The sequence below is a fragment of the Mycolicibacterium wolinskyi str. Jessa 2025 genome (genome assembly GCF_049241375.1).
Taxonomy (GTDB): domain Bacteria; phylum Actinomycetota; class Actinomycetes; order Mycobacteriales; family Mycobacteriaceae; genus Mycobacterium; species Mycobacterium wolinskyi.
In genome coordinates this window covers 1,686,801-1,743,341 of record NZ_CP185960.1, presented here as the reverse complement: position 1 = coordinate 1,743,341, position 56,541 = coordinate 1,686,801, and the positions used below count along the sequence as shown (strand labels likewise).

The following is a 56,541-nucleotide window of genomic DNA, read 5'->3' as shown; positions in this document are numbered from 1 at the left end:
TTCGTGTTCTATGCGACGGCGATGGCGACCAAATTCCTCGAGACGTTCAAGGAGTTCCCGCCCCGGCACCCACCGGCGAGCTTCAGCGTCGACCAGGCAGTGGAGAAGCTCAAGGAATTCCTGGCCAAAGATTGAGTCGGTGTTTGGCCATCCCATGAATATTCGCTGAGAGACCTCGATAACTCGGCAATGGTCCATTACGAGCGCATAGCGTTCGTAGTGGACCTGATTCTCAACTGAAAGCGAGGCAGCGAGCACATGCCGAACGGAAAGCCCAACATCCTGGTCATCTGGGGCGACGACATCGGGATCAGCAATCTCAGCTGTTACAGCATGGGACTGATGGGCTACCAGACCCCCAACATCGACAGGCTCGCCCGCGAGGGCATGATCTTCACCGACTCCTACGGCGAGCAGAGTTGCACTGCGGGCCGCTCGTCGTTCATCACCGGCCAAAGTGTCTATCGCACCGGGCTTTCGAAGGTCGGCATGCCGGGTGTCGACGTCGGCATGTCACCCGACGACCCGACGATCGCCACGCTCCTCAAGCCGCTCGGTTACGCCACCGGCCAGTTCGGTAAGAACCACTTGGGCGACCTCAACAAGTACCTGCCGACGGCCCACGGTTTCGACGAGTTCTTCGGCAATCTCTACCATCTCAATGCCGAAGAGGAGCCCGAGCATCCCGACTACCCCACCGAGGAAGAGGCACCTCGACTGCGCAAGAGGCTGCTCCCCCGCGGTGTCATCCGTTCGTGGGCCACCGAGGACGCCTCGGACGAGGTCGACGAACGGTTCGGCCCACTGGGCAAGCAACGTGTCGAGGACACCGGGCCGCTGACCAAGAAGCGCATGGAGACCGTCGACGACGAGACCACCGAGGCGGCGATCGACTTCATCAAACGTCAGAACGAAGCGGGCACACCGTTCTTCGTGTGGATGAACACGACGCACATGCACTTCCGCACGCACACCAAACCGGAAAGCGTCGGGCAGGCCGGCCGCTGGCAGTCGCCCTACCACGACACGATGATCGATCACGACGGCCATGTAGGTCTGTTGCTCGATGCGCTCGACGAACTCGGCATCGCCGACGACACGATCGTCATCTACTCCACCGACAACGGCCCACACGCCAACACGTGGCCCGACGGTGCGACCACGCCGTTCCGCAGCGAGAAGAACACCAACTGGGAGGGCGCTTTCCGGGTACCCGAGATCATCCGCTGGCCCGGCAAGATTCCCGCCGGCGTGATCTCCAACGAGATTGTCCAGCACCACGACTGGCTTCCGACGTTCCTCGCGGCCGCGGGTGAGCCGAACATCGTCGAGAAACTCAAGCAGGGTCACACGATCGACGACAAGACCTATCATGTCCACATCGACGGCTATAACCTGTTGCCCTACCTGACCGGTGAGGTCGACAAAAGCCCCCGCCGCGGCCTGATCTACTTTTCCGATGACTGCGATGTGCTCGGAATCCGCATCGACAACTGGAAAGTCGTGTTCATGGAGCAGCGTTGCGAGGGCACCCTGAAGGTCTGGTTCGAGCCGTTCACGCCGTTGCGCGCGCCGAAGATCTTCAACCTGCGCACCGATCCGTATGAGCGGGCCGACATCACGTCCAACACCTACTGGGACTGGTTCTTCGACCACGACTACATCGCGTTCATGGCCAACGCTGTCGTCCTCGAATTCCTGGAGACCTTCAAGGAATTCCCGCCGCGGCGTGAGCCGGCATCCTTCACGGTCACCAACGCGGTGGAGAAGCTCAACGACTTCCTGCAATCGGTGGGCGGCTGATTCCCCGATGCTGCAGTCATGGAATGACGGCCCCACGAAGTCGGCAATCGTCGACTTCGTGGGGCGCGTCACCACCGACGGTCCGGATTTCGTTGCGCCCGAAGCGCGGGTCGCAGTGTTCGACAACGACGGCACGCTGTGGGTCGAGAAACCGGCCTACATTCAGCTCGATTTCCTGGTCCGCCGGCTGGCCGAGCAGGCGGCGGCCGACGCCGAGCTCGCCGCCCGGCAGCCGTATCAGGCCGCTGCCGCCGGCGATCTCGCCTGGTTCGGCGACGCCGTCACCAAGCACTACAACGGCGATGATTCCGCGCTGAAAGTCCTTGCCGGCGGCATTCTTTCGGCATACGCCGGCCTGCCCGTCGAAGACCACGCCGAACGGGTCAAGGCGTTCTTCGCCGAAGCGCAGCATCCGACCCTGGGGCGCCCGTACACGCACTGCGGTTATCAGCCCATGATCGAACTGCTGCGCTATCTGGAGGACAACGGCTTCACGAACTACATCGCCTCGGGCGGCGGCCGTGACTTCATGCGCCCGGTCACGCCCCAGATGTACGGCATACCACCGGAGCGGGTCGTCGGCAGTTCGGTGGGTTTGGACTTCGTCGACGGGCACCTCAAGACGACTGCCACACCGGAGTTCATGGACGACGGCCCGGTCAAGCCCGTGCGGATCTGGGGCCGGGTCGGGCGCAGACCGATCTTCGTGGCGGGCAACTCGAACGGGGACATCGAGATGCTGCAGTACGCCGCGGCGGGCCCGGGTCCCTCCCTGTCCATGCTGGTGCTCCACGACGACGCCGACCGCGAATTCGATTACACCGCAGGCGCGGAGAAGGCGTTGGCACTGGCGAAGTCCGAGAGCTGGCCGGTGGTCAGCATCCGCAACGATTGGACGACGGTCTTTGCCTGAGCTTTTCGCATCGACTCTGCGCTCAGGGCGTAAAAGTGCGAGTACTCCTCGCCCTCACCGCAGACTCAACGCATGACGGCTGACGACCTGGTCTGGATCCCGGCACAAACCTCGGTGCTGGGGTCCGACGCGCACTACCCCGAAGAGGCGCCGGCCCGCGAGGTCGCGGTCGACGGGTTCTGGATCCAGCGCCATCAGGTCACCAACGCTGATTACGCCGAGTTCGTCGCGGCGACAGGCTATGTCACGGTCGCCGAACGCCCGGTCGATCCCGCTGAATTTCCCGGTGCCCCACCGGAAAATCTCGTGCCGGGCTCCATGGTGTTCCGGCGCACTGCGGGCCCGGTGGACCTGCGCCACATCAACCTGTGGTGGGCTTGGACACCGGGGGCGTGCTGGAATCACCCGCGTGGGCCGCGGTCCTCGCTGACGGACCGCGACCACCACCCGGTGGTGCACATCGCCTACGAGGACGCCGAGGCCTACGCACACTGGGCGGGCTTGGAGCTTCCGACGGAAGCGGAGTGGGAAACCGCCGCGCGGGGCGGGCTGCCTGCCGCGGCATACACCTGGGGCGATGAACCCGAGCAGCCCGGGCAGCGGTTGGCCAACTACTGGCACGGCGAATTCCCGTACCTGCCCGAGACCGGCTACGGCACCACGAAGCCCGTTGGGAGTTTCGAGGCCAACGGCTATGGCCTGTTCGACATGGCGGGCAACGTATGGGAGTGGACCACCGATTTCTACACCGGGGACCATTCCGTCGAATCCTGCTGTGCGACAGATAGTTACGATCCCAATCAGCCGCAGTTCAAGATTGCCCGCCGAGTGATCAAAGGTGGATCGTTCCTGTGCGCCGACAGCTATTGCATGCGCTACCGGCCAGCTGCCCGGCGACCGCAGATGGTCGATACCGGCATGAGCCACATCGGTTTTCGCTGCGTCAAACGGCCTAGCTGAACGCCGGGGCCACGAACCGGCGCAGCATCTCCTGCTCGGCCGCTTCGTCGGCGCCGGGCCAGACGAGCAGCGACAGCACAAGCCGCACGATCCACGCGGCGGCCACCGGATCGTCCTCGGCCAGCCCGGTCAGCTCCGTCGCGAACCCCGCAGGCACTCGCGACTGACCGAGGCCGGCGATCCCACCTCCACTGCGCAGTGAGCCGAGCAGCAGATCGAACATCGGATCGCTGCGAATGCGGCGCAGCGCGACGGTGACCGCTGTGACGACGCGTTGCGATCCGGTCAGGCCGTCGACCTGACGCCGGACCTCGTCGACGATCTGCATGGCGAGCCGGGAAAGTACGGCATCGCGGATCTGCGTCTTGCCGCCCGCGTGGCGGTACACCGTCGCCCGAGAGCAGTGCACCCGCGCCGCGATAGCGTCGATGTCAAGCGCATCCAGGCCCTCACGGGCAGCCAGATCGGCCGCCGCCGAGTAGATGCGTTCGGCTGCCTCCGCCCGCCGATCGCCGATCAGCCAGTCCTCGCGGTGTGGAGACATGGAGTTAACGGTATCTCACGCTGAGACAAAATCCGTACAGGTTCTCACGTACGACGCTGGTCAGAACCATCGGCTGAGACGAGCCCGCGAAGCGGCGCCCACCGGGCCGTATCGACTTCGCCTGGCGGCATTGACCTGCCCCGAACAGGCCGTCAACCTGGGCTTATGCTCCGCGCACACGACCTGTTCGCCCCGGCCCACCTCCAAGACCCATACCCCCTCTACGACCGGCTACGGGAAGACGCGCCAGTGCATCAAGTGGACGATTCGCCGTTCTTCGTCGTGACGTCGTTCGACGCGGTGACCGAGGCGACCGCACGGATGCAGCACTTCTCGTCGAATCTCACCGCGACCATGTGGCATCAACCCGACACCTCCGACGGCTCGGTGACCACGTTCGCCATGGACGGCCCGGGCGGTCCCACACACGTGCTCGCCACCGCCGACGATCCGGCGCACGCCGCGCACCGCAAACTCGTGTTGCCCCGCCTGGCGGCCAAGCGCATACGCGATCTGGAGCCGTTCATCACCTCGACCACCGACAACCTGCTGACCGCCGCCACCGATGAACTCGACTGGATGACGACCATGGCCGATCGGCTGCCGATGCTCGTGGTCGCGCGGTTGCTGGGGTTGCCGGCAGCCGACGTCGACCGTTTAGTGGGTTGGGCGTACGGCGCCACGCAGCTTCTCGACGGTCTCGTCGACGCCGACCAACTCACCGCGGCGGGCATTGCCGCCACCGAACTCGGCGGGTACCTCGTCGAGCAGTTCGACCGCGCTCAGGCAGACCCGGGCGACAACCTGCTCGGGGACTTCGCCTCGTACTGCGCGTCGGAGAAGGTCGCGGCCGACAAGGCGGTGTTCATGCTGATCCAGCTGGTGAGTGCGGGCGCGGAGTCGACCGCGTCGTTGATCGGTAGTGCGGCACGGGAACTCGCGTCGCGGCCCGCTCTCGCGCAACAGCTGCGCGACGCGCCCGGCCTGATACCCGCGTTTCTGGAGGAGGTGCTGCGGCTCGAGTCGCCGTTCCGCGGGCACTACCGGCACGTCTCGGTCGATGCCGAGCTGGGAGGCGTTGCACTGCAGGCAGATTCACATCTACTACTGCTGTGGGGCGCGGCCAATCGCGACCCCGCCGCCTTCGACAATCCGCACGAGTTCCGGCTGGACCGCGTGAATGCCAAGAGTCACTTGGCGTTTGGAAAAGGCGCGCACTTCTGCGTCGGTGCCGCACTGGCCCGACTCGAAGCCCGCATCGTCATATCCCGGCTGCTGGCGCTCCGCACCGACATTCAACCGGCCGGGCCTGCCGAGTGGCTGCCCAGCCTGCTGGTGCGGCGATTGCGTCGGCTACCGCTGACCGTGCGCTGAACTCAGGCCGGCTGCGCCTCGAGGACGAGGCTGTCGTCGTCGACGAACACCAGGCCACCGTCGTCGAGGTTGACGGCCCACCGCCGCGCCGGTCCGACGATACGCTCGCCGGCGATCTCGACCGCGGTCCCCGCGAGGTCGGCAAAATCCTCGACCACCGTGCCGTGCAATTCCTCATCGCTGCCCGGGTAGACGACCACCCGAGTATCCACAGCTATGTCACCGGCAACTTCACCGGACTCGTCACCGTTAACCCCCACGGTTACGTCTTCTGACATTTCGCACCTCCCCAATTGCTGACGCGTGCAACCGAGTACACCACATGCGCCTGCAATCGGCTCGTTTTCGTTGATTCCAACAGCCACACAATGCATAAGCCTCAGGCAAATTTCCAAATCGGAATATGAATGTGCGTCAGGCAAACTCGTCACAGCGGCGGGTGCCATGAGATTCGAGTCACACTCACCGCGTCGACGCCGCCATCGGCGAGTGCTTTTGAGGCAACACCAACACGATTCGCCCACTCCGCGCTGTAGCAGTACAAGCGAGCTATACCGATTGCTGAGAACCTCTGAGGCGAACCGATGGCCGATTCGGCACAGAATTCGACCGGCCGGACGGTGACACACACCACAGTGTCGTTGGCTAGTGTTGCAACACGTTCTAAACGAGGAGGGCAGTGAGTACGCCGAAGCCGGACGCCGTACTGGTCACCGGAGCTTTCGGGCTCGTCGGGTCGATGGTCGTCAAGACGCTCGCCGATGCCGGCCGACGCGTCGTCGCTACCGACCTCGATGTGCCCGCCAACCGCAAGGCCGCCGCCAAGCTACCGGCCGGCGTCGAAGTGCGGTGGGCCGATCTGACCGACGCGGCCGCGGTCGACGCTTTGGTCGCCGCGGTCTCCCCCGCCGCGATCATCCACCTGGCGGCGATCATCCCGCCGTTCTGTTACATGCGCCGCGGGCTGGCCCGCAAGGTCAACGTCGACGCCACCGCCTCGCTGCTGCGCGCCGCGGCGGCCCAGCCCGAACCGCCCCGCTTCGTCCAGGCGTCCAGCGTGGCGGTCTACGGCGCCCGCAACCCGCATCGCATCAGCGACGTGCTGAGGCCCGACACCCCGGTCAACCCGTCGGACATCTACGGCGCACACAAGGTCGAGGCCGAGGGGCTGGTCCGGGCATCCGAGCTGGATTGGCTGATCCTGCGGCTCGGCGGGGTGATGAGTTCGCAGTTCAGCGTCGACATGGACGTCGACCTCATCTCGTTCGAGAGCGTGCTGCCCGCCGACGGGCGGCTGCAGACGGTCGACGTGCGCGACGTCGCGGCCGCATTCATGGCCGCGACCACCGTCGAGACGACCCGCGAGGTGCTGCTGATCGGCGGCGACTCCGCCACGCACCGACACACGCAGTCCGTGGTGGGGTCGCAGGCGGCCGCCGCGATGGGAATCAGCGGCGGGCTTCCGATCGGCAGGCCCGGAAACCCGGACGACGACGCCGCGTGGTTCGCCACGGATTGGATGGACACGAGCCGCTCGCAGGAAGTGCTCAGATTCCAGCGCCACACCTGGCCGCAACTGCTGGCCGACACCAGGGCCAACGCGGGATGGAAGCGCTACCCGATCGGCCTGGCCGCACCGCTGATCCGCGCGTTCCTGCGGTCGAAGTCGGCCTACAAGGACTACCCCGGCGAGTACGCCGACGTGTGGAACGCCATCGACAAGAAGTGGGGCGACCACCGCCCGGACGGGGGCCCGGCATGAGCACACAGCGCGTCGCGGTGGTCATCGGCGCGGCGTCCGGAATCGGCTGGGCCAGCGCGCAGGCACTCGCAGCCGACGGCTGCCGCGTCGTCGTGGCCGACCGCAACACCGAGGGCGCGGCCGAACGGGCTGTCGAACTCGGCACACCCCACTCGAGCAACTACGTCGACGTCACCGACGAGAACTCGGTGCAGCGGCTGTTCACCGAGGTAGGCGCCGTCGATGTCGTGGTGAACTGCGCGGGGTTCAGCAATGTCGGGCTCATCACCGACATGCCGGCCGACCAGTTCCGCGCGGTCATCGACGTATGCCTCACCGGTGGTTTCATCGTGGCCAAGCACGCCGGTGCCCATCTGTCCGAAGGCGGTGTGCTGGTATCGATTTCGTCCCTCAACGGGCGCCAGCCCGCGGCCGGCATGAGCGCCTACTGCGCCGCGAAGGCCGGGCTGTCGATGCTGACACAGGTGGCTGCCCTGGAGATGGGGCCGCGGGGCATCCGCGTCAACGCGATCGCGCCGGGTTTCGTGCACACGCCGCTGACCGAGCCTGCCGCGATGGTGCCCGGTGTCGTCGAGGAGTACGTCGAGAACACCGCGCTGGGCCGCGCCGGCACCCCCGAGGACATCGCCGCCGCGGTGGTGTTCGTCTGCTCACCGCAGGCGTCGTGGATGACCGGCGAGGTGCTCGACCTCAATGGCGGCGCCCACCTCAAGCGCTACCCAGACGTGCTCGGACACGTCATGAAGCTGGCCCAGTGAACCCCTTCGCCGGCAAGCAGGCGATCGTCACCGGCGCCGGGTCCGGTATCGGCGCGGCGCTGTGCCGCGCACTCTCCGGCGCGGGCGCACAGGTGCTGTGCACCGATATCGACGGGGAGGCCGCCGCCCGGACCGGCGACGCCCTCGGCGCGCGATCCGCTCGCCTCGATGTCACCGACGCGGCAGCCGTGCAGGCCGCCGTCGACGATGTGGTCGAGCGCGCCGGCCGGCTCGACCTGATGTTCAACAACGCGGGCATCGTGTGGGGCGGCGACACCGAGTTGCTGACGCTCGAGCAGTGGAACGCGATCATCGACGTCAACGTGCGCGGCGTCGTACACGGTGTCGCGGCGGCCTATCCCGTCATGATCCGCCAGGGCCACGGCCACATCGTCAACACCGCATCGATGGCAGGCCTGGCGGCGGCGGGCCAGCTGACGAGCTATGTGATGACCAAACACGCCGTCGTCGGGCTGTCGTTGGCGTTGCGCTCGGAAGCCGCCGCCCACGGCGTCGGCGTGTTGGCGGTGTGCCCGGCCGCGGTCGAGACACCGATCCTCGACAAGGGCGCGATCGGCGGCTTCGTGGGCCGTGACTACTTCCTGCAGGGCCAGGGCGTCAAGACGGCCTACGACGCCGACCGGCTGGCCGCGGACACGCTCCGCGCGATCGAACGCAACAAGGCGATCCTCGTCAAACCCCGTCGCGCACACGCGTCATGGGTGTTCGCGCGGCTGGCCCCCGGCCTCATGCAGCGGCTGTCGATGCGGTTCGTCGCGTCACAGCGTGCCGCGCAGGCCCGCGTCTAACTCTGCCGCATTCCCCTCTCGTCCCCACTGTCACGCCAGAGTGACGCTGAATGCCGAGTGTCACGCCAGAGTGACGCTAAGGTCAGCGCAGCAAGGGAAGGGGCCTATGGACAGCCAGTTCACCGTCAGCCAGAAGCGCGCGCTGGCGGTCGTCACCGTGCTCGCGCTGTTGCTCGGCGCGTACTTCCTGCGCACCTTCTTCATCCTGATCGTGATGGCCGCGGTGGGCGCATACCTGTTTTCGCCGCTGTACCAACGGTTTCGGCGCCGATTCGGCACCGGTATCTCGGCCACGCTGACCGTGTTCGCGGCCTTGCTCATGGTCATCATCCCGGTGTCGCTGATCGTCTTCCTCGCGATCGTGCAGATCTCGCAGATGGTCAACGCGGTGAGTGCGTGGGTCGCCGAAACCGACCTCAGCACGCTCGGGGACCGCACCCTGCAACTCATCAACTCGCTGGCCGCACGCGTGCCGTTCCTCGACATCCACGTCACGCCGGAATCGTTGCGCGGCACCATCGTCACGGTGTCGCAGCGCGTCGGCGAATGGCTGCTCGGTGTCCTGCAAGGTGCGGTCGGCGGCATCGTCGGCGCGCTGACCGCCTCGGTCATCTTCCTGTACGTGTTCATCTCGCTGCTGGTCAACAAGGACGAGGTGGCGACCCTCATCCGCCGGCTCAATCCGCTCGGTGAGGAGATCACCGACCTGTACCTCGCCAAGGTCGGCGCCATGGTCAAGGGCACGGTCAAGGGCCAGTTCGTGATCGCGTTGTGTCAGGGCGTCGCGGGCGCGGTCTCGATCTACATCGGCGGCTTCCACGACGGGTTCTTCATCTTCGCGATCCTGCTGACCGCGCTGTCGGTCATCCCGCTCGGCGGCGGGATCCTGTCGATCCCGTTCGGCATCGGAATGATGTTCTTCGGCAACGTCATCGGCGGCATCTTCGTGGTGGTCTGGCACCTGCTGGTGGTGACCAACATCGACAATGTGCTGCGGCCGATCCTCGTGCCGAAGGCCGCGCGGCTGGACTCCGCGCTCATGTTGCTCTCGGTGTTCGCCGGTATCGCGATGTTCGGGTTCTTCGGCCTGGTGATCGGGCCGGTGCTGATGATCATCATCGTGACCACCGTCAGCGTTTACCTGGCGGTGTTCAAGGGTGTCGAGCTCGAGGCACCCGAGCCCGACAAGCCCCACAGAAAGTTCTGGTGGCCCTTCAGACGCAAATCCGAGCCGGCCGCCGAGAGCGAGCCGGAATCAGCTGACGAGGACAAGCCCGAACCGACTACCCCGCCAGTCGTTCCGTGAGGAACTCCACGACGCGTTTGCGCGCCTCGTAGGCGGGGTGGCCGTCGACCTCGCGTACCTGATCGGTCAGCACCGAGTGCGCCGACGGCAGGATGCCGTGCTCGTTGCCCTTCATCGAGTTGATCTCGATGACCTCGAACGCGTCGCCGAGCCTGGCCTTGAGCGTCGTGAACCGCTCACCGGGCGCCATCCAGTCCTGACTGAACCGCAGGCCAAGCGCGCACAGGCCGTCGTTGGCGGCGCGCTGCTCGACGATCTTGAGCTCGGCTTCCGACAGTCCCGGGTCGCGTTTGTGCTTGGGCGTCAACGGAAGCGGAAGTGACGGCTGGCTGAGCACCGGGGCCAGCACGCTGTCGTCGACGGCCGCCGCGAGCGCGAATCCACCGGTGAAGCACTGCCCGATCACGCCGACTCCCTTGCCCGGCGTGCTCGCGTTGAGGTCACGTGCGAGCGCCTGCAGGTAGTGCGCGACGGGCCGGTCGGCGTTGGTCGCGAACGCCGCGAATTCTCTTGTCACGCAACCTTTGACCAACACCGGCACCATGCCGGGCCGCAACGCGGGGGCGCCGGGTGTGCCGAACAGCGACGGTGCGGCGACGGTGAACCCGTTGTCGACGAGGTGGTTGCCGAGGGCCAGCACGCCGGGGTGCAGGCCGGGCATCTCGGGGATGAGCACCACACCCGGGCCCTCGCCCTTGCGGTAGACGTCATGGGTCTGGCCGGCGGCGGTGAACGGCGCGGCGGTCCAACCGGTGAGATCAGCTTCCGGAGCTGCGGTCATCACTCATCCTTCTGGGCCCAACGTGAAGACGATCGCGAGATTCTCGGCAATTCTCGCGATCTACTTCACGTTCGGCACCTAGCGCTTGACGGGCAAGGGCGACTGCTTCTGCGTCGCACCCGCAAGCGTACGGTACTCATCCGTACCGCCGGCACCGGTGATCGCGATCTGCGCCGCGCCGCCGGGGCCGTTCAGCCGCGTGGTCCATACCGACTCGGGGTCGGAGCTCTCGTACACCACCCACGTCACCCCGTCGACGTCCTGCGTGCCCGACGCATACGAGTCCGGCTTCATCGAGGACACCAGCGCGGTCTCGTCGGCGTTGCTCTGAGTGAGGCTGAGGTACATGCCGCTCGGCGCGAGGTATCCGACCCGCGACAGGACCGCCCGGCCGTGCTGGCCGTTCGGCAACGTCACGCCGCCGTCGATGCCGCCGCGGCTGCCGGAGTTCGCCTGCCAGCCCTCGGGGAGCGCGGGCAGCCGGATCGGGATCTTGAGCGCATCGGCATCGGCCTGCAGTGCGGCGGGGGCGTCGAATTCGGGCACCGGGCCGGGGCCCGGGCCACTGCCCTGGAACGAGCACATGCCCAAGAGCCCGGCGAGGACGATACACGCCACCACCAGCGGAGCCATCGACCAGAACATGTCACGGCCGTCTTGCAGAAGCCGTGACTTCGCCGGCTTGGGCGCCGGGGTGGGCTGGGTGGTCATGATTGCCAGTATCCCAGCCCACCGACCGGGGTCATCAGCGCGGTAAGTGCAGGCGGCCGTCGATCCGGATCGGGACTACGGGGTCGCCATCGTGCAATTCCGCAGGCAACAGTTCGGCCGGAGCGTTCTGCCAGACCATCGGCCGAAGGAATCGCCGGATGGCGGTCGCCCCGACCGACGTGTGCAGCGTGTTGGTGGCCGGCCACCGACCGCCGTGATGTTGGGCCCACGACACCCGCACGCCGGTCGGGAAACCGTTCAGCACTATGCGCCCACTACAGTCACGCAATTCACGCAGCGTCTCCTTCAGCTGCGCGACGTCGCCGGGTTCGTGGTGAACGGTCAGGGTCAGCGATGATGGCAACGTGCGAATTGCGGCGATCACCTCGGCTTCTGTGTCGTACCGCGCGACCACGGTGAGCGGTCCGAAGCACTCTTCGATCAACCCGTCGCGGATCACGGCAGCATCGATGCCGAGCACCGCGGGAGATACGGCGTAGCCGGCCTGGGCGGCGAGCCCGCGAACCAACACGGTGAACGGATCTTCGGTCGAGTCGAGGTAGTCGACGAACGAGTCGTGGATACGACTGTTGAGAAGCGTTGCAGCTGGCGCATTTTCAGCGGCGGCGCACAGCGCAGCGACGAGCTCGTCGCCCGCACTGCCGCGAGGCACGAATATCAGACCCGGTTTGGTACACAGCTGGCCTGCCGAAGTCGTGAACGACGCCGCGGCTGCTGCACCGATCTCGGGCCCACGGGCATTCACTGCCGCCGCGGTGACGATCACCGGATTGATACTGCTGAGCTCGCCGTAGAACGGGATCGGATCGGGGCGGCGGCCGATGACATCCATGAGCGCCCGCGCTCCGTCCAAGGATCCGGTGAATCCGACGGCCTGAATCTCGGGGCGGCCGACCAACGTGGCACCGGCGGCCTGCCCGTGCACGATGCCGAGGCTTCCGGCCGGGGCACCCGCCGCACGTGCGGCCTCGGCCATGATGTCGAAGACTCGCTGCGACGTCGCCGGATGTGAGCCGTGGGCCTTGACGATCACCGGATTGCCCGCCGCCAGTGCCGAAGCGGTGTCCCCGCCGGGCACCGAGAACGCGAGGGGAAAGTTGCTGGAGCCGAAAACCGCCACCGGGCCCAGCGGCACAAGCATCCGCCGGATGTCGGGAGCGGGCCCGATCGGGGTGTCGGCGGCATGGTCGACCGCCGCCTCCAGATACCCGCCTTCAGAGATCACGTCTGCGAACATCCGCAGCTGCAGAACCGTTCGTGTCAGCTCCATGCCGAGCCGGTCCGATCCGATCGCAGTCTCGCTGTCAGCGATCGTCACGACGTCTTGACGTGCGCCGTCGAGCGCGGTGGCGATCGATTCGAGAAGCTGCGCGCGCCCCTTCCTGCCCATTGCGTCGAGGCCAGGGGCAGCGCGCTCGGCCGCGGCCCCGCATGCCGCGACCTCGTCTGGCGAAGTCTCTTCCGCCACAGCGCCGGTCGCGCGGCCAGTTCGGGGATCGATACTCATCACGGACGTCATACATGAACCTTTCGTCGCATTTCCGGTTTGCTGCTCATCGGCCGTTGAACCCGTTGACAAACTGTGAGCGGGGCCACTAATCTCCTCGATGCACCGATGTTAGCGCTAACATAACATCCGAACGAAACCCCCGAGGTTCCCTTATGCAAAGCACCAAGACCCCCAGCCGATGGGTGCCGGTATCGGCCAGCGCCATGGGCACCGTGATCGAGTGGTACGACTTCTTCCTGTACTCCTCGGCCGCCGTGCTGGTGTTCAACAAGCAGTTCTTCGGCGACGTGAGCCCGACGGTCGGGACGATCATCGCGTTCGCGACCTATGCGATCGGTTTCGTGGTCCGGCCGCTCGGCGGCCTGGTGCTGGGCAATCTCGGCGACCGCGTCGGCCGTAAACCCATCCTGCTGGCAACCGTCACCATGATGGGGGTCAGCACGATTCTCATCGGCCTGCTGCCCACGTTCGACGTCATCGGCTATTGGGCACCCGCGCTGCTGATCCTGTTGCGCGTTGTCCAGGGCTTCGGCGCAGGTGCGGAGTACGGCGGCGCGGTCGTCGTCGCCGGCGAGTCGGGCACCGTTCGACGGGGCTTCTTCACGTCCATTCCCGCTGCGGGAGTTGACATCGCGATGATGCTCGCGACCGGCATGTTCGCGTTGTTCGCACTGCTGCCGGAGCAGGATTTCGACGCATGGGGATGGCGAATCCCGTTCTTGCTCAGCATCGTTGGCCTGGTGGTGGCAGTGTTCATCCGGCTCCGCATGGATGAGACAGAGGATTTCAAGCAGATCGAAGGCACCGCGCGGAAGTCTGAGCTCTCACCCATGCACCGCCTGATGAAGTACCACCGCGGCAAGTTCTTCATCGCGGCAGGCGTGAACTTCGGCGGGTCGTTGACCTACATCTTCCAGACCTTCGCGCTCGCGTACGCGATCAACAACCTGGGATATCCGAAAGTCGCCTCGCTCGTCGGCATCATGCTCAGCGGCCTCATCGGCGCCATCGCCACGGTGTTCTGGGGCTACCTCTCCGACCGCGTCGGCCGCCGCCCCGTCATCATCGGTGGAGCCCTGTTCCTGATCGTGTTCGTCGTACCGTTCTTCCTGTTGCTGCAACTCGGATCGATCTGGTTGCTCTACCTCGCGGTGATCGTCGCCCACATCGCCGACCGAGCGATCTTCGGCGTCCAGGCGTCCTTCTACGCCGAGTACTTCCCCACCTCGGTGCGGTTCTCCGGGATCGCCGCGGCACGCGAGCTCACGTCGGCGTTCGTCGGCGGCCCCCTGCCGCTCATCGCCACCGCGATGGTGGCAGCGAGCGGCGGAAGCCCGTGGGCGGTGGCCTCTTTGGTGGCGGTTCTCGCCGGGGTTTCGGCGTTCTCGACCTGGAAGGCACCGGAGACCAACGCTGCCATCAGCGGCTATGACGCCGATCGTGACGACACATCCGCAGCATTGGCCCAACCCGCCGACGCTCGACTCTGACGAACACGACAAGCAAAGGACACGCAATGTCTGCACCATCCGGCATCCTCTCGGGCTACCGGGTGCTCGACTGCTCGATCGCCATGGCCGGCCCGTTCGCCGCCCAGCGGCTCGGCGACCTCGGCGCCGACGTCATCAAAGTTGAGCCCACCAGCGGTGAATGGCAGCGGCACGCCCCTGCCGGCGGCGCGGTCGGCAACGAGATCAACGTCTCGTTCCTGTCGCTCAACCGCAACAAGCGGTCGCTGGCCGTCGATCTCAAACACCCTGAAGGCAAACAACTTCTGCGCGAACTGGTGGCGTCCGCAGACGTCTTCCTGCAGAACTATCGGCCGGGCGTGGCCGACCGCCTGGGTGTGGACTACGAAACCCTGCGGGAGATCAATCCCGCGCTTGTCTACGTATCGATCTCGGGCTACGGCGAAGACGGTCCGTATGCCCAGCGGCCCGGACAGGACCTGCTCCTCCAGGCGATGAGCGGCGCGATGTTGTCGTCCGGCCGAGCAGGCGATCCACCACAGGCCGCCGGGCAGTACCTGGTTGACGCGGTCACGGCGTCTACGGCGTTCGAGGGTGTGCTGGCCGCCCTGCTGCACCGTGAACGCACCGGCGAAGGGCAGAAGGTCACGGTCAACATGCTGGACGCGATCGTGACCCTGCAGATGCAGGAACTGTCGGTGTTCGCGCAAGGCGGCGTGCCTCAGGAACGCAGCGATCAGCCCCACGGCCACGTCTACATCCGTTCTCCCTACGGAACTTTCGCGACGACCGACGGCTTCCTCGCACTGTCGATGCCAGACCTGCCCACCTTGGCCGAACTGCTCGACGAGCCGCTGATCGCCGCCGACACGGCGTGGCCGCAGTCGGCGGCCGAACGGGACCGCGTGTTCGCACTGACCGCGAACCGGCTGCGCACCCGCTCAACCGAAGAGTGGCTGGCACTGTTCGAGCCCGCCGGCATCTGGTGCGCGCCGGTCTACGGGTACGCCGACGTGCTCGCCGACCCGCAGATCATCCACAACGAAACCTTCGTTCACTACCAGCACCCCACCGAGGGCTCGGTAGTGACACCCGGATTCCCGTACGGCTTCTCGAAGACGCCGGCCAAGATTCGTTTTGGCGCACCGATGGTCGGTGAGCACAGCCGGGAAGTCCTGGCCGAGATGGGCATCGATGCCGAGCGGATCGAAACGCTGATCGACGCAGGGGCGGTCGCCGATCGGACCTCGATCAAGGAACGAGTCCGTTGACCGCACTCGAAGGGATCACGTGGGATCACCCGCGTGGATATGCGGCCCTGGCTGCGGCACAGTCGGAGGACGCCGCGCCCGCATGCGAAATCAGGTGGTCGTGTCAGCCGCTGGAAGGGTTCGAATCCGCACCGATCGCCGAGACCGCGAGTCACTACGACCTGATCGTGCTCGACCATCCGCATATCGGTGAGGCGATCGACACCGCAGCGTTGCGGCCCATCGATGAATTCGTCGATGCCGCAACACTCGCCGAATGGCGCGCAAGCACCGTCGGTGCATCGTTCGATTCATACTTCGCCGACGACCGACAGTGGGCAGTGCCGCTGGACGCCGCGACGCAGGTATCGGTCGGCACGCCGGAAATCACCGGCGACATGCCGGCAACCTGGACCGACGCCGTCGAGTTCGCGCGCGACGTCCCGACATCGCTGCCGCTCGGCGGACCACATCCGTTCCTGACCCTCTGCGCGATCGCCATCTCCGAAGGCGCCGCGCCCGCGGCCACGCCCGACTGCTTTCTGCCGGAGGACGTGGTCGCCACGGCCGTGACGACCATGCGGCAGATCGTCGGCAGCGCCGACGGTGACATCAACCCGATCGGATTGCTGGAGCGCATGAGCGCCTCGACCGGTCCTCAGTACTGCCCGCTGGTGTACGGCTACGTGAACTACGCCTTGGCCACCCTTGACCGGCCGCTCACTTTCGCCGACGCGCCCCGCGGCACGGCCGGTGTCGGTTCGGTGCTGGGCGGCACCGGCATCGCGGTCAGTGCGCGGTGCGCTCCGACAGCAGAGCTGGCCGCGCATCTCCGGTGGTTGGTGGCATCCGACACGCAGACGGTCTTTGTTCCGCGCCATCACGGCCAACCGTGCCATCGGGCGGCGTGGGAAAGCCCCGATCTCAACGCTGAATTCGGTGAGTTCTACCGCAACACCCGCGCCACGGTCGACGCCGCCTGGGTCCGTCCCCGATACCACGGCTTCATCGCCGTGCAATCGCATGGCGCCGAGCATGTTCGCCAAGCCGTACGTGGTGACATGACACCACGCGAGCTGTCCGAGAGGTTGACGACCCTGCACCACAACGCATCCCGGAGGGTGCCCGCATGACATCTCCCGTACTCTCTGCCGAGATCTCGTTGAACGTCGACGGGTATGTCGCGGTGATCACGATCGACCGCCCGGCGAAGCTCAACGCGATGACCCCGGTGATGGCCGCGGATCTGGTCACCGCCGTCCGCTACTGCAACGACTCCGACGATGTCCGTGCCGTCGTGCTGACCGGCGCAGGCACCAAATCGTTCAGCGTCGGGTCCGACATCACGGCGCTCGATTCGTATGCGACGCCGTGGGATTTCCGCAATCGAACCGATTACTGTGACGCGATCCGACGCCTGCGCAAGCCGACCATCGCCGCGGTCAACGGTTACGCCCTTGGCGGCGGTTTGGAGACCGCACTGTCATGCGACATCCGGATCGCCTCCACCACAGCAAAATTCGGTGCACCCGAAGTGAAGCTCGGCTGGATCGGCGGTGGCGGCATGTCGGCGTTCCTTGCTCGGGCCGCGGGCCCGAGCAATGCGGCGCTCATGTTGATGACGGGCGACCCGATCGACGCGCGACGTGCACTGGACTGGCATCTGGTCAGCGAGCTCGTCGAACCCGACGAGCTCATCGAACGTGCGATCGACATCGCGGCCACCATCGCAGCCCGCGCCCCGATCGCAGCCGAGACCGCGAAGATCAACCTGCGCGCCGCCGCGAGCATGCCAGAAGACCAGGCCCTGGAATACGAACGTGACTTGCAGACAATCTGTTTCGCCACCGACGACGCCGCAGAAGGCCGTCGGGCGTTCGCCGAGAAACGCACACCTGAATTCCGGAGACGGTGATCCCCATGTCCCTTACCCAGCCTTGGCCGCCCACGGCAGCCACCACTCTGCCTGCCGATCACCAGCGCGCGACCCTGGTGGGCCGGCTGTTCCGCGCCGACGTCGGCGGCCCGTCGGTCGTCACAGTACGCGATGGCGAACTGGTGGACATCACGGCGACGTTCCCGACGATGCGCGACGTGGCCGAACATTCCGACCCGGCCGGCGCGGTGAACAGCGCCGCAGGTGAGCGGATCGGCCCGCTTGCCGAGGCGTTGGCGACCACTCCTCCGGAATATGCTTCGCCTCAACAGGATCGACTGTTGAGTCCGATCGATCTGCAATGCGTCAAGGCGGCCGGTGTGACCTTCGTCGCCTCGATGCTGGAGCGCATGATCGAAGAGCGCTCCCGCGGGGATGCCGAGAAGGCCGAGCATTTTCGCAGGCACATCGTCGAACTCACCGGCGCTCACCTCGCCGACATCGCGCCCGGTTCTGCGGCGGCGGCGCGGATCAAGGAACTGCTCGTTGCCGAGGACGCCTGGAGTCAGTACCTGGAGGTCGGCATCGGCCCGGACGCCGAGATCTTCACCAAGACGGCGCCGATGTCCTCGGTCGGCACGGCCGTCGACATCGGCGTGCATCCACGATCGACCTGGAACAACCCGGAACCCGAAGTGGTGCTTCTGGTCTCGTCGACGCGTCGCATTGTCGGCGCAACGCTCGGAAACGACGTCAACCTGCGTGACTTCGAAGGCCGGTCGGCGCTGCTGCTGACGAAGGCGAAGGACAACAACGCATCCTGCGCCATCGGACCGTTCGTGCGGCTCTTCGACGACGGCTTCGACCTCGACACCGTGCGCAACTGCGACGTCGAGCTCCGGGTACACGGCCGTGACGGATTCGTGCTCGACGGGCGGTCGTCGATGAAGCAGATCAGCCGCGACCCCGAAGAACTCGTGGCACAGTTGACCGCGACGCATCAGTACCCCGACGGAGCGGTGTTGTTCCTGGGCACCATGTTCGCACCGACGGACGATCGTGACGTGCCCGGCCAGGGCTTCACCCATCACGTCGACGACCTGGTGACTATCAGCACGCCCGCATTGGGAACCCTGGTCAACCGCGTCCGGACCAGCGATCAGGTCGCGCCGTGGACGTTCGGGACCGCTGACCTGTTCCGCAACCTCGCCACGCGAAAATTGCTGTGACACAGCATGGTTCATTCGACCTCCGTGGTTCGACCGCGGTGGTCACCGGATCCTCCGGCGGTATCGGGCGGGCTATCGCCGCTGCACTCGCCGGAGCGGGCGCCGAGGTGGTCGTCACGGGCCGCCGCGACACGCACGTGGCAGAGACCGTCGAGCAGATCCGCTCAGCCGGTGGATCCGCGGCCGGGTACCCACTCGACGTCCGGTCGGCCCAGAGCGTGTCGGCGTTGTTCGACACGCTCGACCGCGAACACCGTCGCATCGACATCCTGGTCAACAACGCCGGCGTGCAGTTGCGCAAGCCGCTGCTTGAGGTCACCGAAGAGGATTGGACCAGCGTGCTCGACGCCAACCTCACCGGCGCGTTCCGAATGGGCGCCCAGGTGGCTCGTCGGCTGATCGCGCAGCGCAGGCCCGGCAAGATCATCAACATCGCGTCACTGACCAGTTCGATCACCCGTCCCGGCGTCGGCGCGTATGCGGCGTCCAAGGGCGGTCTGCTGATGCTGACCCGCGCCATGGCCGCCGAGTGGGGACCGCACGGCCTGCAGGCCAACGCGATCGGGCCCGGTGTGCTCGCCACGGACATGACCGCCGAACTGACGGCCGATCCCGACTACGACGCCTGGCTGCGCAGACGCACCCCTGCCGGTCGCTGGGGTAGCGCACACGACGTGACGGGGGCGGCGGTGTTCTTGTGCTCGCCGGCTTCGGACTTCGTCAACGGCCAGATCCTCTACGTCGATGGCGGCGTCACCGCAGTCATGTGACTCAAGGCCCGGCACCGCAACTAAGCTCCGGTGAGTGGAGCGAACGGAGGCCGGCGATGGCGGGCGGTGAAGAACGTCGGCGGCGCGCTGCCGCAGCGACCAGCACAGCCACCATGGCCGATGTCGCCGAGCTCGCCGGGGTGTCGGCACAGACCGTCTCTCGCGTTCTACGCCAACCACACTCGGTATCGGAGACGACGCGGCGCAAGGTCCACGAAGCCATTCGAGCGTCCGGGTACGTGCCCAATCGCGCTGCCAGCCACCTCGCCTCCAACCAGAGCCACACCGTGGCGGCCATCCTTCCGGTGCTGTCGGCGTCGGTGTTCGCCGACACCATGCAGGCCGCCTCGGCCGTCCTGAGCCCGGCGGGTTACCAGATCCAGTTGGGCTACACCGATTACCGAACCTCAACCGAAGAGGATCTGATCCGCAATTTCCTCGGCTGGCGTCCCGACGGATTTTTCATCGTGGGTGCGCTGCACACGCCGGCCGCCGCGGCAATGCTGCGCTCGGCCGATGTCCCGATCGTCGAAACCTGGGGCTGGAGCGACCAACCACTCGATCTGCTCGTCGGTTTCTCCAATCGCCGAGCGGTCGCCGACCTCGTGCGGGCCCTGGTCGCCAAGGGCCACGAGAAGCTGGCCTTTGCCGGCGTGCTGGCTCCCGGCGACGAGCGCGCCGCCGAACGCCGGGCGGGGTTCACCGAAGTCGTCGAGGAGCTCTTTCCGGGGCAGCCGCTGCGCATCGTCAACATGGCCGAGGAGCCGGTCGCGATGCGTACCGGCCGCAAGTTGCTCGAGCGCGTGGTCGGTGACCATCCAGACGTCACCGCGGCAGTGTTCTCCAGCGACATCTTCGCCGCGGGTGCGGTGCTCTCGGCGAAGCGGCTCGGCATCGATGTGCCGGCAGACCTCGCCATCACCGGATTCGGCGATTTCGAGATCTCGGCCATGCTCGAGCCGGCCCTCACCACCGTCGCGATCGATGCCGAGGCGATCGGCGCCCGCGCGGCCGAAATACTCCTCGACCGCATGCGCGGCGAAGAGCCTCCGGCTCGCCAACTCGACGTCGGTTACACGATCCGCATGCGTGACAGTGCGTGACCGCTAATAGGCCCGCCCTGGGTTGAGGATCCCGTCGGGGTCGAACGCCGCCTTGATCCGGTGCATCAGCGCGAGTTCGACGGATCCCACCTGGCGGTCGAGCATGTCCTGTTTGAGGACGCCGATACCGTGCTCGCCGGAAATGGTGCCGCCGTGCTCGATGGCGGCCGCCACGATATCGTCGAAGGCCATCCGGGCCCGGTCCCGCTGCCCCGAGTCGGCCGGGTCGAAAACGATGGTGGGATGCAGATTCCCGTCCGCCGCATGCCCGAAGGTGCCGATGATCACGTCGTAGCGGGCCGCGATCTGTTCGATCTGCGCCAGCAGCGCAGGCATCCGGTGTACGCCGACCGCAACGTCGTCGAGCAGCGTGGCTCCGAGTCGCTCCAAGGCCGGATACGCCGCGCGCCGGGCTTCCATGAGCGCCTCCCCCTCGGCGATGTCGACGGTATGGAACACCTCGGCCCCTCTGGACTCCGCGAGCACCGCGCAGTGCTGCGCTTGTGCGCCGACGGCCGTGTCGTCGGCACCGTCGAATTGCGCCAGCATTACTGCGCCGGCGTGCTCGTCGAGGTCCATGCGGGTGGCTGCGTTGACGGCGCGCACAGTGGTCCGGTCCATCAACTCCACTGCAGCCGCGCCGTCGCCGAGTTCCAGGACCGTGGCGATGGCATCTTGCGCAGTCGGGAACGAGGCCGCCACCGTCGCCACGGCGGCGGGACGTCGCCGCAACCGCACGGTGGCCTCGACGATGATGCCGAGCGTGCCCTCCGACCCGACGAGCAGCCTGGTGAGATCGAGGCCCGCGACGTTCTTCCGGGTGAGCGCTCCGGTATGCACCGTCTCGCCCGTGCCGAGCACCGCCGTCAACTGCTGGACATGGTCTGCGGTGACACCGTATTTGGCACAGCACATGCCGCCGGCGTTGGTCGCGAGGTTTCCACCGATCGTCGATATCGCGCGGCTGCCCGGGTCGGGCGCGTACCAGAGACCGTGCGCGGCGGCAGCGCGGTCGAGATCTCCATTGAGCACACCCGGCTGGACCACGGCCGACCGTGCAATCGGGTCGATGGCGAGAATGCGATCGAGCCGCGACAACACGAGCACGATGCAACCGTCGATCGCATTGGCGGCGCCGGCCAGCCCTGTGCCCGCGCCGCGCGTGACCAGCGGGACGCGATGTTTTCTGGCGACGCGCACTGTCGCGGCAACCGCTTCGACGGCTTTGGCGATGACGACCGCACCAGGCCTGCCCGCTTCGGTGAGAAGGCATTGATCCCGCCGGTAGCCCTCCATCGCAGCCGGATCGGTGACCAGTGTCGAAACAGCCCCGGCAAGGTCATCGAGCAATGCGCTCACTGCCGCATCTCCGCTTCCCCGGCGACGCGAAGGAAGAAGTCGTCGCCGCCGACTTGGCCACCCTTGAGCACGACCTCGGCGTCGTCGAGCACCGAATTCCGGCCGAACGACCGGCACAGCAGGCCTGCCACGTCGATCGAGCTGCTGATCTCGATCGCGGTCACACCGGCCATCCCGATGATGTCCCCGGACGTGTCACCTCCCGCCACGAGCAGCCGACTCGTCAATCCGTCGCCGACCGCACCGAGCGCCAGAGTGCCGAGCCTGCGGCTCAGATCCGCCGCGGCTGCACCCGTGCCGGCACCCCGCGCCGTGTATACGACGCTGTGCCTGCCCTGTTGAAGTGCCGCACGTGCCCGCTCCGATACACCGGCCTCGTCGATATGAGCGCTGAACCATCCGGCGTCCTCGGCGGTACGGATCTGGCGGTCGGTCACCGGCGAACAACTACCGGACACGGCCAGAACCGGACCTTGTGGGGGCGCGACGTCGGCGTGTGCGGGTGCGGGCGCAACCCGCGATCCGCTGCCGACGAGGGCCGCGGCGTATCCGTACGAAAGTCCGCCCGATCCGACCGCGAACAACGGGTGACCGACTCGTGCCTGCAGATCGCGCAGCGATACGCCGAAGCGGGCCAAATCGGTGTCGGTGACCGCGTCGACGATGAATGCTGTTTCCGCAGAGTGCATTCGCTCGTCGAGAGCGACGGACAACTCGCTGTCGTCAGCGAGCAGCGGGACGTGCAGCACGCCGATCTCCCCGGCCAACTGCCGGCCGAGGTGCAGCCGGAGATCGGCCTCATCGACAGGCGTGGCCGGATGGCGGCGCATGGGTTCGTGCCGGTCCAGCCGATAGTTCTTTCCGGCGTAACTGGCGAAGTGGTTCGCGAAAACCGTCCATCGGCCGAACTCGGGCTGAGCCGGCAACACCGGAGCAGGCCACGCCAAGCCGAGTTCGTCACGGACCCCGGCGATGACAGAGCCGATATTGCCGCGCTCGGGTGACGAGTCGAAGGTCGAACACACCTTGTACTGCAGCAGTTCCGGCTTCAGCCCGGCGAGTGCCCGCAACGCGGGCAACGCCACCCGGGCAGCGCCGGTACCGGTCGTCGAACGGGCCGTTGTCGCGATGCCGATGACGTCGTAGTCGGCGTCCAGGTTCTCCTGGGCCAATTCAGCCGCAGAAGTGAGCAGCCGCGCCCGCAGGCCATACCGCTGGAACTGCCACAGCGCATCGGTGGCGCCGGTGAAATCGTCTGCGACAAAAGCTGCGAGCACCATCAGCCGAAGTGCGCGAGCGCGGCGGCGAGCTCGCGATGTTCCTTGGCCGCCTCGTCGAGGGAGATGCCCGCCGTCACGGCATCCCAGGCCTGTCGCATACTGCGCGCGCCCGCCCCCGCGCCACCCGGATGGCCGAGGACGCCCCCGCCGGCGAGCACCAGAAGATCGTCGGTGCCGGTGTGCTGCCATGTCGTCGGCGCGGTGCCCGCCCACTGTGCGGAGGAGATGACCGGAAGACATTCCCGGCCGCCGAGCAGCGGCGTGCGGACGGCTTCGACGTTGGCCGCGGTCTCCTCGTCCTCGACGAAGAACTTCGACCTGAACCCGCCCACATGCAGATGGTCCGCCCCCGCGAAACGGGCCAGCTTCTGGAACGCGGCGTAGCCCATTCCCAGATTGGGGTGACGCGATGCCGCCGCGAAGCCCGCAAGATGCCCGTGGATCACGAGATCAGTCTGCCTGCGCACCGCACACAGCGCGGGGATCCCGACGAGCGCGGTATTGACCACCGCGCACTTGCCTCCGGCCTCGGCCACATAGCTTGCCGAATCGAGCATGTGGTCGAGTTCGTCGCTGATATTGAACGCATACAGCGGGCGGCGACCCGTTTCGCTCTCCACCTCGTCGAGTGCGCGGATCACGTGCGGCACTCGTTGCCGCAGCGGTGACGGTGGGCAATCCGCGTTGACCTCGTCGTCTTTGATGAAATCCAAACCGGCCATGCCGAGTTCGCGCACCACGCGGTAGTAGTCGGGTCCGGTCAGGCCGATGTTCGGCTTCACGATCGTACCGAGCAGCACGCCCCTTGGACGGTCGACAAGCCGACGGGTTCCCGCGACGCCGTGCGGAGCGGGTGGGTAGACAGCGCCGAATTGCTCGGGGAAGTCGATGTCGAGGAGTTTGATCCCGGCCAGCTCACTCAGCTCGTACAAATTGCCGGAGACGAACGCGAGCATGCGGGTGAGTGAGGGTCCGCTGTTGGCCAGCGGGTAGCCGATTCGGACCAGACCTCCGCGCAGCAAACCGCTTTCGCGGCCACGCGCGCCGGGCAGCGGGCCGCCGAGATCCCCCGCCAGCGGCGTCATGTCCAGTATCTGCGCCCGGTGTTTGCGGTGCAGTTCCGGCGTTTCACCGGCCACCTTGGTGAAGGTTCCGGTGGTCTGCTCACCCGCGATGGCTTCTGCCGCCTGATCCAGCGGGAGGTAGCTCAGGATGCGATAGGTGACCACGATGGTGTCGTTCAAAAGGATTGCCTCTCAACGGAGATGTGGTGTCGCTCAGCCGAACAGGCCGGGAAGCCACGTGGACAGGGCGGGGACGAATGTGATCAGGACCAGCGTGAGGATCAGCGAAAGGAAGAATCGCCACGATGCGGTCGTGATCCGGTCGAGGCTGACGCCGGCGATGGACGCGCCCACGACCAGGGTCGGTGCGACCGGTGGAGTGACCAGCCCGACCAGCAGATTGATCACCACGATGACGCCGAAGTGGACCGGATCCATACCGAGGGCATCCGCCAGCGGCGCCAAGATGGGCACGGCGATGATGATGCCCGGTGCGACGTCGAGGAAGGTACCGATGATCAGCAGCAGAATGTTGATGAGAATCAACTGAATCCATACGGTCGAGGTCAGATTCAGCATGAACTCGGCGATCGTCTGGGGTATCTGCTCGATCGTCATGATCCAGCCGAACAGCGTGGAGGCCGCGATGATGAGCATCACGATGCCGGTCGCAGTGATCGCACGAGTCATGACCGCGGACAGGTCACGCAGTTTCAGCTCACGGTAGACGAGCAGTTCGACAGCCAGCGCGTAGAGCACCGTGGCGACCGCGGCCTCGGTGACCGTCAGGATTCCCGAGACGATTCCGCCGACCATGAGGACGGGGGTCAGAAGCGCCAGGAACGCACGGCCGAAGGAGCGGAAGAACTCTGGTACCGAGGCGCGCTCACCGGCCGGGTAGCCGGCCTTCACCGACTGCCAGTAACCGACGGCGATCAGCAGCACCACCATGAGAATGCCGGGCACGATGCCCGCGATGAACAGCGCGCTGATGGAGACACCTGCAGCGATTCCGTACAACACCATGGGAATCGACGGCGGGAACACCGAGCCGAGCACGCCTGCATTGGCCACGACGGCGCCCGCGAATGCCGGATCGTAACCGCGTTGGCGCATTTGGGGCACCAGCACACTCCCGACCGCGGCCGTGTTGGCCACCGACGATCCGGATACCCCGGAGAACAGCATCGTCGACAACACGCCGACCACTGCTAGGCCGCCGCGCAGGTGTCCGACCATCGTGGCGGCGAATTCGACCATGCGCCTGGCCATCGCGCCGCGGGCCATGATCTCGCCCGCGAGCAGGAAGGCCGGTATCGCGATGAGCGCGAAGGAGTCCATGCCGGTGAACATTCGTTGGGATATGACGGCCAGCGGCAGGTCGGTGCCGGTCGCCATCATGGCGACGACGACGGCCATCAGCAGTGCGATTCCCACTGCGACGTTGAGGGCGACGAGCACCGCGAAACCGCCGAAGAGCCAACCGATCATCATGATGCGCTCCGTTCGTGATTCGGGGTGTCTGCGATGGCGCCCTCGGCTTCCGCTGCCACGGCGCGGTCCTCGTCAGCGGACAGGAGGCCTTCGGCGTCGGCGCTCAGATGCAGCACGATGTGCTCGACACTGAACACCACACCGAGCACCGCGAAAATCGGGAACACCAGGTAGATCCAGGCCATCGGCATCCCGGTTGCCGGGGCCGCCGAGTCGAACCCGATGTCGATGAGGTTGCGGCTCGACAGGCCGACCACGACGAAGAACACGATGCTGACGACGTCGACACCGATGATCACGACGCGGCGCACCGCGACCGGAAACTTCGTGACGAGGCTGGAGTAACCGGCGTGCATCTGCCTGCGATGAGCCACAGTGATCGCGATGAAACTCGTGAGGATGAACAGGAATCGCGAGACTTCTTCGGTCCACGCCAGGGACTGGTCGAGGAAATAGCGGTACAACACCTGCATCGTGATGACGACCACCATGCCGACGAGGCCGGCGCCGGCAACGGCCCGAGCCACCAAGTCTAGGCCGTCTGCGATGCGGTGGAACGCCGCGGAGGATCGGAGCTGAGCCGACGGCGCGCTAAGAGTCATTGGACGCCACCAGATCGTCGTAGAGCTGCTGGCCGAACTCTTGCGCGTAGTGCTGATGCACTGGCCGGACCGCTTGGCGGAACGCGTCTTTGTCGACCTCGACGAACGCCATCCCGTTCTCGCGCAGCGTGTCCTGATACTTCTGTTCGTCTGCTGCGGTGCGTTCGTTGTGATGCGAACGCACTGTCTCGGCAGCCTCGGTGACGACCTTCTGCTGGTCCGGAGAGAGCCGATTCCAGGCGCGTTCCGACATCGCCAACATGACATAGCCGTACACGTGGTCGGTCTGCATGACATAGCGCTGGACCTCGAACAGGTTCGAGGACGCGATGATGGCGTAGGGGTTCTCCTGCCCGTCGATCACGCCTTGCTGCAGGGCGCCGTAAACCTCGGAGAACGCCATCGGGGTGGGGTTGGCACCCATGGCGCGCCAGGCGTCGATCGAAGCCGGAATCTCGGGTACTCGAATCTTGGCGCCGTCGAGCTGTGCCGGGGTGATGATCTCGCGGTTCGCGGTCAGTTCCCGTGGCCCTCGGTCGAGCCAGGCCAGGTTACGAATTCCCTTTTCCAGCAGGTCTTCCGACAGCTGCTGGCCGCCTGGTCCGGCGAGCGCACGATTGAGCGCCTGCTGACTTGTGAACATGTACGGGATTTCGAGCATCGTCATCGCGGGCTCGACCGAGGACAGCACACCGGCGACGAGCGTGAAGTCGACCGAGCCGATCTGCATACCCTCGACCATGTCGCGGTCGCCACCGAGTTGTGCGCCCGGATAGACCTTGACCTCGACCGAGCCACCACTGTTCTGGTTCACCAGATCTGCGAATTCCTGGGCCGAGGTCTGCCACGGATCGGTCGCGGAGTTGACATGCCCGAGGCGCAGTTGGATGGTGTCGTGACGGCCGCCGGAGCAGCCCGTCACTGCGCCGATCAAGGCGCACAGCGCCAATACCGCGGTCAGCGTCTTCAGCGAGGTGACCAGGCGCGCGGTCATACGGTCAACCCCGGGACGACCAGCGTCTTGATGGCCACGCCACCTTCGGCCTGGCGAGCGAATTCTGCGCCGACCTCGTGCAGCCCAATGCGTTTGGTGACGAAGCGGGCGTAGGTTTCGGTGTCGTTGTCAAGCAGACCGAGCGCCGAGTCGAAGTCGGCGCTGTTGTAGGTCAGCGACCCGACCACGGTCTGTTCGTCGGTGACCAGCGCCGATGCTGCGATCTGGGCAGTGTCGGCGTACAGGCCGAGCAACACTATCCGTCCCCCGGGTCGCGTGAGGGCCGCCGCATCGACGAGGCTGCCGGGCGCGGTGGCGGCGACGATCGTGATGTCCGATCGGCCGAACCGGTCGGCCCGCAACGAGTCGACGATGTCGGACGTTCGTACGTCAGAAGGCCTGTGTGCGCCCAGTTGTCCTGCAACTCTGAGCTTTTCATCATCGATGTCGGTTACGACGTCGACCTCGGCTCCGAGGTGGCGCGCCACCATCAGGCACAGCAGTCCGATGGTGCCCGAGCCGACGATGTTCACCGTCATGCCCGGGCCGGTGCCGCCGCGGCGATTCGCGTGGCTAGCGACCGCCAAGGGTTCGGCGAGCGCCGCCAGGTCGAGCGGAACACCGTCCGGCACACGATGAACCATGTTCGCGGGCGCGGCGAAGTACTCGGCAAGGCTACCGGTCCAGTCATGGGTGGCCGGGTACTGCTTGCGCTCGCAGATTTCGTTGTCTCCGTGCCGACATGCCCGGCAGGTCCCACAGATTCGGTGCGGCTGGATGGCCACCCGCTCCCCTACTTCGACCGAGGTGACGCCGGAGCCTCGTGCGTACACCGTGCCGGCAGGCTCATGTCCCAGCACGACCGGCGGCTGCCGGAAGGGGTGACGGCCGTGCCACGCGTGCAAGTCGGAGCCGCAGATGCCGGAGGCCTCGACGGCGATCACGACCTCATCGGCCCGCGGTTGCGGTTCGGCGATATCGCGAAGTTCGACGCTGCGGTGCGCCGTGAGGACAGCCGCCTTCATCGGCGCGCCTTCACGGTCGAGGGTCCGGACCACTCCAAGCGGGGCAAGGGAGATCGAGCGGGGCCAGTCCGGACCATGGGGCATCCTCCGTGCGTCGTCGATGAAGACGTAGGTTGTACGTACAATTGATACGTACAAGTATGATGTGGGGCACATTGCGTGTCAACTGTGACTGCGAGCCCTGACTTAGCCTCTATTTGCTGACCGATTTTGATAGGGGGCACCGTGGTGTCAGAGCCGCTACTGGACCGTGACAGCGGTGTCCCCCTCTATGCGCAGATCCGCGACGTTCTGCGCGGCCAGATACTCGGTCAGCACATCGCCCCGGGCGAGCATCTGCCCGGCGAGCTGGAACTCCAGGAGAGATTCGGCGTGGCGCGCAGCGTTATCCGCCAGGCGCTGTCCGAACTCGCGGACGCCGGACTCATCAGGCGCGAACGCGGCCGGGGCAGTGTCGTCGTCCCCACACGGTTGCATCACCGGCGAGCAGAACAGGCGGGCGGCCTGAGCCGACAGTTGGCGGCGGCAGGCGAGCACCTGCGGACCGTGGTGCTCGACCTGAGGGCCGCGACCGCACCGGACGCCGCAGTCCCGGCGCTCCGGACCGCCGACGCCTGGCGCATCGAGCGCCTGCGCTTCGTCGACGAGGAGCCGCTGGTTTTCATGCGGTCGTGGGTGTCCCGGGAACTGTTCCCCGACCTCACTGCCGACGCGATCGAGGGGTCGCTGCTCGGCTACATGCGGTCGACGGGGGTCGTTCCGGTCGGCGGCCCGCGCCAGTTACGAGCAGTGCCCGCGGATCCGACCGTGGCCGACCATCTGGGTATCGACGTCGGCACTCCGGTGCTGTTGCTGCAGGCATTGACCAACGACGACCAGGGCCGCGGCCTGGAGTGGTCCACGTTGTGGCACCAGCCGTCAACTGTTTTCGATGTCGATGCAAAGGTGGAGACCAGGGTCGACGCGCCGGCCGATCCGGCGGCTCCTGGTTCCCCGGACTTCGACCGGGTGCGCGAGCTGATCGCCGAGCTCGCATCGATCATCGGGCCCGGCCGGGCCTGAGTGCGGCCCTCGGATCCCGCCTCCCAATTGACGAGCCTGTTCTGGGAGAATCACCGCCATGAGTCCCACGCGCGGCGAAGCCCCGGATCGAAACCTTGCCCTTGAACTCGTCCGGGTAACCGAGGCGGGAGCCATGGCCGCGGGCCGTTGGGTCGGCCGCGGTGACAAAGAAGGTGGTGACGGGGCCGCCGTCGACGCCATGCGCGAGCTGGTCAACTCGGTTTCGATGCGCGGTGTCGTCGTCATCGGCGAGGGCGAGAAGGACAACGCCCCGATGCTCTACAACGGCGAAGAGGTCGGCAACGGCGACGGGCCGGAATGTGATTTCGCGGTCGACCCCATCGACGGCACCACGCTGATGAGCAAGGGCATGCCGAACGCGATCTCGGTGCTCGCGGTCGCCGAGCGCGGCGCGATGTTCGATCCGTCGGCGGTGTTCTACATGAACAAGATCGCGGTCGGGCCCGAAGCCGTCGACGCCATCGACATCACCGCCCCGATCGGCGAGAACGTCCGCCAGGTCGCCAAGGCCAAGGGCCTGTCGGTGTCGGACATGACCGTCTGCATCCTGGACCGCCCGCGTCACGAGCAACTGATCGCCGATGTCCGTGACACCGGCGCCCGCATACGGTTGATCTCCGACGGCGACGTCGCGGGCGCGATCTCGGCATGCCGCCCGCACTCCGGTACCGACATGCTCGCCGGCATCGGCGGCACGCCGGAAGGCATCATCGCCGCCGCCGCGATCCGCTGCATGGGCGGCGCGATCCAGGCTCAGCTGGCGCCCAAGGACGACGAGGAGCGGCAGAAGGCCGTCGACCGCGGCTACGACCTGGACGAGGTCCTGGTGACCGAGCACCTGGTGTCCGGTGAGAACGTGTTCTTCTGCGCCACCGGCGTCACCGACGGTGACCTGCTCAAGGGTGTGCGTTACGCGAGCGGCGGCTGCACCACGCAGTCGATCGTGATGCGCTCGAAGTCCGGAACGGTCCGCATGATCGAGGCCTATCACCGGCTGTCCAAGCTCAACGAGTACTCCGCGATCGACTTCACCGGGGACTCGTCGGCGATCCAACCCCTGCCCTGACAACCCACACATCTCAAAGGGAGCACATGTCCGACAAAGCCGTCGACGCATCAGGTGAAGGCGAGTACCGCATCGAGCACGACACCATGGGCGAGGTCCGGGTTCCGGTCAACGCCCTGTGGCGCGCACAGACCCAGCGGGCCGTGGAGAACTTCCCGATCTCGTTCCGCGGTCTGGAGCGCACTCAGATCCGCGCGCTCGGCCTGCTGAAAGCGGCCTGCGCCCAGGTCAACAAGGACCTCGGCCTGCTGGCGCCCGAGAAGGCCGACGCGATCATCGCCGCGGCCGGTGAGATCGCCGACGGGCAGCATGACGATCAGTTCCCGATCGACGTGTTCCAGACCGGCTCGGGTACGAGCTCGAACATGAACACCAACGAGGTGATCGCCTCGATCGCGGCCCGCAATGGCGTGACGGTGCATCCCAACGACGACGTGAACATGTCGCAGAGCTCCAACGACACGTTCCCCACCGCGACCCACATCGCCGCCACCGAAGCCGCTGTGCGCCACCTGATTCCGGCCTTGGAGGTGCTGCACGAGTCGCTGGCCGCCAAGGCCCGGCAGTGGCGGACCGTGGTGAAGTCAGGCCGCACGCACCTGATGGACGCCGTCCCGGTGACGCTGGGCCAGGAGTTCGGCGGGTACGCCCGCCAGATCGAGGCCGGCATCGAGCGGGTCAAGGCGACCCTGCCGCGCCTGGGTGAGCTGGCCATCGGCGGCACCGCCGTCGGCACCGGGCTCAACGCGCCCGACGGCTTCGGCGCCAAGGTCGTCGAGGTGCTGGTCAACCAGACCGGCCTGGCCGAATTGCGTACGGCCGTGGACTCATTCGAGGCCCAGGCCGCCCGTGACGGGCTGGTCGAGGCGTCCGGCGCGCTGCGCACCATCGCGGTGTCACTGACCAAGATCGCCAACGATGTGCGCTGGATGGGCTCGGGCCCGCTGACCGGCCTGGCCGAAATCCAGCTCCCCGATCTGCAGCCGGGCAGCTCGATCATGCCGGGCAAGGTCAATCCCGTTCTGCCGGAAGCGGTTACACAGGTGGCGTGCCAGGTGGTCGGCAACGACGCCGCGATCGCGATGGGCGGCGCGTCGGGAGCCTTCGAACTCAACGTGTACATCCCGATGATGGCGCGCAACCTGCTCGAATCGTTCACGCTGCTGTCGAACGTGTCGAAGCTGTTCGCCGCGCGCTGCATCGACGGCCTGGTCGCCAACGAGGAGCATTTGCGTGAGCTGGCCGAGTCCTCGCCGTCGATCGTGACGCCGCTGAACTCGGCGATCGGCTACGAGGAGGCCGCCAAGGTCGCCAAGCAGGCGCTCAAGGAGAAGAAGACCATCCGCCAGACCGTGATCGACCGCGGGCTGATCGGCGACAAGCTGTCGGAGGCCGAGCTCGACAAACGCCTCGACGTGCTCGCCATGGCCAAGGTCAAAGACGGCGACTGACCCTTCCTTTTCCTTACGGCGAGCAGTCCCCGCAAGCGGGACTGCTCGCCGTAAGTGACTTTCTGCTCTACCGCTGAACATCGCGCACCGGCATCGTGGAACGGTGACCACCGGCTTTCCCGACGCCGTGCGGACCGCACTGTCTCTGGCGGTTCGCGCGCCATCGGTGCACAACTCGCAACCGTGGCGCTGGCAGATGGGTGCCGACAGCCTGTGCCTGTATGCCGACCGTACGCACCATCTGCCTGACGCCGACAGCCGCGACCTGCTGTTGAGCTGTGGCGCGACCCTGCACCACTGCGTCGTCGCGCTGGCCAGGCTGGGATACCAGGCCACCGTTCACCGGTTGCCCGACCGGGCCGACCCAGATCTTGTGGCCGCGCTCACCGCCGAGCCCCGCGTCCCCACCGACGCAGACGTGACGCTGGCGGCGGCCATCGGCCGTCGCCCCATCGACGGCCGGCCCTACTTCGACCGCGAGGTCTCCCCCGCCGACATCGCATTGATGGGCGCGAGGGCCGCGCGAGCCGGGGTGACGTTGCGTCGCGTCGAGTCGTTCACCGATCTCACCCCCATCATGGACGTGGCTCGCCAGATCTCCGACCGCGGTGTGGTGGTCGCGCTGGGCACCCGTGATGACGACGATCTGGCACGGCTGCGCGCCGGGGAGGCGACGAGTCTCGTGTTGCTCACCGCGACCGCACTCGGGCTGGCTACCTGCCCGCTCACCGAGCCCCTCGAGGTGGCGCACACGCGAGCGGCGTTGCGCGACGAGATCTTCGATGGCCGCGAGCATCCGCAAGTGCTCATCCAGCTGGGCTGGGCCCTCGACGATGTCGCCCCGCTGCCCGACGCCCCGCGCCGCCAACCGGCATAGACGCTAGGCCGGTAGCGGCGCCACCCAGTGCAGCAGAGTGCCTCCGCCCGAACGGTTCTCGACCGTCAACCGCCCGCCGGACTGGGCGGCGCGCTCACGAAGATTCACCAGCCCGCTCTCGGTGACCGGCCCGGTGATACCGCGGCCGTTGTCAGCGACCTCGATGCTCAGATCGTCTTCGACTTTCACTCGAACAGTGAGTTCGGTTGCGCCCGAATGTCTTACCGCGTTGCTGACGGCTTCGCGCAGCACGGCCTCGGCATGGTCGGCCAGCGCGGGATCGACGACCGACAGCGGTCCGACGAACTGCGTGGTGGTGTGTAGCCCGGCACCGGAGAACTGCGCGATGATTTCGTCGAGCCGCTGGCGCAGCCGGGTGCTTCCGACCTGCGAACCATGCAAATCGAAGATGGCCGTGCGGATGTCCTGTATGACGGCCTGCAGGTCGTCGACGCTCGCGGCGAGCCGCTCCTGCACTTCGCCGGACCGCGCCCGCGGGATCGTGCCCTGCAGCGAAAGGCCTACGGCGAACAGCCGCTGGATCACGTGGTCGTGCAGGTCTCTGGCGATGCGGTCGCGGTCGGTAAGGACATCGAGTTCGCGCATCCGCCGCTGTGAGCCGGCCAGCTGCCAGGCCAGCGCGGCCTGATCGGCGAACGCGGCCATCATCTCCAACTGCTCGGCGGTGAACGGCCGGGTGTGCTCACCACGCAGTGCCACCAGAACGCCTGCCACGGCATCGGTGGCGCGCAGCGGCAACACCAGGGCCGGGCCCGCGAGGCCGGCGACACCGACTTCCGACCCGTCGACGCGGCGCGGCGTGCGATCCAGATACGCCTGGCCGATCGGTGTCCCACCGACCGCGATCGTCGACAACAGTGCACCGTCGGGCACCACTCCCGCCGTCTCGGCGACCACGAGTTCGTCGACGTCCGCGGCCTCGGGATCCGCCGGAACGGCCACGAGCGTGCCTTCGGCGTCGGTGAGCTTGAGCGCCTCCGCTGCCACCAGCCGGAACACCGTGGCGGGATCCGTTCCGGACAGCAACTCGGTGGCGATGTCGCGCGTGGCGGCGATCCACGACTGACGGGCTTGCGACTGCTCGTAGAGCCGGGCGTTGTCGACGGCGATACCCGCGGCGGCAGCCAGCGCCTGCACCAGGACTTCGTCGTCTTCGCTGAACGGCTGGCCGTTGATCTTCTCGGTCAGGTAAAGGTTGCCGAACACCTTGTCCCTCGTGCGCACGGGCACCCCGAGAAACGTGCGCATCGGCGGATGGTGGGACGGGAAGCCGACCGACGCCGGATGCAGCCGAATGTCTTCGAGCCGAATAGGTTTCGGGTCATCGATCAGCACACCCAGGACACCGCGCCCCTCCGGCAGCGGTCCGATCTGGTACCGGGTCTCCTCATCGATTCCCTCGTAGATGAACTCGGTGAGTTCGTGGCCCTCGCCGCGCACACCCAGGGCGCCGTAGCGGGCGTCGACGAGTTCGATCGCGGTGTGCACGATGGTCTTGAGCGTGACGTCGAGCTCGAGGCCCGATGTCACCACGAGCATCGCCTCGACCAGACCGTCGAGCCGATCGCGCCCTTCGACGATCTGCTCGACGCGGTCCTGGACCTCGCTGAGCAGTTCGCGCAGCCGCAGCTGCGAGAGCGTGTCACGCAACGGCGCCATCCGCTGCTCCTCGTCGGGCGCAGGCCCTTGCCCAGTCACGTCCCCCATGCTGGCATTGCTGCCTGTCGAGCACCAACCTTCACACGGCGGCCGGCTCGGGGCCGAAACGGAATCGCCGTCCGGTGATTCGCGTCGGCGTCACCCGCACCCAGTGGGTCTTCGCGGTAGCGGTCCACGGCAGCAACTGCGCCCGCTCGGCAGCGTCGAGTTCGTCGTCGGTGCGCAGCGTGTGCGCGACACCGCGGACGATCACGCTCCAGCCCTCGGCCACGTTGTGTTCGTCGACCTCGAACAGCACCTGATGGTTGATCGCCGCACTGATCAGCTTGGTGCCCTCCGCCGTTCGGAACAGGATCGTGCGGCCCTGCACCGCGAAATTCACCGGGAAGATGTGTGCCTCGTTGTCGACCGTGGTGACAAGCCGTCCCAGCGCGACGCTCCCGAGCAGTTCCCAGCTCTCCCGCTCCGAGAGGATCGTGACCGCATCATTCCCGGCCGGCTTGGCCGGGCTCACCACTGTGCCGAGTTCATAGCTCATGTATCCGAGATTATTGAGCGCCGCAGGCCGCGACCACGGGCGAAAAGCCCCGGTTGTAGGGACTAAAGTCCCCTGCGGTCCAGCTTCGACGCGAACACGGCGGCCTGCGTGCGACGTTCCATCCCCAGCTTCGCCAGCAACCGCGACACGTAGTTCTTGACGGTCTTCTCGGCCAGGAACATCCTCGCCGCGATCTGCTTGTTGGTCAGGCCTTCGCCGAGTAGGTCGAGCAACACCCGCTCCTGCTGCGTGAGCCCCGACAGCGGGTCGGAGCGCTCGGCGTCGCCGCGCAGCTTGGCCATCAGCGCCGCCGCGGCCCGGTTGTCGAGCAGCGAGCGGCCCGCGCCGACATCCTTGATCGCCTGGGCGAGCTCCATGCCTTTGATGTCCTTGACCACATACCCGCTCGCGCCGGCGAGGATGGCGTCGAGCATCGCCTCGTCGGACGTGTACGACGTCAACATCAGGCACCGCAGATCCGGCATCCGCGACAACAGATCCCGGCACAGCTCGATCCCGTTGCCGTCGGGGAGCCGGACGTCGAGCACTGCGACGTCCGGCTTCAGCGCGGGCACCCGGGCCAGCGCCTGGGCCACCGAATCGGCTTCCCCGATCACGTCGAGTTCGGGATCGGCGCTCAGCAAGTCGATCAGACCACGCCGCACCACCTCATGGTCGTCGACGAGAAAGACCCTGATCATCCCCCGAGTCTCACAACCGCTGCTGCCGATCGCAAGTGAGCAGCGAGCAGTCGGAGTCCGCCAACTCACCGACCCGGCCGTGTTCGGGGCCGATCACCACGAGCTGAATCGAATCGCGGTGCGCTGCCAGATAATCCAATGTGCTGCCGTCGCCGGCGACAGTCTGCACAGTCAGCTCCGGGTAGCGCCGGCGCCAGCGGGTGAGCCTGCGGTCGAGTTGAGCCTGTGCCAGCCGGTTGCGATCGGCGAGCGCGGTCGCGTCGTACATGTCGCTGTAGCGGTGCTGCCACGTCGTCATCACGCACAGCGGCGCACCGCGAAGCCGGGCCTCGTCGACACCGGCCTGCAGCGCGGTGCTGCTGGCGGGCCGCCCATCGAACTCGACCAGGATTCCTCCGCCTCCGGAAGCGGGTGTGCGGACCACGGCCACCGGGCAGTGCGCCGATTTGGCGACGGCCGACGCCGTCGCGCCGATGCGGCCGTGCGCGGCATCGTCTCGGCCGGTGGCGCCGACACACAGCATCGCGGCGGACCGCGATGCCTCGACCAGTGCCTCGATCGGCTTGTCCTGCACCACTTCCAGCTCGATCTTGACGGGTTGTTCGGTCGCTTCAACTGCGGTGAAGGCCTGCCGGATCGCGAGTTCGGCCGTCGCCAGTGCGCGGGCGGCACACTCGTGGTCGGTTCCGTTGTCAGCCGGGTCGATGGCATAGACCAGGCGCAACGGAATGTCGCGGCTGACAGCCTCTTTGACCGCCCAGATGGCGGCATCCAACGCGCTTTGCGATCCGTCGATTCCGACAACCACCGCATGTGCAGTCGACATCAAAATCTCCTAGGCGAAAGTGAGGATGGCTTCGACGGGCCGGCGCGGTGTGGGCGGCGGCACGTCTTCGAGCGATGGCGCGATGCCGATCCGGACGAGCACCTGGGGGCAGGCATCCCGGTCGATCAGTCGGCCGATGATGTCGCGGCTCGCGTGCAGTTCGGTCACGTGGGTCACCGGGCAACTGCCGAGTCCGGCGAGCGTGCATTCCAGCAGCGTGGTCGACAGCGCCTCACCGGCGTCAAGCGCATCCTCGCGGCTGTAGCCGTCGGTCGAGAGCACCACGATCGTCGCGGAGTCTTCGTTGACTCCTGCGCGGCGTTCGCTGTGCGCGGTGACCGGGAAGGCCCGCGACAACCCGACCCGTTCGCTTTCCTCCGCGGAAACCAGCGAGCTCTGCGGGATACCGTCTTCGGTGGCGAACGGCGTTGTCCACCAGGCGAGTTCAGCGTGGTAGGCCGAGTCGTAGAGGCGCAGTGATTCCGTCAGCGCGGCGGCCTCGGCCAGCTCCGGCCGGTCATCGTCGCTGAGCACGTCGAAGTGCACCGGCCCGTCGGCGAGCCGGGCACGCAGCAACGGCTCGAACGAATCCCAGTCCGCATACGCCGCCATCGGCAGCCGGTCGGTGCGCCGCGCGAGGATCGCGTCGGCGCGCCGGCGATGCGCGTCGGTCACGAACTGCATCGGGCTGAAATGCACGGTCGCCAGATGGTCGCGGTTGTTCGGGTTGGGGAACCGCTCGACGGAGGTCGCCCAGCCGGAAGCCGCCAGCGCGACGCGCAGGTGATCGAGCATCACCCCACAGCTGACAACGGCCTCACGCGACGAGCGGTCCGTCGAATGCACCACCCGATTGGTGTCGAGGAACAGTTTCAAACCCTCATCGTCTGCCACCCAGCGCCACGGCTGAGTGTTGTGCAACGACGGCGCACGCGACGCCAACTGCACGGCGGCGGTGATGGTTGCGGTATCGATCATGGTGTCGGGCATGCCACCAGCCTCGTCGCGCACGCCAGTGCGGGTTAGGGTCTTTGGTCCTCAACCCGGTGCGATGTGCGTCTCACGCACCGTTGTTGGGGCCGCCCGAGTTGGCCCCGGGGATGTCGGTGATCGGGAAGTTCGGCATGGGTGCCGGTGACGGGGTGTTGGGCAGCGACGGGATGTCTGCCGGTGGGATGTCGGTGAGCCCGTTGACGGGCGGGCCATTTTCGCGGCTGCCGTAGGCACTGCCGGGTTCACGCTCGCCGAGCAGGTGGCTGACCGTCACGAGGTGGTAGTCGTTGGCCCGCAGCACCGGGATGAACTGATACACCAGATCGACCGTGGACGAATAGGTGTCGTGGAACAGCACCACCGAGCCGGGCTTGATCTGGGACATCAGCATGTAGCGCGTGGCGGCGGTGTTGGCGTCGTTGGCCCAGTCGAACGGGATGACGTCCCAATTGATGTCGGCCAAACCCTGCTTGCCGGCTTCGGCGAGTACCCGATCGTTGATCAGACCGCCCGCGGTGCGGACGAGTTTGGGTCGGCTGCCCGTCGCGGCCTCGATCGCGTCATTGGCCTTGCTGAACTGTGCCGCGATGTCCTCGGGCGGAATCGTGGTCATGTTCGGGTGTTCCCACGTGTGGCTGCCGATCTCCATGCCGGCCTCGGCGATGCGCTTGGCACCGTCGGGGTTGGCCGCCACCTTGTTGCCGATCAGGAAGAACGTCGCCTTGGCGTCGTTGTCGTTCAGGATCTGCAGCAGACGGTCGGTGTACGGGCCGGGGCCGTCGTCGAACGTGAACGCGACACACTTCTCGACCGCACAGTCGACATCGTCGGCGCCGGCTTTTCGGACATGGCCGGTGAGAGCCCCGATGACCAGCACCGCCACGGCGACGACAACACCGAAGACGGTCCATCGCCACGCCTGCCGGTTAGCGGTGCCTGCCACTCCGGCAGCCTACCGGCTGGCGACTTGTGCACCTCCCGTAACGGCCGGCGTTACGGGAGGTGCACAAATCACTCACGGCAGGGCGCCGGGGCTGATCTCCTCCAGCATCTCGGTCACCAGCGCCGCGATCGGTGAGCGTTCGCTGCGCTGCAACGTGATGTGGGCGAACAGCGGGTGACCCTTGAGCTTTTCGATGACCGCGGCCACACCGTCGTGCCGGCCGACCCGCAGGTTGTCGCGCTGCGCGACATCGTGCGTGAGCACCACCCGTGATCCCGCGCCCAGGCGCGACAGGACGGTCAGCAGCACGTTGCGCTCCAGGGACTGAGCCTCGTCGACGATCACGAACGAGTCGTGCAACGAGCGGCCCCGGATGTGGGTCAGCGGCAGGACTTCGAGCATGCCGCGTGACAGCACCTCTTCGAGAACGGCCGGGCTGGCCAGGCCTTCGAGGGTGTCGAAGACGGCTTGCGCCCACGGCCCCATCTTTTCGCTCTCGCTGCCCGGCAGGTACCCGAGGTCCTGGCCACCGACGGCGTACAGCGGACGGAACACCACGACCTTGCGCTGGGTGCGCCGCTCCAGCACCGCCTCCAGGCCCGCGCACAGCGCCAGTGCCGATTTTCCGGTGCCGGCCTTGCCGCCCAGTGACACGATGCCGACCGACTCGTCGAGCAGCAGGTCGAGGGCGACGCGTTGTTCGGCGGACCTTCCCCGGAGGCCGAACACTTCGCGATCGCCACGGACCAGCTGCACCCGCTTGGCGGCGTTGACCCGGCCGAGCGCATGTGAGTTACCGCCAAGGAGCCGAATACCGGTGTGGCACGGCAGGTCCCGCGCGTCTGCCAGATCGATCTCACCATCGGCGAACAGCGTGTCGATGTCCTCGGCGGCGACGTCCATCTCGTCCATACCCGTCCAGCCGGACACGATGACGTCCTGCGCGTGGTACTCGTCGGCGGCCAGGCCCACCGCGCCGGCCTTGACGCGCAGCGGGATGTCCTTGCTCACCAGCGTGACGTGCTTGCCTTCGGCGGCGAGATTGGCCGCGCACGTCAGGATGCGTGAATCGTTGCTCTCGGTGCGAAAACCTGCAGGCAGCACCGAAGGATCGCTGTGATTCAGCTCGACATGCAGCGTACCGCCCTGTGTCCCAACCGGAATCGGCTGATCCAGCCGTCCGTGCTCAAGCCGCAGATCGTCGAACATCCGCAGCGCCTGCCGGGCGAACCAACCCAGCTCGTGGTGATGCCGTTTGGCCTCGAGCTCGCTGATGACGACCAGCGGGACCACCACTTCATGCTCGGCGAAGCGGGTGCATGCCCATGGATCGGACAGCAACACCGACGTGTCGAGCACATAGGTACGGACAGCGTTATCAGTCACGTGGCGCTCCTAGAACTCGCGCGGCCCCACCCGAGCTTCTCGGTGGACACTGCGGCACCAGGACCGGGGCCGGTCCTCTCGTGATCGAAACGATCGGTACCGCCCGGACAGCAGAGCATGTCGCTAGCCATCGGATTCGACGCTACTCCCGCCACGGCGGGGTTGCTGGCTGGCGCGCCGGGTGTTTGGCGCCCGGCGCGTTACGGGTTCGTGAACTCCTGGAGTTGAGGTTCGCCCGCCAGGCCCCAGGCCGCGATGCGATCGGAGATCACGGTCCGCAGCGCGGCCTTGTCGAAGATGCCCGTCTCGGCCACGAGCGCGACCTTGTCCCGATAGGCGTCGATGTCCGCGCCAATCACGTCGAGCTCGGCCGCGCGTGCGGCGATCGCCGCGACGGTCTCGTCACGGTGCGTGCCCAGCAGATGCGTCACCAGGTTGGCGAAGAACTCCTCGTGGCGCTCCTCGTCCGCGGCGATGCGGCCCATCATCGCCTTCAGCACCGGCTCGGCGACCTCCGCCTGGAGGTTGCGGCAGTAGACGGCGTGCGACCGCTCGAAGAACGCCATGAACACCAGCGTCTCGATCTGGCTGTAGGTGTCGGCCCGGTAGCCCTTCATCACGTGCTCGACGCGCACGTCCTCGTTGGCGGTCGGGTCGATCTCGCGCGTGACGACGAGGTAGTTGCGCAGCGCGACGGCGTGCAGGTGTTCCTCGGCGGTCCACCGGCCGAGGAAGCGGCCCCACTTCTCTTCGAGAATGAAGTGCTCGACGAGCTCACGGTGGTAACCGGCCAGGTTGTCCTTGGTGATCAGCAGGATCTCCAAGGCGTCGGTGACGTTCTTCGGCAACGTCACCTGCGACGGATCCCAGTCCTTGCCACCGAGGAAGGCGAAGTTCTCTCCCTGGTCGAACGGCACGTAATCGTGTGCGTACCAGAGGTCCTCGGTGTCCAGGTGGCGACGCAGTTCGGCGTTGACAACCGGCTCGAGCTCAGGGTCAGCGCGTTAGGGACAGGTTTCTGTGCCATGAAAGTAACTGTAACCCGAGTTCACACATTTCTCGAAATCGGGTCGGGCGTGTCACCGATTGTGCAGCTGCCAGTCCTCCAGCCCGTCGTACAGCGGAAACTGCCGCGCCAGGCGCGTGACGCGGTCGCGCAGCGCGGCGACGTCCGCCGCCGCGCCTTGGGCGAGCGCGGTACCGATGATGTCGGCGACCTCGGTGAACTCGATGTCACCGAACCCACGGGTGGCCAACGCGGACGTGCCGATGCGCACACCCGAGGTCACCATCGGCGGGCGCGGGTCGTTGGGAACCGCGTTGCGGTTGACCGTGATGCCGATCTCGTGAAGCAGGTCCTCGGCGGCCTTGCCGTCCAGCGGCGAGTTCCGCAGATCCACGAGCACGAGGTGCACGTCGGTTCCGCCGGTGACGACCGAGACGCCGGACTTCGCGACGTCGGCTTCCAGCAAGCGGTCGGCCAGGATCCGGGCACCCGAGAGTGTGCGCTGCTGGCGGTCGGCGAACTCCGGCGTGCCCGCGATCTTGAATGTGATGGCTTTGCCTGCGACCACCTGCATGGCCGGGCCGCCCTGTGTACCGGGGAACATCGCCGAGTTCAGCTGCTTGGCGAACTCCTTGCGGCCCAGGATCAGGCCCGAGCGTGCGCCGCCGAGCGTCTTGTGCACGGTCGTCGACACCAGGTCGGCGTGCGGCACCGGATTCGGATGCATGCGCGCGGCCACGAGGCCGGCGAAGTGTGCCATGTCGACCCACAGGTGTGCGCCGATCTCGTCGGCGATCGAGCGGAACGCGGCGAAGTCCAGCGTGCGCGGATAGGCCGACCAGCCGGCGATGAGCACCTTGGGCCGGAATTCGAGCGCGCATGCCCGCACGGCGTCCATGTCGATCAAGCCGGTCGCGGTGTCGACGCCGTAGAACCCGGACTCGTAGACCTTGCCGGAGAAGTTGAGCTTCATGCCGTGGGTCAGATGCCCGCCGTTGGCCAGGTCCAGACCGAGCAGCCGCTCCCCCGGCGCCATGAGCGCGGCCAGCACCGCGGCGTTGGCCTGCGCGCCGGAATGCGGCTGTACGTTGGCGAATTCGGCGTCGAACAGCGCCTTGGCGCGGTCGCGCGCGATGTTCTCGATGACGTCGACGTGCTCACAGCCGCCGTAGTACCGCCGCCCGGGCAGGCCCTCGGCGTACTTGTTGGTCAGGATGCTGCCCTGGGCCTGCAGCACCGAGCGCGGCGCGAAGTTCTCCGACGCGATCATCTCGAGCGTGTCGCGCTGGCGACCGAGCTCCTTGTCGAGCAACTCGGCGATGTCGGGATCGACTTCGGCGAGAGATGCGGACATCACGGACGTGGCGAGGCTCGTTGAGGCTGTCACGGTGCCCGAGTCTGGCATACCTGGCCGGGGTATTGGGGCCTACCCTGTCAGGTTGCTGTGGATTCGCTGATAGCGAAGCTCAGAGCGTGAGACCCGGGTAAAGCGGGTTGGCGTCGAGCAGCTCGGCCGATGCTGCGTGGACGCGTTCCGCGGTGCCGTCGGCCAGTTTGTACTTGGCTTTCGACGTCCCATCGGCGGCCGTGTTGGACAGCACGTCGACGATGAGCTCGGCGACCCGGTCGAAGTCGTCGGCACCGAAGCCGCGGCTCGTCAGCGCGGGCGTGCCGAGCCGGATACCGCTCGTGTACCAGGCCCCGTTGGGGTCGGCCGGCACGGCGTTGCGGTTGGTGACGACACCGGCGTCGAGCAGGGCCGACTCGGCCTGCCGGCCGGTCAACCCGAACGAACGCACGTCGAGCAGCACGATGTGGTTGTCGGTGCCGCCGGTGACCAGGCCCGCGTCGCGCTTGACGAATCCGTCGGCCAGGGCCTGGGCGTTGTCGGCGACCTGCTGCGCGTAGGTCTGGAACGCGGGCTGGCGCGCCTCGGCCAGCGCGACGGCCTTGGCGGCCATGACGTGGCTCAGCGGCCCGCCCAACACCATCGGGCAGCCCTTGTCCACCGCGGGCGCGAACTCCTCGGTGGCCAGCACCATGCCGCCACGCGGACCGCGCAGCGACTTGTGCGTGGTCGTGGTGGTGACGTGGGCGTGCGGCACCGGATCCTCGTCACCGGTGAACACCTTGCCCGCCACCAGGCCCGCGAAGTGGGCCATGTCGACCATGAGGGTCGCGCCGACCTCGTCGGCGATCTCGCGCATCTTGGCGAAGTTCACCCGGCGCGGGTAGGCCGAGTAGCCGGCGACCAGAATCAGCGGCTTGAACTCGCGAGCCGCGGCCGCGACGGCGTCGTAGTCCAGGAACCCGGTCTCCGGATTGGTGCCGTAGCTGCGCTGATGGAACATCTTGCCGGAGATGTTTGGCCGGAACCCGTGCGTGAGGTGGCCGCCCGCGTCCAGCGACATGCCGAGCAGCCGCTGGTTGCCCAGCTTGTTGCGCAGCGTCTCCCAATCCGCCTCGGACAGGTCGTTGACGTGCTTGGCGCCGAAGTTCGCGAGCTCGGGAGCCTCCACCCGGGTGGCCAGAATCGCCCAGAAGGCAACAAGATTGGCGTCGATCCCGGAGTGCGGCTGCACATAGGCGTAGGGCGCGCCGAACAGTTCGCGGGCGTGCTCGGCGGCAAGCGCCTCGACCGTGTCGACGTTCTGGCAGCCCGCGTAGAACCGGTGCCCGACGGTGCCCTCGGCGTACTTGTCGGAGAACCAGGTGCCCATGGTGAGCAGCACGGCCGGCGACGCGTAGTTTTCACTGGCGATCAGCTTGAGCGAATCACGTTGATCGGCAAGCTCTTTGCGCGTGGCAGCGGCGACCCGGGGCTCGACGGATTCGATGACCTGCAGGGCGGCCTGATAGGCGGCGCTTGCGGTGTCGGCGTAGTCGGCGCCCGAAGACGCGGGCAAGGAGGATGACGGGTCTGCTGCCATGGCATTCAGCCTAGTCGGAGCTCATCCGCGCAGCGTCGACGGGATCAGCGGCTCGTCGAGCAGCCTGCCGAACCGCTGTGTGAGTGATTCGTCGGCCGGGCGGGCATCGAGCCAGCCTCGCAGCAACCGGTAGCCCTCGATGTAGGTGCTGGTGTAGGCCCGCCACAGCGGCGAGGACAGAAACCGCAGCATCTGGCGGGCACGCTCGTCGTTGACCAGCAGCCATTGCTTGAGAAATGCGACGACGTCGTCGACGTCGCGACGCTCGTCGTGCAGCATCAGCGCGGCGTCCTGACGGACGTCGGCCAGCCCGGCCATGGCCTCCGACACCGCTTCGGCGCGTTCGCCGTCGAAACGCAGCCCGAGGTCGGCGTAGATCTCGGCCGCCCAGGCGCCCCAGCCGGGCCCGATCGCGGCATACAGCGCCAGATCGGCCAGACCCTCGGCCATCAGGCATTGCGGGGTGTTGACGAGAAAGATCGTCTGTTCGAGCTGACCGTCGCGCGCCACCAGACCGGCCTCCTTGCGGCAGTGTTCGGTGTGGTGGCCGGGATAGGACTCGTGCGCGACGAGCCGAGGCAGGTTGGCCATCTGCTGTTTGAGGTCGGCGTTGACGGCGACGGTCGAGCGGTAGTCGCCCAGGTAGTAGTTGAACCCCGACCACGGTTTGTCGGTGACGACCTCGTATGTGATGGTCTCGGTTTCGGGCAGCGGGTATTCGGCCCGCACACGGTCGCGCAGCGCCGACGAGAACGCGTGGATGCATTCCTCGAGCCGCTCGGGCGGGATCTCGTCGCCCGTGCGGTGGGCCTGGATACGGTCGGCCAGCGGACCGCTGCCGCCCAGCGCCTCGTCGAGTTTGGCGTGCGCGGCGCGGTACCTGTCCGGGTCGCCTTTCGCGATCCGCACGTCGAAGTAGGCCTCGACTTCGTCGACGAACCCGACGTCCTCACCGGCGAACTTGCGGCCCGCGCAGTTCAGCGCGCGCAGGTGCGCGGCGATGTAGGCGGCCCGGTCACGATCCAGGTCGTCGGGGATCTGGCCGAGCAGCCGGTCGGCCTGGCGGGCGAGGTCGGCCGGGTCGGGTGCGGGTTCGTTCTCGACGGCGCGACGCAGCGCGGGATCGCCCGTGAAGGAATCGACGTAGCCTTCCTCGACCCGGTCGAAGCGCAAACCGAGCAGCAGATATTCACGGACGAAGCTGTCGGAGTCGGTTGTGCTGTTCACCCGAATGTCCATCCCGTTAGGCATGCCCTCAACCGTAAATGCAAGACTGACCGAATGCCGCGGCCAAGCGAGCCGAGCCCCTATGTGGAGTTCGACCGAAGTCAATGGCGTTCGTTGCGCATGTCGACCCCGCTCAAACTCACCGAAGACGAGCTGGTGCGCCTGCGCGGTATGGGTGAGAAGCTCGACCTACTCGAGGTCGAAGAGGTCTACCTGCCCCTCGCCCGGTTGATCCACCTGCAGGTGGCCGCCCGGCAGCGGCTGTTCGCCGCGACCGCGGAGTTTCTCGGTGAGCCGCAGCAGAATCCGGACCGTCCCGTGCCGTTCGTCATCGGCGTCGCGGGCAGTGTGGCGGTCGGGAAATCCACCACCGCGCGTGTGCTGCAAGCGCTGCTGGCCCGCTGGGAGCATCATCCGCGCGTCGACCTGGTCACCACGGACGGCTTCCTCTACCCGAATCGCGAGCTGAACCGCCGGAACCTGATGCACCGCAAAGGGTTCCCCGAGAGCTATGACCGGCGTGGCCTGATGCGGTTCGTGACCGCGGTGAAGTCGGGGTCCGACGAAGTGAGCGCACCGGTGTATTCGCACCTGCTCTACGACATCGTGCCGGACGAGCACCAGGTGGTGCGCCACCCCGACATCCTCATCCTGGAAGGCCTCAACGTCCTGCAGACGGGCCCCGCGCTCATGGTGTCGGATCTGTTCGACTTCTCGGTGTACGTCGACGCCCGCATCGAGGACATCGAGAACTGGTACATCTCCCGGTTCCTGACGATGCGGTCGACGGCGTTCGCCGACCCGGCGTCACACTTCCATCACTACGCGACGTTGACCGACGAGCAGGCCGTGTTCGCCGCACGCGACATCTGGCATTCCATCAACCGGCCCAACCTGATCGAGAACATCCTGCCGACCCGGCCGCGCGCGACCCTGGTGCTGCGCAAGGACGCCGACCACGCGATCAACCGGCTGCGGCTTCGGAAGTTGTAGCCTCGCCCGAACTCAGCGGCCCGCACCGCACGGCGAACCGATCCCGCACGGTGTCCAGGCTGCGGCGAAGATGTTCGCGTTCGCGACCGTGTACGCGCATGAATCTCACCACGCCCGCGGTGCGGCGCGGCCACGGATACCAGCGGTCGTAGTCCAGGCCGCATTCACCGAACACCTTGGCGGGCATGGCATCGGCCATGAGCCCGAGGTTGTACTGGGCGAGCGTGAACAGCGTGTAGGGCAGCACCGATCTGTGCTTGTCCCACAGGTCTTGCATGTCCAGCTCGTAGAGGGGCAGGTCGGCAAGCTTGTCCAAGAACATCGCGTGGGTGAGGAAATACCCCATGTACGACGTCAGATGCATTGTGGCCGAACGCGGCTGGATCGACAGCACCGAGCCGGCGGCGGAGAGGTACGGCTCGTAGGGGTGGTCGCCCTTCGTCAGGTAGCCGGTGCAGTTCACGATCCAGCTGCCCTCCTGGATCGTTTTCGTTGCGCCGCTGCGGAATACCGCCTCGGTGGAGCCGTCGCGGTCGACGACGTCGTCGAGGTGGTCCATGATCACGTCGTTGAGACCGGCCGCGATCGCCTTGTTCTCGGTCTCGGACAGCACACCCAACAGGAAGTTGCCGGTCTGCGGCGTCAGCCACGTGCCGTACCTCGTGCGGAACCAGTCGGCGAGCTCATTCTCGTTGGTGCCGTCGAACTCCCGGCACATGTCGATGGCCATGCTGCTGAGCAACGTGCTGCCCCACCACCGCCGGGCGCCGACGGGAAAGAACTTCTCCCTGCTCGCGAAGAACGTCCCCGAGCCGGCCACCAGGTTGACCTCGCGACCCGGGTAGGCCGTGATGAGCGTGTGGGCGGTGTCCATCGCCGTCTTGCCGCCACCGATCAGCCACACGGGAGCGTCGCTGTCGCGCATCGGGCCGCTCCGCACGTCGCAGTAGTCGGGTGACACCGAATGGACACGCGCGCTCGACAGCTCAAGCGGGTCGTTCGGCATCACCCGTATTCCGTACGCCTTGATCAACCGGTTGGCCTCGATGACCCGCTGTCCGCCGTCGGGGGTGCGGCAAGTTATCCGCACATTGCCACCGGTCTCCACCTCCGATTGCAGATCCCACCCGTACCGTTCATCGACCGTCACGCGCTTCTTGATCTCGTGAAGGCAGTGCTGGAAGTGGTCCAGCACTTCGTCCTTCGTGGCGAGGTAGGACGGCTCGCGGCCCAGCGTCCACTTGATGTTGCCCGCCGTGAACATCGGGTGTGGTTGATGCAGGCGCACATAGGAGTACGTGTCGTTCCACATTCCCCCGACACGGGCGCGGCGGTCGATCAGGATCACCTTCTGGTCGCGGCTCAGATACCGGCTCGCGGCGAACAACGCGTTGAGCCCGGCGATACCGGCCCCGACGATGCACACGTCGCACGTGTCGATCTGGGTGGGAGCTGATGTTGCTTGAGCGGTCACGGCAACCTCCTCGCGATCTGTTGCCGCCAAGTCTTGTCGCGCGGGCCGCGAAAGTCTTAGGTAGTCGACTACCCGAATTGCGCGAGCGGCGTCACCCGTGTCCCCGGGTGACGCCGCATCGCCGACCGTGCGGGTCAGGCCTTGATGCGCCGTACGCCGACGTACTGCCATTCCGCCATCACCGCGGTGTAGATGCCGGTGCCGATGACGAGCACGACGCCCGCGGCGGTCAGCGACATGGTGAGGACGGCGACGATCGCGATCACCGTGCACAGCGCGTTCGCGATCACGGTGCCGATGCCCGCCGGGCGTACGTGTTCGATCGCGGCAAGCGCGAACACAACGACACCGTAGACGACCGAGAAGACCCCGACGCCGTACTCGACGGACTTCGGCAGGCCGGTGAGCTCCGAGAACCAGCCTGCCGCGGCGAGCAAAGCGATGCCGCTGATGCCGACGAACACGGCGTCGACGCGCATGGCAAGGCGCAACAGTGAATCGGTGCCGGTGGCGGACCTGGCGGTGATGGCGGTCATGATTCTCCTTCTGGTGGTGGTGTTTTCACTGCGGAAGAATGAGCACGGTGCGGGGGCGCCGTAACCTCTCGCGGCGGTGCCCCGCACCGGCTCGGGAGGGAGTCACGCCAGACGGCGCACTCCGCGGTACTGGAGCCAGGCCAGCGCGGCCGTGGCAGCGACGAAACTCAACACCAGATCGGCGCCGATCTCGCTCAGCGGCAACCAATCGGCGACGATCGCGGTCACCGTGGTGACCGCGAAGGCGACATTGCCGATGACGACGGCGACGCCGACCTTGCGGATGTCGGGCAGCGCGGCCAGCACATAGAGCAGAGCTCCGTAGCCGACGAGCGCCGCGCCCCCGATCCAGCCCGCGGTGGCGGACAGGCCGGAGATCCGGGCGAGCGGATCGGCTGCCATCGCGACGAGCAGCCCGACGCCCGCACACAGGGTGGCGTCGGCGCGCAGGGCGAACCGCAGCAGGGAGTCGGTCGAGTCGGACAGTGGCGGGGTGACGATGGCGGTCATGTCGGCTCCTCGGCGATGAGGCGATGGTCGAACGCTTCGAACACCTCAAACACTGTTCACGAAGCACTGCCAGATCGACGCCAGACACTGCCAAGCACTGCCAGCCCCAGGTCAGGGCGGTTGCGACCGCCTGTCGTTCATATCGACACGAGGGTCGTGGACTGCGCTGAAAAGCGGTCCGGCCACAGCCGGGATGTCGAAGTCAACGCCAGGGGCGCGATCCGGGTCTATCGACCGGCGGAATCCATCGCCGGGGCCAGGGTGCCGCGCAGATCAGCGGCGATCACTTTGGCCGCGGCGTTCTGCCAGTTGTGCAGCGAGCGCTGCGGCACCTCGGTCACGAACCATTGCCAGGCCTGCCGGGCGACCGGATCCAGCCCGGCGGCCGTCGCGTTCTGTGCGTAGGCCCGCACGCCGACGACGTACGGGAAATACAGCGAGTTGTAGTGGCGCCATTCCTCGGTGGTGCCGAAGTCGCCGCCGTCGCGCGGTTTGAGCGCTGCGATGCGGTCGGCGAGCAACGCCTTGAGTTCGTTGGCGCGCTCCAGTGGTTGATCGGGTGCGCCGCGCTCGGCGAGGCGGGCGTCGATGGCGGGCAGCGCGGTCAACGGGCTCGCGACGAGTTTGGACAGATCGCCGTAGTGGCCGAGGGCGCGCCGGGTGAGCCGCGCGAAGGCCTCGTCGTCCATGTCGTCGAGCGGGCTGCCCGAGCGCAACGGGAGCGCGGCCTCGGTCTGTCGCAGCGCTTCGCGATCGGCGCGCAGACCCGGTGAGCGCGAGAACGCCAGACGGTCGAACACCCCCGCGAGCGGGCCGGCCAGCACTTCGACGGCCACGGCGACCGCCAGGCTTGTGAACAGCAGGACCGTCATCGCGACGCGCCCGTCCCCGGTGTCCAGCACCGCTAGGCCGATCAGGGCTTGGGCGCCGAACGGCACCGCGATCACGAGCGTGCCGATGATGGACCTGCGCATGTCCGCGCGCAGGGCCTGACCTTCGTCGAACGCGTCCCATATCGCGACCGCGATGCCCAGCAGTGCGACGTCGAAACCGGTGGACGCCAACGCCAACCAGCTCGGCACCAAGCCCAGCGGGATGACCAGGATCGCGTTGCCGAGCGCGAAGAACAGCGTCGCCACGATGATGAACCCCACGACCGAACCGGGCTTGGCTCCGCCGAGGACCGCCTTGACCATGGCGCCGAGCGCGGACAGGGATATGACGGCGAACATCACCCAGTGCCCGGTGCGGAGCGGGCCGTCGACGCTGCCCGCCATGGCGGCCCCGGCCAGCGCCAGGACGGCGACGGCGAAGATCGCGGCGATCTCACCTGCCCGTGCCCGCCAGGTGTCGCGGGGACGGGCCAGCTCGACCATCACCGCGAACCACGCGATACCCGGCAACGCGACCAGGTAGATCTCGATGCGGCTGAGCAGTTCCGAACCCGAGGTGACGCGAACGGCGTCGAGTGCGACGACGGCTGCGAAGCTCGTCAGCCCGATCGCGGCGAACACCAGCACGGGTTTGCGCGGGTCGCGGGCCAGCAGATAGAGACCCAACCACCAGCTGAGTGTGAAGACCACTGCCGACAGCGCAGCCATCTCTTCAGTTTGTCACTTGCGCTGTCACTTGCCGAAACGGCGGTGCCTCGCGGTGTAGTCGCGCAGGGCGCGCAGGAAGTCGACCCGGCGGAACGCGGGCCAGTACGCCTCGGTGAACCACATCTCCGAATAGGCGCTCTGCCACAACAGGAATCCCGACAACCGCTGCTCACCCGAGGTGCGGATCACCAGGTCGGGATCAGGCTGCCCGGACGTGTAGAGGTTCTCCGAGATGCCGTCGGCGGTCACGGCTTCGATGAGTTGCTCGGCCGTCGCGCCGTTCGCGAGTTCCTTCGACAGCAGCGAGCGGACCGCGTCGACGATCTCCTGGCGGCCGCCGTAAGCCACCGCGACGTTGACGTGGAACGTCCCGGACGCCGTCGACGCCGTCCGCTCGGTGGCCTCCCGCAGGCGCCGGGCAGGCTCGTCCCCCAACAGTTCGAGATCGCCGACGGTGCGCACGCTCCACTTGTTGGCCGGCGCGCAGATCTCTTCGACGACATCGGTGATGATCTCGATCAGCGCGGACAGTTCCTCGGGGTCGCGCTGCAGATTTTCCGTCGACAGCAGATACACCGTCGTCATCTCGATGCCGGCGGCCTGGCACCAGCGCAGCATCTCGGCGATCTTCGCCGCACCCATCCGGTACCCGATGCTGACGTCGTCGTGACCCGCGTCACGCGCCCATCGCCGGTTGCCGTCGCACAGCACCGCGATATGGCGTGGCAGCTCGGATTTGGACCGCGCCAGCTCCTGGCGCAACCGCATCTCGTAGAGCCGGTAGGCCGGTTCCTTGAGACGCGGGGGAATGATGTCCACGAGAATCAAGACTACTGTGATCGTCGGGGTACCCCATGGCTGTTGATGGAGGTGACATGTCCGCGCCGATCGATGCCGCCAAGCCTTACCGGTCAGCGGCGGTGGTGAACCGGCCCGCCGAGGATCTGCCGGAGGCAGTGGCAGAGGGTGTCGCGCAGTTTCTCGGCAAGCCGCGAGCGCGTGGCTGGATCCATGTGTACTCGGCGGTCATCGCGTTCATCGCCGGTGCCGCACTGGTGTCGGTGTCGTGGTCGGTGGAGTCGACGCGGGCCGGGCTGGCCACGTTGCTCTACACGTTCACGATCGTGGCGATGTTCGCGGTCAGCGGTACCTATCACCGAGTGCACTGGACCTCGGCGAATGCCCGCAAGTGGATGAAGCGGCTCGACCACTCGATGATCTTCATCTTCATCGCAGGCAGCTACACACCTTTCGCGCTGCTGGCACTCCCGGAATCCAAAGGCATGGTGCTGTTCTGGATCGTGTGGGGCGGCGCGATCGCGGGTGTGCTGCTCAAGATGTTCTGGCCGTCGGCGCCACGCTGGCTCGGCGTGCCGCTCTACATCCTGCTGGGCTGGGTGGCGGCCTGGTTCATCGGACCGATCATGCACGGCGCCGGGGTGGCCGCCGTCGTGCTGTTAATCGTCGGCGGTGCGCTCTACAGCATCGGCGGCGTGCTCTACGCGCTCAAATGGCCGAACCCGTGGCCGACGACATTCGGACATCACGAGTTCTTCCACGCCTGCACCGCGGTCGCGGCGATCTGCCACTACATCGCGATGTGGTTCGCGGTCTTCTGAATCGTCTTCCGAGTCAGAGCTGCTTGATGTCCGCGGGTGACCAGTAGGCCTTCATCGACGTGATCTGACCGTCGTCGTCGAAGGTCATGACCTCGATGGGTTCGATGCGCATCGCGCCGCCGATGGTGATGGCGAACACGAACGCGGCCTCGGTACCGCCCGGGCGGAAGCTCAGCAGTTCGGTGGAGATCCCGCCTGCCGCCTCGATGTTCTTGTAGAAGCCTTCGATGGCCTGCCTCCCGATGTGGACCTCACCGCTGCCGACCGGGTCTTCGAGAGTCGCGTCTTCGGCGTACAGCGCCGCGATGTCGGCCGCAACGCCTTTCGCGCAGGTGTCGAGGTAACGCTTGACGAAGGTTTCCAAGGCTGCCGCGTCGTGGCTCATGGCCGCGAGGCTACACGGCCACACCGAGTGCGGCAGCGAGATCCTCGACGCTCGTCACGGGCAGATCGCACACTCTGCCCCGGCACACGTAGGCCGCGTCGGCACCGTCGACGCGGTCACGGCCCATCAGCAATTCCGACGAGTCGACCGCGCCGCCGACCACCACTGCCCCGCCCGGCGCCAGGGACCGCGCCGCGGCCAGCAGTTGCGAGGACGGTTCGCACGCGACGGCGATCTGGATGGGCCCGCGCACCGCGGCCTCGGCCACCGCCAGCCAATGCCCGGCCGAGCGCGCGGCCCGCGCGAGGATCGGGGTAGCCGTGGCCAAAGTCGCCTGTGCCGCATCGGCATAGCGCTCCGACGAAGTCAGGTGCGCTGCCAGTTGCAGCGCCTCGGCGATCAACGACGCCCCGGCCGGGGTGGCCCCGTCGATGGGGTCGGCGGGCCGCACCATGAGCTTCTCGGCGTCGTCGGCGGTGTCGAACCAGCGTCCGGGCTGCTCGGCATCGGCGAAGTGGTCGAGCGCGACATCCAAGACGTGGACCGCCTCGGCCAGCCACGATCCGGTCAGTTGATACAGCGTCAACAGTCCGGTCGCCAACGCCGCGTGATCCTCCAGGATCGCGGCGCTCTCACCGACCTGGCCGCCGAGACTCGCGCGCCGCAACCGTCCGTCGACGATGTGCAGAGCCCACACTCGACGCGCGCATTCCATTGCGGCATCGAGCAATTCGGGCCGGTCGAGCGCCACCGAGGCCTCGGCCAACGCGGTGATCGCCAAACCGTTCCATGCGGTCACCACCTTGTCGTCGCGCCCGGGCTGGGGACGTGCGGCACGGGCCGCCAGCAGCCGGGCGCGCACGGACGCGAAGCGGGCCTCGTCGCCGGGATCGGCGGGAAGCTGCAGAACCGACGAGCCGTGTTCGAACGTGCCGGCCGCGGTCACACCGAAAAGCGAAGTGGCCCAATCGCCGTCGTCCGCACCGAGGACCTCTCGCAGCTCGTCGGGGGTCCACACGTATGTCAGCCCTTCGCGGCCGGCGGCGTCGGCGTCCAGCGACGACGTCAACATCCCGTCGACACCGAGTTCACGGATCATGAAATCCGCTGTCTCGGAAGCTATCCGGCGGGCCAACGAGTTCCCGGTGCGGCGGGCCAGGTGCGCGTAGGCGCGCAGCAGCAACGCATTGTCGTAGAGCATCTTCTCGAAATGCGGTACCACCCAACGAGGATCGACGCTGTAGCGGGCGAATCCACCGGCCAGCTGATCGTAGATACCGCCGCGGGCCATCGCCGAACAGGTGCGCTCGACGGCACCGAGCGCGTCGCCGGACCCGGTGCGCTCATGGTGACGCAGCAGGGCCTCCAACAATGCCGACGGCGGGAACTTCGGCGCCCGGCCGAAGCCGCCGTGCACGGCGTCCTCATCGCTCAGGACGGCCGCCACCGCGTGGTCGCACAACTCGGGCCCCACGGGTGCGCCACCTCCGGGCAGCGCGGCCGCCATCGACCGCAGCTCGGTCGTGATCTGGTCCGACGCCTGCTCGACCTCGTCGCGGCGGTCTCGCCACGTCTCGCCCACCGCCGCCAGCAGTTGCAGGAAGTTCTGCTTCGGGTAGTACGTGCCGCAGAAGAACGGGCGGCCGTCCGGTGTCAGAAAGCAGGTCATCGGCCAGCCGCCCTGACCCGTGAGTGCGACGGTGGCGTTCATGTACACCGCATCGAGGTCGGGGCGTTCCTCCCGGTCGACCTTGACGCAGACGAACCCGTCGTTCATCGCCGCGGCCACTGTGGCGTCCTCGAACGACTCGTGCGCCATCACGTGGCACCAATGGCAGGCGGCGTAGCCGATCGACAGCAGAATCGGGACATCGCGCTGCGCGGCCTCGGCCAGCGCGTCGGCCGACCATTCGCGCCAGTGCACCGGGTTGTCGGCGTGCTGGCGCAGATATGGGCTCGTGGACCTGCTCAGTCGGTTGGCCACACGTCCACAGTAGGCGTCAGCCCGAACCCTTCGCGGTTCCGTTCTCGGACTCGGCCTCGGTCTCGGCGTCCACCGTGCCCTCGTCGGCGGCCTGGTCGGGCTCGGGGTGTTCGCGATCGAAGGATTCCGGGAGTTTGCGCAGATGCCGGTTCATCGACCAGACCAACGCGAACGTGCCTGCCAACAACAGCACCGTGATGAGCAGCCCGAAAGGTGCGGCCTTGCCGAACTCCGGGCCCGTGTTGCGGGGCTCCTCGGCCATCAGCGTGACCACGGCCGTCAGTGTCTCGATCATCTCTCAATCCCGGTGAACAGGTCGTCTTCCGGGAGGCTCACCGGCACGCGCGAACGGGCCAGCTCGAACTCCTCGGTCGGCCACAACCGCTGCTGCCACTCGATCGGCGCGTGGAAGAAGTCACCCTTCGGGTCGATCTGGGTGGCGTGTGCCCGCAGTGCGTCGTCGCGCTGGCTGAAGTACTGCGAGCATTCCACCCGGGTGGTCACCCGATTGGCGAACACGTCGTGGTCCGGGTCCCAGTGTTCCAGCCACTTGGCGAAGGGTCCCTGCTGGCCGTGCTTGGCGAACTCGTCCTGCAGCAGCTGCATGCGTTGCCGCAGGAAGCCGTGGTTGTAGTAGAGCTTCGACACGGCCCACGGTTCACCCGCATCGGGGTACAGCAGGTGGTCGGCGGCGGCCTCGTACGCGGCGACCGAAACCTCGTGGCAGCGGATGTGGTCGGGGTGCGGGTAGCCGCCGTTCTCGTCGTAGGTCGTCATGACGTGTGGACGGAACTCCCGGATCACCCGGACCAGCCGCTCGACGGGCTCGGCCAGCGGCACGAGGGCAAAGCATCCCTCCGGCAACGGCGGCGGAGGGTCACCCTCGGGCAGCCCGGAGTCGACGAATCCGAGCCAGTGGTGCTCGACGCCGAGGATCTCGGCGGCCTTGGCCATCTCGTCGCGACGGACCTCGTGGATCCGGCCGTGCACCTCGGGGAGGTCCATCGCCGGATTGAGAATGTCTCCGCGCTCGCCGCCGGTCAGCGTCACCACCATGACGCGTGCGCCCTCGGCCGCGTAGCGCGCGGTGGTCGCCGCCCCCTTGCTGGACTCGTCGTCCGGGTGCGCGTGCACCGCCATCAACCGCAGTTCACTCATTTCGTTCCATCTAACTACGGTGACCTCTTACCTAATTCCTGTACCCAAGCCGGTGGCTGTGCTGTCGGACCCTATAGTTCCAGTTCTGATGATCGAACGTCCCGCCGCCCGCTACGGATCGCGGCAACTGCCTCGCCGAACCCGTCGCTGGATTCTCGTCGCGGTCGCCGCGCTCGTGGTGGTGGCAGGCGTCGTCGTCGCGGTCATCGCGTTCCAGCGGTTCGGTAGTCGCGACGTAAAAGGCGAGCTCACGGCCTATGAGTTGATCGACGACGAGACCGTTCAGGTGACGATCGGGGTCACTCGGCCCGATCCGTCCCGGCCCGTGGTGTGTATCGTGCGGGCCCGTTCGATCGACGGCGGCGAGACCGGCAGGCGCGAGGTTCTGGTCGCACCGTCCGACCAACGAGTGGTGCAGGTGACCACCCAGGTGAAATCGACCCGCAAACCCGTCGTCGGCGACATCTACGGCTGCGGCACAGACGTGCCGTCGTACCTGGTGGCACCCTGATTCTGCGCGGCGCAACAAACGCCGAACAGCGAATACGTGAAGATCCGCTGTCTACGCGGTGGTACGATTGTGCGATACACGGTTCCTCGCTGGGGCCGTGTATTGCTGCATTAGCGCTCAGAAAAGCGCTTGCGCCCGCAGCAGTACACGCGCATGCTCCCGGCCCGAAACTGAGAACTTTTCGTACGAAGGCGCGAGAGCACCGCAAGACATAGATGACAGGAGCGCGAAGACATGACCGACACTCAGGTCACCTGGCTCACCCAGGAGGCATTCGACCGGTTGAAGGCTGAGCT

At 66.8% G+C, this 56,541-nt stretch carries 55 protein-coding genes and 1 pseudogene (2 of these 56 running past the window's edge); 24 read left to right on the top strand and 32 right to left on the bottom strand.

The window, feature by feature from the left end; all coding sequences use genetic code 11:
- The 4 genes from ACOI2T_RS08745 to ACOI2T_RS08730 all read left to right on the top strand — a co-directional run.
- On the top strand, positions 1-135 hold the final stretch of the coding sequence (locus ACOI2T_RS08745) for an arylsulfatase (protein ID WP_409503262.1). It extends 1,407 nt beyond the left edge of the window; 135 of the gene's 1,542 nt are visible here — the last part of the coding sequence; its start codon lies off the left edge, out of view; its stop codon occupies positions 133-135.
- A gap of 123 nt (positions 136-258) precedes the next feature.
- A complete protein-coding gene (locus ACOI2T_RS08740) occupies positions 259-1,803 on the top strand; it encodes an arylsulfatase (RefSeq protein WP_409503263.1) in 1,545 nt (514 codons plus the stop codon).
- A gap of 7 nt (positions 1,804-1,810) precedes the next feature.
- On the top strand, positions 1,811-2,716 hold the full coding sequence (locus tag ACOI2T_RS08735) for an HAD family hydrolase (protein ID WP_409503264.1): 906 nt from the start codon (positions 1,811-1,813) through the stop codon (positions 2,714-2,716).
- Positions 2,717-2,788: 72 nt separating this feature from the next.
- Positions 2,789-3,676, top strand: coding sequence for a formylglycine-generating enzyme family protein (locus ACOI2T_RS08730; protein ID WP_409503265.1), 888 nt, complete (start codon positions 2,789-2,791; stop codon positions 3,674-3,676).
- On the opposite strand, the gene ACOI2T_RS08725 is transcribed toward ACOI2T_RS08730, so the two are convergent.
- On the bottom strand, positions 3,669-4,220 hold the full coding sequence (locus ACOI2T_RS08725; RefSeq protein ID WP_409503266.1) for a TetR/AcrR family transcriptional regulator: 552 nt from the start codon (positions 4,218-4,220) through the stop codon (positions 3,669-3,671). The genes ACOI2T_RS08730 and ACOI2T_RS08725 overlap by 8 nt on opposite strands.
- Before the next feature lie 165 nt (positions 4,221-4,385).
- Here ACOI2T_RS08725 and ACOI2T_RS08720 point away from each other — a divergent pair, with 165 nt between their 5' ends.
- Positions 4,386-5,594, top strand: a complete 1,209-nt coding sequence (locus ACOI2T_RS08720) for a cytochrome P450 (protein ID WP_409503267.1) — start codon at positions 4,386-4,388, stop codon at positions 5,592-5,594.
- Between the two features lie 2 nt (positions 5,595-5,596).
- On the opposite strand, the gene ACOI2T_RS08715 is transcribed toward ACOI2T_RS08720, so the two are convergent.
- Entirely contained in the window at positions 5,597-5,872 is a 276-nt protein-coding gene (locus tag ACOI2T_RS08715) for a hypothetical protein (protein ID WP_409503268.1), read from the bottom strand.
- Between the two features lie 461 nt (positions 5,873-6,333).
- Between ACOI2T_RS08715 and ACOI2T_RS08710 the strand changes: the two genes are divergently transcribed.
- The 4 genes from ACOI2T_RS08710 (at position 6,334) to ACOI2T_RS08695 (ending at position 10,229) form a co-directional block, all read left to right on the top strand.
- A complete protein-coding gene (locus tag ACOI2T_RS08710; RefSeq protein ID WP_421877244.1) occupies positions 6,334-7,356 on the top strand; it encodes a cholesterol dehydrogenase/isomerase in 1,023 nt (340 codons plus the stop codon).
- Positions 7,353-8,114 (top strand): SDR family NAD(P)-dependent oxidoreductase, encoded by a 762-nt coding sequence (locus ACOI2T_RS08705; protein ID WP_085144294.1) that lies wholly within the window; start codon positions 7,353-7,355, stop codon positions 8,112-8,114. Before ACOI2T_RS08710 ends, ACOI2T_RS08705 begins: the two co-directional genes overlap by 4 nt.
- Entirely contained in the window at positions 8,111-8,923 is an 813-nt protein-coding gene (locus tag ACOI2T_RS08700) for an SDR family NAD(P)-dependent oxidoreductase (RefSeq protein ID WP_409503270.1), read from the top strand. The genes ACOI2T_RS08705 and ACOI2T_RS08700 overlap by 4 nt, the downstream gene beginning before the upstream one ends.
- Positions 8,924-9,029: 106 nt before the next feature.
- Entirely contained in the window at positions 9,030-10,229 is a 1,200-nt protein-coding gene (locus ACOI2T_RS08695) for an AI-2E family transporter (protein WP_409503271.1), read from the top strand.
- On the opposite strand, the gene ACOI2T_RS08690 is transcribed toward ACOI2T_RS08695, so the two are convergent.
- The 3 genes from ACOI2T_RS08690 to ACOI2T_RS08680 all read right to left on the bottom strand — a co-directional run bounded on the left by ACOI2T_RS08690 (position 10,207) and on the right by ACOI2T_RS08680 (position 13,261).
- On the bottom strand, positions 10,207-11,010 hold the full coding sequence (locus tag ACOI2T_RS08690) for a dienelactone hydrolase family protein (protein WP_409503272.1): 804 nt from the start codon (positions 11,008-11,010) through the stop codon (positions 10,207-10,209). The two genes, ACOI2T_RS08695 and ACOI2T_RS08690, sit on opposite strands and share 23 nt — an antisense overlap.
- Positions 11,011-11,088: 78 nt before the next feature.
- Positions 11,089-11,721, bottom strand: coding sequence for a DUF4245 domain-containing protein (locus tag ACOI2T_RS08685; protein ID WP_409503273.1), 633 nt, complete (start codon positions 11,719-11,721; stop codon positions 11,089-11,091).
- Between the two features lie 34 nt (positions 11,722-11,755).
- Entirely contained in the window at positions 11,756-13,261 is a 1,506-nt protein-coding gene (locus ACOI2T_RS08680) for an aldehyde dehydrogenase family protein (RefSeq protein WP_409503274.1), read from the bottom strand.
- A gap of 143 nt (positions 13,262-13,404) precedes the next feature.
- On the opposite strand from ACOI2T_RS08680, the gene ACOI2T_RS08675 reads away from it, so the two are divergent.
- Genes ACOI2T_RS08675 through ACOI2T_RS08645 form a run of 7 tightly spaced genes read left to right on the top strand, consistent with a single transcriptional unit; the run spans position 13,405 to position 20,949 of the window.
- Positions 13,405-14,742 (top strand): MFS transporter, encoded by a 1,338-nt coding sequence (locus tag ACOI2T_RS08675; protein WP_409503275.1) that lies wholly within the window; start codon positions 13,405-13,407, stop codon positions 14,740-14,742.
- A gap of 26 nt (positions 14,743-14,768) precedes the next feature.
- A complete protein-coding gene (locus tag ACOI2T_RS08670) occupies positions 14,769-15,992 on the top strand; it encodes a CaiB/BaiF CoA transferase family protein (protein WP_409503276.1) in 1,224 nt (407 codons plus the stop codon).
- Positions 15,989-17,104: a hypothetical protein gene (locus ACOI2T_RS08665; protein ID WP_409503277.1), complete on the top strand. Its 1,116-nt coding sequence runs from the start codon at positions 15,989-15,991 to the stop codon at positions 17,102-17,104. The genes ACOI2T_RS08670 and ACOI2T_RS08665 overlap by 4 nt, the downstream gene beginning before the upstream one ends.
- The gene (locus tag ACOI2T_RS08660) at positions 17,101-17,886 is read left to right on the top strand and encodes an enoyl-CoA hydratase/isomerase family protein (protein ID WP_409503278.1); all 786 of its coding nucleotides are present in this window, start codon (positions 17,101-17,103) and stop codon (positions 17,884-17,886) included. Before ACOI2T_RS08665 ends, ACOI2T_RS08660 begins: the two co-directional genes overlap by 4 nt.
- A gap of 5 nt (positions 17,887-17,891) precedes the next feature.
- Positions 17,892-19,076: a fumarylacetoacetate hydrolase family protein gene (locus ACOI2T_RS08655; protein ID WP_409503279.1), complete on the top strand. Its 1,185-nt coding sequence runs from the start codon at positions 17,892-17,894 to the stop codon at positions 19,074-19,076.
- A gap of 38 nt (positions 19,077-19,114) precedes the next feature.
- The gene (locus ACOI2T_RS08650) at positions 19,115-19,846 is read left to right on the top strand and encodes an SDR family oxidoreductase (RefSeq protein WP_421876292.1); all 732 of its coding nucleotides are present in this window, start codon (positions 19,115-19,117) and stop codon (positions 19,844-19,846) included.
- A gap of 56 nt (positions 19,847-19,902) precedes the next feature.
- Positions 19,903-20,949, top strand: a complete 1,047-nt coding sequence (locus ACOI2T_RS08645) for a LacI family DNA-binding transcriptional regulator (protein WP_409503281.1) — start codon at positions 19,903-19,905, stop codon at positions 20,947-20,949.
- A 3-nt stretch (positions 20,950-20,952) separates the two neighbouring features.
- Here ACOI2T_RS08645 and ACOI2T_RS08640 read toward each other — a convergent pair whose 3' ends face one another.
- The 7 genes from ACOI2T_RS08640 to ACOI2T_RS08610 form a co-directional block, all read right to left on the bottom strand.
- Positions 20,953-22,308, bottom strand: coding sequence for an FAD-binding oxidoreductase (locus tag ACOI2T_RS08640; RefSeq protein WP_409503282.1), 1,356 nt, complete (start codon positions 22,306-22,308; stop codon positions 20,953-20,955).
- Positions 22,305-23,588 carry a four-carbon acid sugar kinase family protein gene (locus ACOI2T_RS08635; RefSeq protein ID WP_409503283.1) on the bottom strand — a complete coding sequence of 428 codons (1,284 nt, stop codon included), beginning with the start codon at positions 23,586-23,588 and terminating at the stop codon, positions 22,305-22,307. The genes ACOI2T_RS08640 and ACOI2T_RS08635 overlap by 4 nt, the downstream gene beginning before the upstream one ends.
- Positions 23,588-24,832, bottom strand: coding sequence for a RuBisCO large subunit C-terminal-like domain-containing protein (locus tag ACOI2T_RS08630; RefSeq protein WP_409503284.1), 1,245 nt, complete (start codon positions 24,830-24,832; stop codon positions 23,588-23,590). Before ACOI2T_RS08630 ends, ACOI2T_RS08635 begins: the two co-directional genes overlap by 1 nt.
- Before the next feature lie 33 nt (positions 24,833-24,865).
- A complete protein-coding gene (locus ACOI2T_RS08625) occupies positions 24,866-26,146 on the bottom strand; it encodes a TRAP transporter large permease (RefSeq protein ID WP_409503285.1) in 1,281 nt (426 codons plus the stop codon).
- Complete coding sequence (locus ACOI2T_RS08620) at positions 26,143-26,673, bottom strand: TRAP transporter small permease (protein ID WP_409503286.1); 531 nt, start codon at positions 26,671-26,673, stop codon at positions 26,143-26,145. The genes ACOI2T_RS08625 and ACOI2T_RS08620 overlap by 4 nt, the downstream gene beginning before the upstream one ends.
- Positions 26,674-26,737: 64 nt before the next feature.
- A complete protein-coding gene (locus tag ACOI2T_RS08615; protein ID WP_409503287.1) occupies positions 26,738-27,742 on the bottom strand; it encodes a TRAP transporter substrate-binding protein in 1,005 nt (334 codons plus the stop codon).
- Positions 27,739-28,767, bottom strand: a complete 1,029-nt coding sequence (locus tag ACOI2T_RS08610) for a zinc-dependent alcohol dehydrogenase (RefSeq protein ID WP_409503288.1) — start codon at positions 28,765-28,767, stop codon at positions 27,739-27,741. Before ACOI2T_RS08610 ends, ACOI2T_RS08615 begins: the two co-directional genes overlap by 4 nt.
- A 225-nt stretch (positions 28,768-28,992) precedes the next feature.
- On the opposite strand from ACOI2T_RS08610, the gene ACOI2T_RS08605 reads away from it, so the two are divergent.
- From ACOI2T_RS08605 to ACOI2T_RS08590, 4 genes are all read left to right on the top strand, one after another.
- On the top strand, positions 28,993-29,829 hold the full coding sequence (locus ACOI2T_RS08605; protein ID WP_421876286.1) for a GntR family transcriptional regulator: 837 nt from the start codon (positions 28,993-28,995) through the stop codon (positions 29,827-29,829).
- A gap of 58 nt (positions 29,830-29,887) precedes the next feature.
- Positions 29,888-30,916, top strand: coding sequence for a class II fructose-bisphosphatase (glpX, locus tag ACOI2T_RS08600; protein ID WP_067844684.1), 1,029 nt, complete (start codon positions 29,888-29,890; stop codon positions 30,914-30,916).
- A 26-nt stretch (positions 30,917-30,942) separates the two neighbouring features.
- Positions 30,943-32,367: a class II fumarate hydratase gene (locus tag ACOI2T_RS08595; RefSeq protein WP_067844682.1), complete on the top strand. Its 1,425-nt coding sequence runs from the start codon at positions 30,943-30,945 to the stop codon at positions 32,365-32,367.
- Positions 32,368-32,470: 103 nt separating this feature from the next.
- The gene (locus ACOI2T_RS08590) at positions 32,471-33,244 is read left to right on the top strand and encodes an NAD(P)H nitroreductase (RefSeq protein ID WP_409503289.1); all 774 of its coding nucleotides are present in this window, start codon (positions 32,471-32,473) and stop codon (positions 33,242-33,244) included.
- 3 nt (positions 33,245-33,247) lie between these two features.
- Here the strand turns inward: ACOI2T_RS08590 and ACOI2T_RS08585 are convergent, their stop codons facing one another.
- The 11 genes and pseudogenes from ACOI2T_RS08585 to ACOI2T_RS08535 form a co-directional block, all read right to left on the bottom strand.
- Positions 33,248-34,972: a GAF domain-containing sensor histidine kinase gene (locus ACOI2T_RS08585; RefSeq protein WP_409503290.1), complete on the bottom strand. Its 1,725-nt coding sequence runs from the start codon at positions 34,970-34,972 to the stop codon at positions 33,248-33,250.
- A 31-nt stretch (positions 34,973-35,003) separates the two neighbouring features.
- On the bottom strand, positions 35,004-35,462 hold the full coding sequence (locus ACOI2T_RS08580) for a pyridoxamine 5'-phosphate oxidase family protein (protein ID WP_409503291.1): 459 nt from the start codon (positions 35,460-35,462) through the stop codon (positions 35,004-35,006).
- Positions 35,463-35,524: 62 nt separating this feature from the next.
- Complete coding sequence (gene dosR, locus ACOI2T_RS08575; RefSeq protein WP_085143984.1) at positions 35,525-36,163, bottom strand: hypoxia response regulator transcription factor DosR/DevR; 639 nt, start codon at positions 36,161-36,163, stop codon at positions 35,525-35,527.
- 10 nt (positions 36,164-36,173) lie between these two features.
- Complete coding sequence (locus tag ACOI2T_RS08570; protein ID WP_409503292.1) at positions 36,174-36,989, bottom strand: universal stress protein; 816 nt, start codon at positions 36,987-36,989, stop codon at positions 36,174-36,176.
- A gap of 9 nt (positions 36,990-36,998) precedes the next feature.
- The gene (locus ACOI2T_RS08565; protein ID WP_409503293.1) at positions 36,999-37,979 is read right to left on the bottom strand and encodes an Acg family FMN-binding oxidoreductase; all 981 of its coding nucleotides are present in this window, start codon (positions 37,977-37,979) and stop codon (positions 36,999-37,001) included.
- Between the two features lie 70 nt (positions 37,980-38,049).
- A complete protein-coding gene (locus tag ACOI2T_RS08560; RefSeq protein WP_409503294.1) occupies positions 38,050-38,925 on the bottom strand; it encodes a polysaccharide deacetylase family protein in 876 nt (291 codons plus the stop codon).
- Between the two features lie 72 nt (positions 38,926-38,997).
- Positions 38,998-40,311, bottom strand: a complete 1,314-nt coding sequence (locus tag ACOI2T_RS08555) for an RNA 5'-3' helicase PhoH2 (protein WP_067844666.1) — start codon at positions 40,309-40,311, stop codon at positions 38,998-39,000.
- A gap of 200 nt (positions 40,312-40,511) precedes the next feature.
- Positions 40,512-41,338, bottom strand: a pseudogene (locus ACOI2T_RS08550) (acyl-ACP desaturase).
- A gap of 52 nt (positions 41,339-41,390) precedes the next feature.
- The gene (gene glyA, locus ACOI2T_RS08545) at positions 41,391-42,671 is read right to left on the bottom strand and encodes a serine hydroxymethyltransferase (protein ID WP_409503394.1); all 1,281 of its coding nucleotides are present in this window, start codon (positions 42,669-42,671) and stop codon (positions 41,391-41,393) included.
- Positions 42,672-42,783: 112 nt separating this feature from the next.
- Positions 42,784-44,247 carry a glycine hydroxymethyltransferase gene (locus tag ACOI2T_RS08540; RefSeq protein WP_409503295.1) on the bottom strand — a complete coding sequence of 488 codons (1,464 nt, stop codon included), beginning with the start codon at positions 44,245-44,247 and terminating at the stop codon, positions 42,784-42,786.
- Positions 44,248-44,268: 21 nt separating this feature from the next.
- Positions 44,269-45,498 (bottom strand): DUF885 domain-containing protein, encoded by a 1,230-nt coding sequence (locus ACOI2T_RS08535; RefSeq protein WP_409503296.1) that lies wholly within the window; start codon positions 45,496-45,498, stop codon positions 44,269-44,271.
- 30 nt (positions 45,499-45,528) lie between these two features.
- Here ACOI2T_RS08535 and coaA point away from each other — a divergent pair, with 30 nt between their 5' ends.
- Complete coding sequence (coaA, locus tag ACOI2T_RS08530) at positions 45,529-46,467, top strand: type I pantothenate kinase (RefSeq protein WP_067844656.1); 939 nt, start codon at positions 45,529-45,531, stop codon at positions 46,465-46,467.
- On the opposite strand, the gene ACOI2T_RS08525 is transcribed toward coaA, so the two are convergent.
- From ACOI2T_RS08525 to ACOI2T_RS08505, 5 genes are all read right to left on the bottom strand, one after another.
- The gene (locus ACOI2T_RS08525) at positions 46,439-47,941 is read right to left on the bottom strand and encodes an FAD-dependent oxidoreductase (RefSeq protein WP_409503297.1); all 1,503 of its coding nucleotides are present in this window, start codon (positions 47,939-47,941) and stop codon (positions 46,439-46,441) included. The two genes, coaA and ACOI2T_RS08525, sit on opposite strands and share 29 nt — an antisense overlap.
- A 134-nt stretch (positions 47,942-48,075) precedes the next feature.
- A complete protein-coding gene (locus tag ACOI2T_RS08520; protein WP_409503298.1) occupies positions 48,076-48,477 on the bottom strand; it encodes a hypothetical protein in 402 nt (133 codons plus the stop codon).
- Positions 48,478-48,579: 102 nt separating this feature from the next.
- Positions 48,580-48,987 (bottom strand): hypothetical protein, encoded by a 408-nt coding sequence (locus tag ACOI2T_RS08515; RefSeq protein ID WP_085143999.1) that lies wholly within the window; start codon positions 48,985-48,987, stop codon positions 48,580-48,582.
- 227 nt (positions 48,988-49,214) lie between these two features.
- Complete coding sequence (locus ACOI2T_RS08510; protein WP_409503299.1) at positions 49,215-50,588, bottom strand: hypothetical protein; 1,374 nt, start codon at positions 50,586-50,588, stop codon at positions 49,215-49,217.
- Positions 50,589-50,612: 24 nt separating this feature from the next.
- On the bottom strand, positions 50,613-51,407 hold the full coding sequence (locus ACOI2T_RS08505; protein ID WP_067844646.1) for a (2Z,6E)-farnesyl diphosphate synthase: 795 nt from the start codon (positions 51,405-51,407) through the stop codon (positions 50,613-50,615).
- A 56-nt stretch (positions 51,408-51,463) separates the two neighbouring features.
- On the opposite strand from ACOI2T_RS08505, the gene trhA reads away from it, so the two are divergent.
- The gene (trhA, locus tag ACOI2T_RS08500) at positions 51,464-52,207 is read left to right on the top strand and encodes a PAQR family membrane homeostasis protein TrhA (protein WP_409503300.1); all 744 of its coding nucleotides are present in this window, start codon (positions 51,464-51,466) and stop codon (positions 52,205-52,207) included.
- 13 nt (positions 52,208-52,220) lie between these two features.
- Here the strand turns inward: trhA and ACOI2T_RS08495 are convergent, their stop codons facing one another.
- Genes ACOI2T_RS08495 through mca form a run of 4 tightly spaced genes read right to left on the bottom strand, consistent with a single transcriptional unit; the run spans position 52,221 to position 55,734 of the window.
- On the bottom strand, positions 52,221-52,592 hold the full coding sequence (locus ACOI2T_RS08495; protein ID WP_067844643.1) for a nuclear transport factor 2 family protein: 372 nt from the start codon (positions 52,590-52,592) through the stop codon (positions 52,221-52,223).
- 10 nt (positions 52,593-52,602) lie between these two features.
- Positions 52,603-54,576 (bottom strand): thioredoxin domain-containing protein, encoded by a 1,974-nt coding sequence (locus ACOI2T_RS08490; RefSeq protein WP_409503301.1) that lies wholly within the window; start codon positions 54,574-54,576, stop codon positions 52,603-52,605.
- A gap of 16 nt (positions 54,577-54,592) precedes the next feature.
- Entirely contained in the window at positions 54,593-54,871 is a 279-nt protein-coding gene (locus tag ACOI2T_RS08485) for a hypothetical protein (protein WP_067844638.1), read from the bottom strand.
- Positions 54,868-55,734, bottom strand: a complete 867-nt coding sequence (mca, locus tag ACOI2T_RS08480; protein WP_085144006.1) for a mycothiol conjugate amidase Mca — start codon at positions 55,732-55,734, stop codon at positions 54,868-54,870. The genes ACOI2T_RS08485 and mca overlap by 4 nt, the downstream gene beginning before the upstream one ends.
- An 88-nt stretch (positions 55,735-55,822) precedes the next feature.
- Between mca and ACOI2T_RS08475 the strand changes: the two genes are divergently transcribed.
- Together ACOI2T_RS08475 and greA are read left to right on the top strand one after the other, a co-directional pair.
- A complete protein-coding gene (locus ACOI2T_RS08475; protein ID WP_409503302.1) occupies positions 55,823-56,245 on the top strand; it encodes a DUF4307 domain-containing protein in 423 nt (140 codons plus the stop codon).
- Between the two features lie 234 nt (positions 56,246-56,479).
- A protein-coding gene (gene greA, locus ACOI2T_RS08470) for a transcription elongation factor GreA (RefSeq protein ID WP_067844633.1) crosses the window boundary here: on the top strand, positions 56,480-56,541 show its beginning. 433 nt of this gene lie beyond the right edge of the window; only the first 62 of its 495 coding nucleotides appear in the window; the start codon lies at positions 56,480-56,482; the stop codon falls past the right edge of the window.

What these genes read in the sequence shown, in the direction of transcription:
- ACOI2T_RS08740 (WP_409503263.1), top strand. Translation starts at nt 259, where the DNA reads ATGCCGAACGGAAAGCCCAACATCCTGGTCATCTGGGGCGACGACATC.
- ACOI2T_RS08735 (WP_409503264.1), top strand. Translation starts at nt 1,811, where the DNA reads ATGCTGCAGTCATGGAATGACGGCCCCACGAAGTCGGCAATCGTCGAC.
- ACOI2T_RS08730 (WP_409503265.1), top strand. Translation starts at nt 2,789, where the DNA reads ATGACGGCTGACGACCTGGTCTGGATCCCGGCACAAACCTCGGTGCTG.
- ACOI2T_RS08725 (WP_409503266.1), bottom strand. Translation starts at nt 4,220, where the DNA reads ATGTCTCCACACCGCGAGGACTGGCTGATCGGCGATCGGCGGGCGGAG.
- ACOI2T_RS08720 (WP_409503267.1), top strand. Translation starts at nt 4,386, where the DNA reads ATGCTCCGCGCACACGACCTGTTCGCCCCGGCCCACCTCCAAGACCCA.
- ACOI2T_RS08715 (WP_409503268.1), bottom strand. Translation starts at nt 5,872, where the DNA reads ATGTCAGAAGACGTAACCGTGGGGGTTAACGGTGACGAGTCCGGTGAA.
- ACOI2T_RS08710 (WP_421877244.1), top strand. Translation starts at nt 6,334, where the DNA reads ATGGTCGTCAAGACGCTCGCCGATGCCGGCCGACGCGTCGTCGCTACC.
- ACOI2T_RS08705 (WP_085144294.1), top strand. Translation starts at nt 7,353, where the DNA reads ATGAGCACACAGCGCGTCGCGGTGGTCATCGGCGCGGCGTCCGGAATC.
- ACOI2T_RS08695 (WP_409503271.1), top strand. Translation starts at nt 9,030, where the DNA reads ATGGACAGCCAGTTCACCGTCAGCCAGAAGCGCGCGCTGGCGGTCGTC.
- ACOI2T_RS08690 (WP_409503272.1), bottom strand. Translation starts at nt 11,010, where the DNA reads ATGACCGCAGCTCCGGAAGCTGATCTCACCGGTTGGACCGCCGCGCCG.
- ACOI2T_RS08685 (WP_409503273.1), bottom strand. Translation starts at nt 11,721, where the DNA reads ATGACCACCCAGCCCACCCCGGCGCCCAAGCCGGCGAAGTCACGGCTT.
- ACOI2T_RS08680 (WP_409503274.1), bottom strand. Translation starts at nt 13,261, where the DNA reads ATGACGTCCGTGATGAGTATCGATCCCCGAACTGGCCGCGCGACCGGC.
- ACOI2T_RS08675 (WP_409503275.1), top strand. Translation starts at nt 13,405, where the DNA reads ATGCAAAGCACCAAGACCCCCAGCCGATGGGTGCCGGTATCGGCCAGC.
- ACOI2T_RS08670 (WP_409503276.1), top strand. Translation starts at nt 14,769, where the DNA reads ATGTCTGCACCATCCGGCATCCTCTCGGGCTACCGGGTGCTCGACTGC.
- ACOI2T_RS08660 (WP_409503278.1), top strand. Translation starts at nt 17,101, where the DNA reads ATGACATCTCCCGTACTCTCTGCCGAGATCTCGTTGAACGTCGACGGG.
- ACOI2T_RS08655 (WP_409503279.1), top strand. Translation starts at nt 17,892, where the DNA reads ATGTCCCTTACCCAGCCTTGGCCGCCCACGGCAGCCACCACTCTGCCT.
- ACOI2T_RS08645 (WP_409503281.1), top strand. Translation starts at nt 19,903, where the DNA reads ATGGCGGGCGGTGAAGAACGTCGGCGGCGCGCTGCCGCAGCGACCAGC.
- ACOI2T_RS08635 (WP_409503283.1), bottom strand. Translation starts at nt 23,588, where the DNA reads ATGGTGCTCGCAGCTTTTGTCGCAGACGATTTCACCGGCGCCACCGAT.
- ACOI2T_RS08625 (WP_409503285.1), bottom strand. Translation starts at nt 26,146, where the DNA reads ATGATGATCGGTTGGCTCTTCGGCGGTTTCGCGGTGCTCGTCGCCCTC.
- ACOI2T_RS08615 (WP_409503287.1), bottom strand. Translation starts at nt 27,742, where the DNA reads ATGACCGCGCGCCTGGTCACCTCGCTGAAGACGCTGACCGCGGTATTG.
- ACOI2T_RS08610 (WP_409503288.1), bottom strand. Translation starts at nt 28,767, where the DNA reads ATGAAGGCGGCTGTCCTCACGGCGCACCGCAGCGTCGAACTTCGCGAT.
- glpX (WP_067844684.1), top strand. Translation starts at nt 29,888, where the DNA reads ATGAGTCCCACGCGCGGCGAAGCCCCGGATCGAAACCTTGCCCTTGAA.
- ACOI2T_RS08595 (WP_067844682.1), top strand. Translation starts at nt 30,943, where the DNA reads ATGTCCGACAAAGCCGTCGACGCATCAGGTGAAGGCGAGTACCGCATC.
- ACOI2T_RS08585 (WP_409503290.1), bottom strand. Translation starts at nt 34,972, where the DNA reads ATGGGGGACGTGACTGGGCAAGGGCCTGCGCCCGACGAGGAGCAGCGG.
- ACOI2T_RS08580 (WP_409503291.1), bottom strand. Translation starts at nt 35,462, where the DNA reads ATGAGCTATGAACTCGGCACAGTGGTGAGCCCGGCCAAGCCGGCCGGG.
- dosR (WP_085143984.1), bottom strand. Translation starts at nt 36,163, where the DNA reads ATGATCAGGGTCTTTCTCGTCGACGACCATGAGGTGGTGCGGCGTGGT.
- ACOI2T_RS08570 (WP_409503292.1), bottom strand. Translation starts at nt 36,989, where the DNA reads ATGTCGACTGCACATGCGGTGGTTGTCGGAATCGACGGATCGCAAAGC.
- ACOI2T_RS08565 (WP_409503293.1), bottom strand. Translation starts at nt 37,979, where the DNA reads ATGCCCGACACCATGATCGATACCGCAACCATCACCGCCGCCGTGCAG.
- glyA (WP_409503394.1), bottom strand. Translation starts at nt 42,671, where the DNA reads ATGTCCGCATCTCTCGCCGAAGTCGATCCCGACATCGCCGAGTTGCTC.
- ACOI2T_RS08540 (WP_409503295.1), bottom strand. Translation starts at nt 44,247, where the DNA reads ATGGCAGCAGACCCGTCATCCTCCTTGCCCGCGTCTTCGGGCGCCGAC.
- ACOI2T_RS08535 (WP_409503296.1), bottom strand. Translation starts at nt 45,498, where the DNA reads ATGCCTAACGGGATGGACATTCGGGTGAACAGCACAACCGACTCCGAC.
- coaA (WP_067844656.1), top strand. Translation starts at nt 45,529, where the DNA reads ATGCCGCGGCCAAGCGAGCCGAGCCCCTATGTGGAGTTCGACCGAAGT.
- ACOI2T_RS08520 (WP_409503298.1), bottom strand. Translation starts at nt 48,477, where the DNA reads ATGACCGCCATCACCGCCAGGTCCGCCACCGGCACCGATTCACTGTTG.
- ACOI2T_RS08515 (WP_085143999.1), bottom strand. Translation starts at nt 48,987, where the DNA reads ATGACCGCCATCGTCACCCCGCCACTGTCCGACTCGACCGACTCCCTG.
- ACOI2T_RS08510 (WP_409503299.1), bottom strand. Translation starts at nt 50,588, where the DNA reads ATGGCTGCGCTGTCGGCAGTGGTCTTCACACTCAGCTGGTGGTTGGGT.
- trhA (WP_409503300.1), top strand. Translation starts at nt 51,464, where the DNA reads ATGTCCGCGCCGATCGATGCCGCCAAGCCTTACCGGTCAGCGGCGGTG.
- ACOI2T_RS08495 (WP_067844643.1), bottom strand. Translation starts at nt 52,592, where the DNA reads ATGAGCCACGACGCGGCAGCCTTGGAAACCTTCGTCAAGCGTTACCTC.
- ACOI2T_RS08485 (WP_067844638.1), bottom strand. Translation starts at nt 54,871, where the DNA reads ATGATCGAGACACTGACGGCCGTGGTCACGCTGATGGCCGAGGAGCCC.
- mca (WP_085144006.1), bottom strand. Translation starts at nt 55,734, where the DNA reads ATGAGTGAACTGCGGTTGATGGCGGTGCACGCGCACCCGGACGACGAG.
- ACOI2T_RS08475 (WP_409503302.1), top strand. Translation starts at nt 55,823, where the DNA reads ATGATCGAACGTCCCGCCGCCCGCTACGGATCGCGGCAACTGCCTCGC.